The 54,905-nt window shown below is 63.6% G+C and carries 54 protein-coding genes (2 of these 54 running past the window's edge); 27 read left to right on the top strand and 27 right to left on the bottom strand.

Annotated features, from left to right (window positions below; genetic code table 11):
• A protein-coding gene (locus ACTIGC_RS04880; RefSeq protein ID WP_439633335.1) for a tetratricopeptide repeat protein crosses the window boundary here: on the top strand, positions 1-321 show its 3' end. It extends 1,116 nt beyond the left edge of the window; the window shows 321 of its 1,437 coding nt (coding positions 1,117-1,437); its start codon lies beyond the left edge, outside the window; it ends in the stop codon at positions 319-321.
• 72 nt (positions 322-393) lie between these two features.
• Positions 394-1,572, top strand: a complete 1,179-nt coding sequence (locus ACTIGC_RS04875) for a vWA domain-containing protein (protein ID WP_439633334.1) — start codon at positions 394-396, stop codon at positions 1,570-1,572.
• A 127-nt stretch (positions 1,573-1,699) separates the two neighbouring features.
• Here the strand turns inward: ACTIGC_RS04875 and ACTIGC_RS04870 are convergent, their stop codons facing one another.
• Complete coding sequence (locus tag ACTIGC_RS04870; RefSeq protein ID WP_439633333.1) at positions 1,700-2,317, bottom strand: glutathione S-transferase family protein; 618 nt, start codon at positions 2,315-2,317, stop codon at positions 1,700-1,702.
• Positions 2,318-2,469: 152 nt separating this feature from the next.
• On the opposite strand from ACTIGC_RS04870, the gene ACTIGC_RS04865 reads away from it, so the two are divergent.
• On the top strand, positions 2,470-2,823 hold the full coding sequence (locus ACTIGC_RS04865) for a chorismate mutase (protein ID WP_439633332.1): 354 nt from the start codon (positions 2,470-2,472) through the stop codon (positions 2,821-2,823).
• 6 nt (positions 2,824-2,829) lie between these two features.
• Here the strand turns inward: ACTIGC_RS04865 and ACTIGC_RS04860 are convergent, their stop codons facing one another.
• On the bottom strand, positions 2,830-3,189 hold the full coding sequence (locus tag ACTIGC_RS04860) for an Hpt domain-containing protein (protein WP_439633331.1): 360 nt from the start codon (positions 3,187-3,189) through the stop codon (positions 2,830-2,832).
• A 333-nt stretch (positions 3,190-3,522) separates the two neighbouring features.
• On the opposite strand from ACTIGC_RS04860, the gene ACTIGC_RS04855 reads away from it, so the two are divergent.
• Positions 3,523-4,149: a superoxide dismutase gene (locus tag ACTIGC_RS04855; RefSeq protein WP_439633330.1), complete on the top strand. Its 627-nt coding sequence runs from the start codon at positions 3,523-3,525 to the stop codon at positions 4,147-4,149.
• 359 nt (positions 4,150-4,508) lie between these two features.
• Here ACTIGC_RS04855 and ACTIGC_RS04850 read toward each other — a convergent pair whose 3' ends face one another.
• The 3 genes from ACTIGC_RS04850 to ACTIGC_RS04840 all read right to left on the bottom strand — a co-directional run bounded on the left by ACTIGC_RS04850 (position 4,509) and on the right by ACTIGC_RS04840 (position 7,399).
• Positions 4,509-5,135 (bottom strand): hypothetical protein, encoded by a 627-nt coding sequence (locus ACTIGC_RS04850; protein ID WP_439633329.1) that lies wholly within the window; start codon positions 5,133-5,135, stop codon positions 4,509-4,511.
• A 218-nt stretch (positions 5,136-5,353) separates the two neighbouring features.
• Positions 5,354-6,574 carry an EAL domain-containing protein gene (locus ACTIGC_RS04845; RefSeq protein WP_439633328.1) on the bottom strand — a complete coding sequence of 407 codons (1,221 nt, stop codon included), beginning with the start codon at positions 6,572-6,574 and terminating at the stop codon, positions 5,354-5,356.
• Positions 6,575-6,742: 168 nt separating this feature from the next.
• Positions 6,743-7,399, bottom strand: coding sequence for an OmpA family protein (locus tag ACTIGC_RS04840; protein WP_439633327.1), 657 nt, complete (start codon positions 7,397-7,399; stop codon positions 6,743-6,745).
• 298 nt (positions 7,400-7,697) lie between these two features.
• Between ACTIGC_RS04840 and groES the strand changes: the two genes are divergently transcribed.
• The 3 genes from groES (at position 7,698) to ACTIGC_RS04825 (ending at position 10,706) form a co-directional block, all read left to right on the top strand.
• Positions 7,698-7,985 (top strand): co-chaperone GroES, encoded by a 288-nt coding sequence (gene groES, locus ACTIGC_RS04835; protein ID WP_127567946.1) that lies wholly within the window; start codon positions 7,698-7,700, stop codon positions 7,983-7,985.
• A gap of 56 nt (positions 7,986-8,041) precedes the next feature.
• Complete coding sequence (gene groL, locus ACTIGC_RS04830) at positions 8,042-9,676, top strand: chaperonin GroEL (protein ID WP_439633326.1); 1,635 nt, start codon at positions 8,042-8,044, stop codon at positions 9,674-9,676.
• Between the two features lie 145 nt (positions 9,677-9,821).
• The gene (locus tag ACTIGC_RS04825; RefSeq protein ID WP_439633325.1) at positions 9,822-10,706 is read left to right on the top strand and encodes a hypothetical protein; all 885 of its coding nucleotides are present in this window, start codon (positions 9,822-9,824) and stop codon (positions 10,704-10,706) included.
• Between the two features lie 413 nt (positions 10,707-11,119).
• Here the strand turns inward: ACTIGC_RS04825 and hisS are convergent, their stop codons facing one another.
• Positions 11,120-12,622, bottom strand: a complete 1,503-nt coding sequence (gene hisS, locus ACTIGC_RS04820) for a histidine--tRNA ligase (protein ID WP_439633324.1) — start codon at positions 12,620-12,622, stop codon at positions 11,120-11,122.
• A gap of 143 nt (positions 12,623-12,765) precedes the next feature.
• On the opposite strand from hisS, the gene ACTIGC_RS04815 reads away from it, so the two are divergent.
• Complete coding sequence (locus tag ACTIGC_RS04815) at positions 12,766-13,218, top strand: hypothetical protein (RefSeq protein ID WP_439633323.1); 453 nt, start codon at positions 12,766-12,768, stop codon at positions 13,216-13,218.
• A 157-nt stretch (positions 13,219-13,375) separates the two neighbouring features.
• Here ACTIGC_RS04815 and ACTIGC_RS04810 read toward each other — a convergent pair whose 3' ends face one another.
• The 4 genes from ACTIGC_RS04810 to ACTIGC_RS04795 form a co-directional block, all read right to left on the bottom strand.
• Positions 13,376-13,999 (bottom strand): redoxin domain-containing protein, encoded by a 624-nt coding sequence (locus ACTIGC_RS04810; RefSeq protein WP_439633322.1) that lies wholly within the window; start codon positions 13,997-13,999, stop codon positions 13,376-13,378.
• Positions 14,000-14,044: 45 nt separating this feature from the next.
• The gene (locus ACTIGC_RS04805; RefSeq protein WP_439633321.1) at positions 14,045-16,165 is read right to left on the bottom strand and encodes a protein-disulfide reductase DsbD family protein; all 2,121 of its coding nucleotides are present in this window, start codon (positions 16,163-16,165) and stop codon (positions 14,045-14,047) included.
• A 167-nt stretch (positions 16,166-16,332) separates the two neighbouring features.
• Complete coding sequence (locus tag ACTIGC_RS04800) at positions 16,333-17,169, bottom strand: SapC family protein (RefSeq protein ID WP_439633320.1); 837 nt, start codon at positions 17,167-17,169, stop codon at positions 16,333-16,335.
• Positions 17,170-17,286: 117 nt separating this feature from the next.
• Positions 17,287-19,419: a TonB-dependent receptor gene (locus tag ACTIGC_RS04795; protein ID WP_439633319.1), complete on the bottom strand. Its 2,133-nt coding sequence runs from the start codon at positions 19,417-19,419 to the stop codon at positions 17,287-17,289.
• A 171-nt stretch (positions 19,420-19,590) separates the two neighbouring features.
• Here ACTIGC_RS04795 and ACTIGC_RS04790 point away from each other — a divergent pair, with 171 nt between their 5' ends.
• Together ACTIGC_RS04790 and ACTIGC_RS04785 are read left to right on the top strand one after the other, a co-directional pair.
• Positions 19,591-20,025 carry a Fur family transcriptional regulator gene (locus tag ACTIGC_RS04790; protein ID WP_127567967.1) on the top strand — a complete coding sequence of 145 codons (435 nt, stop codon included), beginning with the start codon at positions 19,591-19,593 and terminating at the stop codon, positions 20,023-20,025.
• 59 nt (positions 20,026-20,084) lie between these two features.
• Complete coding sequence (locus ACTIGC_RS04785) at positions 20,085-21,008, top strand: thioesterase family protein (RefSeq protein ID WP_439633318.1); 924 nt, start codon at positions 20,085-20,087, stop codon at positions 21,006-21,008.
• Between the two features lie 154 nt (positions 21,009-21,162).
• On the opposite strand, the gene ACTIGC_RS04780 is transcribed toward ACTIGC_RS04785, so the two are convergent.
• Both ACTIGC_RS04780 and ACTIGC_RS04775 read right to left on the bottom strand, forming a co-directional pair.
• Positions 21,163-21,453, bottom strand: coding sequence for a type II toxin-antitoxin system RelE/ParE family toxin (locus ACTIGC_RS04780; RefSeq protein ID WP_439633317.1), 291 nt, complete (start codon positions 21,451-21,453; stop codon positions 21,163-21,165).
• Positions 21,441-21,719, bottom strand: coding sequence for a CopG family ribbon-helix-helix protein (locus ACTIGC_RS04775; protein ID WP_439633316.1), 279 nt, complete (start codon positions 21,717-21,719; stop codon positions 21,441-21,443). Before ACTIGC_RS04775 ends, ACTIGC_RS04780 begins: the two co-directional genes overlap by 13 nt.
• 272 nt (positions 21,720-21,991) lie before the next feature.
• Between ACTIGC_RS04775 and ACTIGC_RS04770 the strand changes: the two genes are divergently transcribed.
• A complete protein-coding gene (locus ACTIGC_RS04770; RefSeq protein WP_439633315.1) occupies positions 21,992-22,588 on the top strand; it encodes a hypothetical protein in 597 nt (198 codons plus the stop codon).
• Positions 22,589-22,621: 33 nt separating this feature from the next.
• Here the strand turns inward: ACTIGC_RS04770 and ACTIGC_RS04765 are convergent, their stop codons facing one another.
• The 8 genes from ACTIGC_RS04765 to ACTIGC_RS04730 all read right to left on the bottom strand — a co-directional run bounded on the left by ACTIGC_RS04765 (position 22,622) and on the right by ACTIGC_RS04730 (position 30,840).
• Complete coding sequence (locus tag ACTIGC_RS04765) at positions 22,622-24,823, bottom strand: 3-hydroxyacyl-CoA dehydrogenase NAD-binding domain-containing protein (RefSeq protein WP_439633314.1); 2,202 nt, start codon at positions 24,821-24,823, stop codon at positions 22,622-22,624.
• The gene (locus tag ACTIGC_RS04760) at positions 24,820-25,077 is read right to left on the bottom strand and encodes a hypothetical protein (protein ID WP_439633313.1); all 258 of its coding nucleotides are present in this window, start codon (positions 25,075-25,077) and stop codon (positions 24,820-24,822) included. Before ACTIGC_RS04760 ends, ACTIGC_RS04765 begins: the two co-directional genes overlap by 4 nt.
• A 5-nt stretch (positions 25,078-25,082) precedes the next feature.
• Positions 25,083-26,291, bottom strand: coding sequence for an acetyl-CoA C-acetyltransferase (locus ACTIGC_RS04755; protein WP_439633312.1), 1,209 nt, complete (start codon positions 26,289-26,291; stop codon positions 25,083-25,085).
• 23 nt (positions 26,292-26,314) lie between these two features.
• Positions 26,315-26,545, bottom strand: a complete 231-nt coding sequence (locus tag ACTIGC_RS04750) for a hypothetical protein (RefSeq protein WP_439633311.1) — start codon at positions 26,543-26,545, stop codon at positions 26,315-26,317.
• 229 nt (positions 26,546-26,774) lie between these two features.
• Positions 26,775-27,254: an OsmC family protein gene (locus ACTIGC_RS04745; protein WP_439633310.1), complete on the bottom strand. Its 480-nt coding sequence runs from the start codon at positions 27,252-27,254 to the stop codon at positions 26,775-26,777.
• 2 nt (positions 27,255-27,256) lie between these two features.
• Positions 27,257-28,432, bottom strand: a complete 1,176-nt coding sequence (locus ACTIGC_RS04740; RefSeq protein ID WP_439633309.1) for an acyl-CoA dehydrogenase family protein — start codon at positions 28,430-28,432, stop codon at positions 27,257-27,259.
• Positions 28,433-28,458: 26 nt separating this feature from the next.
• Positions 28,459-30,249 (bottom strand): acyl-CoA dehydrogenase C-terminal domain-containing protein, encoded by a 1,791-nt coding sequence (locus ACTIGC_RS04735; protein WP_439633308.1) that lies wholly within the window; start codon positions 30,247-30,249, stop codon positions 28,459-28,461.
• A gap of 72 nt (positions 30,250-30,321) precedes the next feature.
• A complete protein-coding gene (locus ACTIGC_RS04730; protein WP_439633307.1) occupies positions 30,322-30,840 on the bottom strand; it encodes a MerR family transcriptional regulator in 519 nt (172 codons plus the stop codon).
• Positions 30,841-30,947: 107 nt separating this feature from the next.
• Here ACTIGC_RS04730 and ACTIGC_RS04725 point away from each other — a divergent pair, with 107 nt between their 5' ends.
• From ACTIGC_RS04725 to ACTIGC_RS04705, 5 genes are all read left to right on the top strand, one after another.
• Positions 30,948-32,771 carry a hypothetical protein gene (locus ACTIGC_RS04725; RefSeq protein ID WP_439633306.1) on the top strand — a complete coding sequence of 608 codons (1,824 nt, stop codon included), beginning with the start codon at positions 30,948-30,950 and terminating at the stop codon, positions 32,769-32,771.
• 246 nt (positions 32,772-33,017) lie between these two features.
• Positions 33,018-36,152, top strand: a complete 3,135-nt coding sequence (locus tag ACTIGC_RS04720; RefSeq protein ID WP_439633305.1) for a peptidoglycan-binding protein — start codon at positions 33,018-33,020, stop codon at positions 36,150-36,152.
• 9 nt (positions 36,153-36,161) lie between these two features.
• Entirely contained in the window at positions 36,162-37,103 is a 942-nt protein-coding gene (locus tag ACTIGC_RS04715) for a sulfite exporter TauE/SafE family protein (RefSeq protein WP_439633304.1), read from the top strand.
• The gene (locus tag ACTIGC_RS04710) at positions 37,100-37,903 is read left to right on the top strand and encodes a TIGR02186 family protein (RefSeq protein WP_439633303.1); all 804 of its coding nucleotides are present in this window, start codon (positions 37,100-37,102) and stop codon (positions 37,901-37,903) included. The genes ACTIGC_RS04715 and ACTIGC_RS04710 overlap by 4 nt, the downstream gene beginning before the upstream one ends.
• Before the next feature lie 11 nt (positions 37,904-37,914).
• Entirely contained in the window at positions 37,915-38,397 is a 483-nt protein-coding gene (locus tag ACTIGC_RS04705) for a DUF3429 domain-containing protein (RefSeq protein ID WP_170175543.1), read from the top strand.
• 119 nt (positions 38,398-38,516) lie between these two features.
• Here ACTIGC_RS04705 and pdeM read toward each other — a convergent pair whose 3' ends face one another.
• From pdeM to ACTIGC_RS04690, 3 genes are all read right to left on the bottom strand, one after another.
• Positions 38,517-39,218 (bottom strand): ligase-associated DNA damage response endonuclease PdeM, encoded by a 702-nt coding sequence (gene pdeM / locus ACTIGC_RS04700; protein WP_439633302.1) that lies wholly within the window; start codon positions 39,216-39,218, stop codon positions 38,517-38,519.
• A 32-nt stretch (positions 39,219-39,250) separates the two neighbouring features.
• Positions 39,251-39,889 carry a CatB-related O-acetyltransferase gene (locus ACTIGC_RS04695; protein ID WP_439633301.1) on the bottom strand — a complete coding sequence of 213 codons (639 nt, stop codon included), beginning with the start codon at positions 39,887-39,889 and terminating at the stop codon, positions 39,251-39,253.
• A 135-nt stretch (positions 39,890-40,024) separates the two neighbouring features.
• Positions 40,025-42,517 carry a ligase-associated DNA damage response DEXH box helicase gene (locus ACTIGC_RS04690; protein ID WP_439633300.1) on the bottom strand — a complete coding sequence of 831 codons (2,493 nt, stop codon included), beginning with the start codon at positions 42,515-42,517 and terminating at the stop codon, positions 40,025-40,027.
• Positions 42,518-42,612: 95 nt separating this feature from the next.
• On the opposite strand from ACTIGC_RS04690, the gene ACTIGC_RS04685 reads away from it, so the two are divergent.
• Together ACTIGC_RS04685 and ACTIGC_RS04680 are read left to right on the top strand one after the other, a co-directional pair.
• Complete coding sequence (locus ACTIGC_RS04685) at positions 42,613-44,820, top strand: prolyl oligopeptidase family serine peptidase (RefSeq protein ID WP_439633299.1); 2,208 nt, start codon at positions 42,613-42,615, stop codon at positions 44,818-44,820.
• A 4-nt stretch (positions 44,821-44,824) separates the two neighbouring features.
• The gene (locus ACTIGC_RS04680; RefSeq protein ID WP_439633298.1) at positions 44,825-45,778 is read left to right on the top strand and encodes a hypothetical protein; all 954 of its coding nucleotides are present in this window, start codon (positions 44,825-44,827) and stop codon (positions 45,776-45,778) included.
• Between the two features lie 4 nt (positions 45,779-45,782).
• Here ACTIGC_RS04680 and ACTIGC_RS04675 read toward each other — a convergent pair whose 3' ends face one another.
• Positions 45,783-46,397, bottom strand: coding sequence for a glutathione S-transferase family protein (locus ACTIGC_RS04675; RefSeq protein ID WP_439633297.1), 615 nt, complete (start codon positions 46,395-46,397; stop codon positions 45,783-45,785).
• Positions 46,398-46,458: 61 nt separating this feature from the next.
• Complete coding sequence (locus ACTIGC_RS04670) at positions 46,459-48,096, bottom strand: AbgT family transporter (protein ID WP_439633296.1); 1,638 nt, start codon at positions 48,094-48,096, stop codon at positions 46,459-46,461.
• A gap of 266 nt (positions 48,097-48,362) precedes the next feature.
• Here ACTIGC_RS04670 and ACTIGC_RS04665 point away from each other — a divergent pair, with 266 nt between their 5' ends.
• The 5 genes from ACTIGC_RS04665 (at position 48,363) to ACTIGC_RS04645 (ending at position 51,483) form a co-directional block, all read left to right on the top strand.
• A complete protein-coding gene (locus ACTIGC_RS04665) occupies positions 48,363-49,202 on the top strand; it encodes a mechanosensitive ion channel family protein (RefSeq protein WP_439633295.1) in 840 nt (279 codons plus the stop codon).
• A 50-nt stretch (positions 49,203-49,252) separates the two neighbouring features.
• Entirely contained in the window at positions 49,253-49,558 is a 306-nt protein-coding gene (locus tag ACTIGC_RS04660) for a DUF6460 domain-containing protein (protein WP_439633294.1), read from the top strand.
• A 125-nt stretch (positions 49,559-49,683) separates the two neighbouring features.
• On the top strand, positions 49,684-50,499 hold the full coding sequence (locus ACTIGC_RS04655; protein WP_439633293.1) for a response regulator: 816 nt from the start codon (positions 49,684-49,686) through the stop codon (positions 50,497-50,499).
• A 70-nt stretch (positions 50,500-50,569) separates the two neighbouring features.
• Entirely contained in the window at positions 50,570-51,079 is a 510-nt protein-coding gene (locus tag ACTIGC_RS04650; protein WP_439633292.1) for a PaaI family thioesterase, read from the top strand.
• Positions 51,076-51,483: a PaaI family thioesterase gene (locus ACTIGC_RS04645; RefSeq protein WP_439633291.1), complete on the top strand. Its 408-nt coding sequence runs from the start codon at positions 51,076-51,078 to the stop codon at positions 51,481-51,483. The genes ACTIGC_RS04650 and ACTIGC_RS04645 overlap by 4 nt, the downstream gene beginning before the upstream one ends.
• Here ACTIGC_RS04645 and ACTIGC_RS04640 read toward each other — a convergent pair.
• Complete coding sequence (locus ACTIGC_RS04640; RefSeq protein WP_439633290.1) at positions 51,480-52,481, bottom strand: NAD(P)/FAD-dependent oxidoreductase; 1,002 nt, start codon at positions 52,479-52,481, stop codon at positions 51,480-51,482. The genes ACTIGC_RS04645 and ACTIGC_RS04640 overlap by 4 nt on opposite strands.
• Positions 52,482-52,524: 43 nt before the next feature.
• Between ACTIGC_RS04640 and ACTIGC_RS04635 the strand changes: the two genes are divergently transcribed.
• The 3 genes from ACTIGC_RS04635 to ACTIGC_RS04625 all read left to right on the top strand — a co-directional run bounded on the left by ACTIGC_RS04635 (position 52,525) and on the right by ACTIGC_RS04625 (position 53,570).
• Positions 52,525-52,935, top strand: a complete 411-nt coding sequence (locus tag ACTIGC_RS04635; protein WP_439633289.1) for a thiol-disulfide oxidoreductase DCC family protein — start codon at positions 52,525-52,527, stop codon at positions 52,933-52,935.
• Positions 52,932-53,090, top strand: a complete 159-nt coding sequence (locus ACTIGC_RS04630; protein ID WP_439633288.1) for a DUF2256 domain-containing protein — start codon at positions 52,932-52,934, stop codon at positions 53,088-53,090. Before ACTIGC_RS04635 ends, ACTIGC_RS04630 begins: the two co-directional genes overlap by 4 nt.
• Before the next feature lie 144 nt (positions 53,091-53,234).
• Positions 53,235-53,570, top strand: coding sequence for a UrcA family protein (locus tag ACTIGC_RS04625; protein WP_439633287.1), 336 nt, complete (start codon positions 53,235-53,237; stop codon positions 53,568-53,570).
• Between the two features lie 92 nt (positions 53,571-53,662).
• Here the strand turns inward: ACTIGC_RS04625 and ahr are convergent, their stop codons facing one another.
• Entirely contained in the window at positions 53,663-54,673 is a 1,011-nt protein-coding gene (gene ahr / locus ACTIGC_RS04620) for an NADPH-dependent aldehyde reductase Ahr (RefSeq protein WP_439633286.1), read from the bottom strand.
• Between the two features lie 99 nt (positions 54,674-54,772).
• Between ahr and ACTIGC_RS04615 the strand changes: the two genes are divergently transcribed.
• Positions 54,773-54,905 carry the beginning of an MATE family efflux transporter gene (locus ACTIGC_RS04615; protein ID WP_439633285.1) on the top strand. 1,226 nt of this gene lie beyond the right edge of the window, so 133 of the gene's 1,359 nt are visible here — the first part of the coding sequence; the start codon lies at positions 54,773-54,775; its stop codon lies off the right edge, out of view.

The following is a 54,905-nucleotide window of genomic DNA, read 5'->3' as shown; positions in this document are numbered from 1 at the left end:
GACTATCGCGCCGACCCTCACGGCGCGACCGGCATCTACCTGCAAGCTTTGCCCGCGCGCGGGCAAGGCGCCGATGCCCGCGGCCTGGAAGACGGTAATTCCGTTGGGGGTAGTGCGCGCTGGATACTGCGCCAGATCTCGCCGGAGCGGACAGGGATATATGGCGCATTCGACGCTACACCCTCTCCCGAAGTGTTCCAGGGAGTCGTCGAGGCCATTCTCGACGGGACAGTCCGGGTAGTTGTCTGGCTATCGGAAAATGAGGCGGGCAATCTACAGATCAATCTGGTCGAACCCGCTGAGGACGACGCGGCGGAATAGCCAGACGCGCCCCGCATTCCGACAACGGGCATTTTCCGTCGACAGGGCGGGCGGGAACGCTATCTTTTCACCATGTTCCATCGCTTCTTCACCGAATTGCGCGCCGCCAAAGTCCCGGTTTCGACACGGGAATACCTCACCCTGCTCGAAGCGCTGGAGAAGGGCGCGGTCTCGCCCGCCATTGACGATTTCTACGCCGTCTCCCGCGCGGCGCTGGTGAAAGACGAGCGCAATTTCGACAAGTTCGACCAGGTGTTCGGCCATGTCTTCAAGGGCGTGGAATTGCTGGGCGAGATGTTCAACGAGGCCGAAATCCCGCAAGACTGGCTGCGCAACGAGATGCGCCGCCACCTCACCGAAGAGGAAATGGCCGAGCTGGAGGCGATGGATTTCGACGAGCTGATGGACACGCTCAATCAGCGCCTCCAGGAGCAGACCGAGCGCCATGAAGGCGGCAATAAATGGATCGGCACAGGCGGCACCAGCCCGTTCGGCCATTCCGGCTATAACCCGTCCGGCGTGCGCATTGGCGGCCAGAGCCAGCACAAGAAGGCCGCCAAGGTGTGGGAGGCGCGCCGCTACAAGGATTATGATTCCGACCGGGAGCTGGGCACCCGCAATCTCAAACTCGCGCTTCGCCGCCTGCGCAAATTCGCGCGCGAAGGCGCGGCCGAGGAGCTGGACCTGTCGGGAACGATCAACGCCACCGCCAAGCAGGGCTGGCTGGATGTGAAGATGCGGCCCGAACGGCGTAACGCCATCAAGGTGCTGGTGTTTTTCGATGTGGGCGGGTCTATGGACCCCTATATCCAGCTGACCGAGCGGCTCTTCTCGGCGGCGAAATCGGTCTTCAAGTCGCTCGATTATTTCTACTTCCACAACTGCATCTATGAGGGGGTGTGGAAGTCGAATTTGCGCCGCCAGTCAGAGACGATGCCGCTCTTTGATGTGCTGCACAAATACCCGCACGACTACAAGGTGGTGATCGTGGGCGATGCCTCGATGGCGCCCTACGAGATCACCCATCCGGGCGGTTCGGTGGAGCACTGGAACGCGGAGGCCGGCGCGGTATGGCTGAAACGTATCGTGGATACCTACCCCCACCTCATCTGGCTCAATCCGCAGCCGGACAAATGGTGGCAGCACACCTATTCCATCGAGCTGATCCGCCAGATCATCGGCCCGCAGCGCATGTTCCCCCTTACGCTGGAGGGGCTTGATGGCGCGATGAAGGAACTGGCGCGGCGGTAGGGGGCGCTGAAATCCCGGAAGCGCGCAGCGCTATCCGGGACCTCGTGCAGGAAAAGCGGAGAGAGCCCCCGGGTCTCGCTCACGCTCGCCCGGGGTTTCAATTTATCCTGTTGAGCTTTCCCGTCCCCTACCCTGCCATCGCGTGATCGCCCGCATGGGGGAGGGAAAGCGCGCTTTCCACGCGGCGTACCCAGCCCTGCACGGCGGGAAAATCAGCAAGATCAAACCCGCCCTCATGCGCGACGCGGGTGTAGGCCACCAGCGCAATGTCCGCCAGGGTCAGCTGCTCAGCGACGAAATACTCGCGCGCCAGCAGGCGCATCTCCATCACGCCCAGCGCCCGGCGTCCCTTGCTGAGAAGGTCCGGGTCAAGATCGCTGGCGCGGCGGGCATGGAATCTGAGCTGGCTGCGGCGCACGGCGATATAGGGCTCGTGGGAGTATTGCTCCCAGAACAGCCATTCCATCATCTTGGCCCGGTCAAACGCGTCTTGCGGGATCAGGTCGGAGCCTTCGGCCATGTAGAGGAGGATCGCATTTGACTGGGCGAGCGTGCGGCCATCGCTGCGCTCCAGCAGCGGCACCTGGCCTGCCGGGTTCAGCGCGAGGAATTCATCGGTACGGCTGGCCCCCTTGAAGATGTCGATCTCGATCCATTCAAAATCCAGCCCCAGATGGCGCGCCGTCCACAGCGTCTTCAGGCAGTTGCCGCTCTCTTTGTGACCATAGAGTCTGAAGGCGTCCATTTGCCGCTCCCGCATCCGCCAATCCATTGCCCGGCATGGTAGAACCGCATGTGCGATTCTGACAGCGCAATCGGGCGTGGGGTGTATGAAGGCTTTCCAGCCGCGCCTTCGGGCCTGTATGACGGGTCCATGCCCGACAGGATGTTTGCGACATGACACTGCCCTTCGACGCCGATGATCTGAACCGCCGCACGCCGCCGCAGGACTGTGCCAGCATGACAGAAGTGCGTGACGGGGTGGACCGGCTGGACCGGGCGCTGATCGGCCTGATCGCCGAGCGCACGCGCTATATGGACGCCGCTGCGCGCATCAAGCCATCGCGCGATGTGGTGCGCGATGAAGACCGGATCGAGGATGTGATTGCCAAGGTGAAAGCCGCCGCGCGGGCCGCCGGCGTGCCGGAGACCCTCGCCGAGCCGGTCTGGCGCGAACTGGTGGAGCGCTCCATCCAGCACGAATTGCAGGTGTGGGACGCCACGCGCGAACCGCAGCGAAAGCGGTCCTGACCAGCCTCAAGCTGCGCGGCGCTCCAGCTCTGTATCGATGGCGCTCAGCGTTTCATCGGCCACGGTGCGGATAGCCTCCAGCGCAGCCGGATCATTTGCCCCGCTTTCCTGCGCGGCACACGCATCGCCCAGCGCCATCGCGCCCACGCCGCGCGCGGCGCCTTTTAGCGTGTGGAGCAGTCTTTGCCACAAGACCGCGTCATCGCCAGCGCGCGCCAACGCATCGAGCGTGGAGACGATCTGGCCACGCAAAAGCCCGTACAGCTCGACCTCCAGCGCTACATCCCCGCCGGTATAGCGGTGAAGGTGTGCGCCATCGAGCAGAGCGGTGTCTGCGCCTGCGCCTGTCCGGCCTTTATCCAGCATATGAAATCCGCCTGCCTGAATTGGCGCGGAGTATGGGGCTGGCGCGTTAACACTTGGCTCACAAATACGCTTAACAAGGAACAAACCGCAGAAGTTTCCCGTTGCCCACTGGCAAGGTGCCCTTCGGAACCCTAGCTTGACCCGTAGACACACCGCTGGCCGTGTGCATGTTTGCGCCCGGCGTATCCGCCCAGAACCACCTCGGAGGAGACGCTCATCATGTTATTGAATTTCACCGCCCGCACTGCCGCCCTGGCCCTTGCCAGTTTTGGCTTCGCTGGCGCTTCTGCCTGTGCAGAAAGCGCTGCCACCCACCAAGAGGAGACAGAATCCATGAGCGCCTTTTCCCTCCCCGATCTGCCATACGCCTACGATGCGCTGGAGCCGGTCATCGATGCCGAAACAATGGAACTGCACCATTCGCGCCACCACCAGACCTATGTAAACGGTCTGAACGGCGCGCTGGAAGACCGCTCCGACCTGCAGGGCACCTCACTGGAAGACATTCTGGCCCGCGTGTCGGACCTGCCAAAAGCCTTCCGCAATCATGGCGGCGGTCACTGGAACCATACCTTCTTCTGGGAAAGCATGACCGCGCCCTCCAACAGCGGCGCGCCCAGCGGCGCGCTCGCCGAAGCGATCAATGCGCGGTTCGGCTCGCTCGACGAGATGAAGAGCCAGTTCAATTCGGCCGGTGCCGGCCAGTTCGGCTCTGGCTGGGCCTGGCTGATCGTCAATGGCGATGGTGAGCTGGAAATCACCGCCACACCGAACCAGGACAATCCGCTGATGGACGTCGCCGGAACGCGCGGCACGCCCATTCTGGGCAATGATGTGTGGGAACACGCCTATTATCTCAACTACCGCAACCGGCGGGCCGACTATCTCGACGCCTGGTGGCAGGTGGTGAACTGGGATGTCGCGTCTGAGCGCTATGACGCGGCTGTGGCCGGGAACTAGCCCCGTTCCGCTTGCACCGATTGATGCATTAAGCCCCGGGCGGAAACGTCCGGGGTTTTTTGTTTTAAGCTCCCAAGATCAACCGTTTCACCGGCGTACGCCGGTGCCCAGTCCCTTTTTCTTGTTATGCTCCGCACATCCGTGCGTCGCTCCTCGCTAAAGCTGCGGGCGCGCGGTCGCGCTTTTCGGCGCTGCGCGCCGGGGAGCCAATCCCGCCCCCGTCAGGGGGCACTAGGCCGAACGGCCGCCCGCGACTTTTCGCGGAACATCGCAACGCGGATGCGTTGCGGAGCCAAGAGAGGCATGGGTCCCCGGGACCGCTGCGCGGCCCGAGGATGACAGTCCTGAAGGGCTAACGATCAGTTTGCTTCCGCCGCCTCTATCGCCGCGAACATGACCACAAGCCGCTCATCATGCTCTTCAGTCCAGCGCTGTGTCTCGAACTGGCGGGCAAGGTCTTCAGCCGCCGCGCGCGCAAAGACGGTATCGCCCGCCGCCAGGCCTGCTGATACCTTCTCTTCAGCGAGATCGGTCGCGAGCGGCACGAACTCCAGCACCAATGGGCGCAGCGTTTCCACCGCGTCCGCGTGATCTCCGGCTGCGCGCTGGGCCAAGGCCGCGTTGACACGCGCGAACACCGCGCTCATCCGGTACTCATAGCCAATCAGCGCCTCCACATCGCGCCTGCGCGGACCCGTCAGCGCGTCATCGAAATAATCGGCCAGCTGGTTGAAGCGCCGGGCGGAAAGGGCGTAATCACCCTCGCGATAAGCCTGATAGGCCTGCCCGGCGATGATACGGTAGCTGTGGCCATAAGCCATCCATTCCAGCGCCAGAAGCGTGTAGAGCGGCGGCGTCTCCAGCGGCCAGTCTTCTGGTGTTTCATTATACCAAAGCGGCGCGGGTTCCGCTGCGCCCGCCAGGGGTGCTGAGACGCCGCTACAGGCCATCAGGAGGACGATGAGGGCAAGGAGGCAGACGCGCATGAGACGGCTCCAGCGGGGCGAAAACCGCCCTTTGCGGCCATGTCATGCCAGAGCCCGCAATCTGCGCAACTGACAAGACTGGTCAGCCCATATCGATGTCTCCCCCCGCCTGCGGGGGGAGTGGTCCGAAGGACCGAGGGGGGGATTTTGAAGGGGAAAGATTCCCCCCTCCGTCAGCTTCGCTGACACCTCCCCCGTAAACGGGGGAGGACATCGTTCTACCCCGCCCGCCGCGCCTCTGCGCCACCTTCAGACAGCACGTCCTCGCGCACCGGGCGCGGCGCGCCGAAGAGATGGCCCTGACCATAGGCGATGTCGAGATCGAGGATTTCGACCACCATCGCCTCGGTCTCGATCTTCTCCGCTATGATGTCGACGCCATAGCGGGCAAACAGGCTGGCAATATCTTCGGGCGCAATCGTGCCGGGCTCGCGGCCCGCCACCGGCATGTGGCCGCCTGCCATCTCGATCAGGCGCACACCCTCCACCTTGGCAAAGCGCACGCCCGCGCGCTGCAGTTCGGCCAGATCCAGATTGAGATTGCTGACCTGATCAATGGAGAAGCGGAAACCGTAATCGGCGAGCCTTGCCATGTGGCGCGCGGCCACCGAGGAGCGCCCGTCAAAGGCCGCCTGCGGCATCTCGAAGATCAGCGAAGTGGCGAGATCGGAATTGCGGCGCAGGAAATCAAGGAAGGGCGGGAAAAACTCCTCATCGGTCAGCGAGCGCACCGAGATATTGCAGAAAATCCCCACGCGCCGGTCCGACTTGGTCAGCTTGCGCACGATCTGCACGCAGCGCAGCAGCAGGAGATTGTCTACCTCGGCGATGAGGCCATGCTCCTCAGCGGCTTTGAGGAAGCCCGCAGGCGTGACGACATTGCCCTTGGCATCGCGCAGCCGGGTGAAGCCCTCATAAAAATACGTGCGCCGCTGGGGCAGGCCGACAACCGGCTGCAGGTAAAGATCGACCCGGTTGGCATCGAGCGCATCGCGGATCAGCTCCACACGCGCCGAGCTGGACACGTTCGCCGCCGGCCCCGCGCCCGCCATTTCCAGCTTTTGCAGAATCTCGTTGAGCAGCTCATCGCCCGGCCCCTCGTCGCGCGCCGGTACGGCTGAGCGCGCATAGTTGGCGGGCGTAATCTGGGCTGACGGGCGGGCAGGCTGCGTGGCGAGCTGCGTTTCCACCTCTTCGATGCGCGCGCTGGCCAGCTCCAGCTCCTCGATCAGGGAGAGGTTCGCCGCACGCAGCTCATGCAGTGCCTTCTCGGTCGCCCGGCGCTCCTCGGCGCGCGCGGCTGCGGCATGCGCCTGTCCGGCGATCAGGAACACGACCGCGCCCATCACCCAGGCAAGCCCTGAGCTCATCAGGCCAAACCGCTCGAACGCCAGCGCCGCCACGATGGCAAGCATCGCGTAGGTAATGACGACGAGCATGTCTGTCGTGCGCGGTATGATGGCGAGACCTCCGTCAAATCCCCAGCACGCGAATCGCACACGTGCAGCGGCAAGCTTACGCTGCAATCGTCACAATGTCAGAGGCCGCAACGCAAAAGGGGCAGGCCTTTCAGCCTGCCCCTTCCGCAGATCACAGTACCTGCAAACCTAGCTCTGGGTGTGCGGTGCAATCTTGATTTCGACGCGGCGGTTCAGCGCGCGGCCCGCATCGGTGGCGTTGGAAGCAACCGGGTAGTCCGGGCCCGCGCCAGTGATGAAGAAGCGGCGGCCATCAACGCCGACCTGCTGCAGATAGCCGGCAACGGCCTGCGCACGCTGCGCAGACAGGCGCATGTTCAGCTCACGCCCGCCGGTGGAGTCGGTATGGCCGATCACGTCGACATAGGTCGCCGGATAGGTCTGCAGAACGTCGGCCACATCGTTGAGAATGGGGAAGAAGTTCGGCTCGATATTGGCCTGGCCGGTGGCGAAGGTCACATTGCCCGGCATGACCAGATAGAGGTCCTGACCTTCACGGCGCACGGTTACGCCGGACCCGCGCAGACGCTCGCGCATCTCGCGCTCCTGACGGTCCATATAGTTGCCGACAGCGCCGCCCGCGAGGGCGCCAATGCCTGCGCCGATCAGCGCGTTGCGGCGGTCATCGCCGCCCGCCAGCGTGCCGAGGGCAGCGCCCGCGAGCGCACCACCGAGAATGCCCGTGCCAGTGCGGTTCTGGGTGACATTGCCGTACTGGTCGGTGGTGGTGCAGGCAGCCGCCATGGTCAACGCCATGCCGGCAACAGTGAGAGAACGAAAGATCATGGCTATCAAGCTCCATGGTGACGTGAACGAATTAGGCCCCGAAGACTAGCGCGTCCGGTCGCCTCTGGCCACGAAACTTACGCGACAGAGAGATGAACGCAGCTTGAATGATCCGGGTAAACGCATGAATGCGAAAAAGGCTCCCTGCAATCGCACCCGCCCCTTGACGCTAACCGGCCCCCTGCTTATCTCCGGCGGACTGGCAGCCGGGAGCATCGAGTGCTAACGGGACTGAGCCAGAACTCATTATGTTTGCGGGCGCCAACTGCCTGCGCCCAGAAAATGGAGACGTGACGCGATGACTTTTCGTCCTCTGCATGACCGCGTGCTCGTGAAGCGCGTCGAGGAAGAATCCAAGACCAAGGGCGGGATCATCATTCCCGACACGGCCAAGGAAAAGCCCCAGGAAGGCGAAGTGATCGCCGCTGGCAGCGGCACCATCAAGGATGATGGCACCGTGCGCCCGCTGGACGTGAAAGCCGGTGACCGCATCCTGTTCGGCAAATGGTCGGGCACCGAAGTCACGGTTGACGGCCAGGAACTCCTCATCATGAAGGAATCCGACATCCTCGGGATTGTCGGCTAGGTCTGGTCCAAACCTTTCCCTATTCAATCGACTGATCGAACAAGGAGCTGACACACATGTCCGCTAAAGAAGTCAAGTTTGGCGCCTCTGCGCGCGAACGCATGCTCAAGGGTGTCGATACCCTTGCCAACGCCGTGAAAGTGACCCTCGGCCCGAAAGGCCGCAACGTGGTCATCGAGAAGTCCTTCGGCGCGCCGCGCACCACGAAAGACGGTGTTTCGGTCGCCAAGGAAATCGAACTGGAAGACAAGTTCGAGAACATGGGCGCCCAGATGGTCCGCGAAGTCGCTTCGCGCACCAATGACGAAGCCGGTGACGGCACCACGACCGCCACGGTTCTGGCCCAGGCCATCATCCGTGAAGGCATGAAGTCTGTGGCCGCCGGCATGAACCCGATGGACCTGAAGCGCGGTATCGACAAGGCCGTTGCCAAAGTCGTCGAGGACATCAAGGCCAATTCCACCCCGATCAAGGGTTCTTCGGAGATTGCCCAGGTCGGCACGATTTCGGCCAATGGCGAAAAAGAAATCGGCGAGATGATCGCCCGCGCCATGGAAAAAGTCGGCAATGAAGGCGTGATCACGGTCGAGGAAGCCAAATCCCTCGAAACCGAGCTGGATGTCGTTGAAGGCATGCAGTTCGACCGCGGCTACCTGTCGCCCTACTTCGTGACCAATGCCGAGAAGATGGCTGTCGAGCTGGATGACCCCTACATCCTGCTGTTCGAGAAAAAGCTCTCCTCGCTGCAGTCCATGCTGCCGGTCCTGGAAGCCGTGGTGCAGTCCAACCGTCCGCTGCTCATCGTGGCTGAAGATGTCGAGGGCGAGGCGCTGGCCACGCTCGTCGTCAACAAGCTGCGTGGCGGCCTGAAAGTGGCTGCCGTGAAGGCTCCGGGCTTTGGCGACCGCCGCAAGGCCATGCTGGAGGACATCGCTGTCCTGACCGGCGGCCAGGTTGTCTCCGAAGATCTCGGCATCAAGCTGGAAAACGTCACGCTGGACATGCTGGGCACGGCCAAGCGCGTCTCGATCACCAAGGACGACACCACCATCGTTGACGGTGCTGGCGAGAAGTCCGCGATCGAAGGCCGCGTGAACCAGATCCGCAAGCAGATCGAAGACACCTCGTCTGACTACGACAAGGAAAAGCTGCAGGAACGTCTGGCGAAACTCGCCGGCGGTGTGGCCGTGATCAAGGTCGGCGGCGGCTCCGAGATCGAAGTGAAAGAGCGCAAGGACCGTGTTGACGATGCCCTGAACGCCACCCGCGCTGCGGTGGAAGAAGGCATCGTGGCCGGTGGCGGCGTGGCCCTGCTCAAAGCGGCCAAGGCCCTTGAAGGCCTGGAAGGTGACAATGCCGACCAGACCCAAGGTATCGCCATCATCGCGCGCGCCATCCAGGCGCCGATCCGCCAGATCTCCGAAAACGCCGGGGTCGAAGGCTCCATCGTTGTCGGCAAGATCCTGGAAAACAGCTCGCACGGTTTCGGCTTCAACGCCCAGACCGAAGAGTATGGCGACATGTTCGCCTTCGGCATCATCGACCCGGCCAAAGTGGTGCGTACTGCCCTGCAGGACGCGGCCTCTGTCGGCTCGCTGATGATCACGACCGAAGCGGCCGTTGCCGAACTGCCGAAGAAAGAATCCGCTCCGGCCATGCCGGGTGGCGGCATGGGCGATATGGGCTTCTAGGCTCTGTCCTCTTAGCGACTACCGAAAGGGCGGCTCATCTGAGCCGCCCTTTTTGCTTCTCAGTTGGACGGAATTTAAGATGGATGTCATGTCGCGGTAAGGCGCCGCACCCCTTTATTCCCCCCATCAAGGGAGGAACACGTCCATGAAACATCTCATCTGGGCCGTAGCGGCCAGCCCGCTGCTCATCGCCGCCACACCGGCTCCGCCAGAACCGCCTCATCCGCCGCGCATGGTGATGGTCGAGCGGGCCGGAGCGCCTCCCGCCCCCGCCGCACCGGGCCGTCATGGCCGGGTGATGCTGGAATTCACGCTTGATGAGGAGACGGGCTGGACGGACGAACACGACGCCATTCTGGACGAGGCAATGGAATCCCTGCGCGCGGCGCTGGATGCCCTGCCCGGCCGCGTAGAGGCGGATATCGGCCTGCACTGGCGTGACCGCGAGTTTGGCCCTGCTGACCGGGAACGCGTCCGGGCGATGGTCGAACGCGCCCGCGACCGGGCCGCCGAGGCCCGCGCTGAAGGCGAGCATGCAAGGCAGGCCGCACACCTTGCCCGCCTGCACGGCGAACGCGCCCATGCGATCGGCCTGCGCGCCGGTGCGCGCGGGATGGAAGCAGGTCTGCGTGCCATAGACGAGGCGCTGGAACGCGGAGAGGTCACGCGCTACGGCGAAACCCGCCCGATGACGGCGGAGGAGCGTGCAGAGCTGATAGAGGCTCGCGCCCGCCTGGAAGCCCGCATCGCCGAGTTCCGCAACGAGCACGCCGTCTTCCTGGGCGATGACGCCGAGGGCGAGCGCCGCGTGGTCGTCCTGCGCCGCGACGGCGCGCCCCCGGAGACGATGGAATGGCGAGACCGTTCAGAGCGCCGCAATGTCCGCATTGAAGACCGCGATGGCCGCCTGCGCGTCTGGCTGGACGGCGAAGAGCTGGAAGGCGATGCCCTGACCGGCTGGCTCAACTCCGAAGAAGGCCAGCGCATGATCCGCCAGCGCCCGGAACCGGTGTTGGCCGGTGGGGAGTAGGAACAACGCATTGTCATGGCCCGGTTTATCCGGGCCACCCATGCCTGAGAGCTTGTATTTCGGGCCGTAAAGCGGCCCGCAAGGCCGACCGGCCGCCCGCGACTTTTCGCGGAACATCGCAACGCGGATGCGTTGCGGAACTAAAGAGGCATGGGTCCCCCGGACCGCTTCGCGGCCGGAGGATGACAGCCTTGCTGAGCCGTACGCGACCCCAAACCAAAAAAAGGCCCGGCATCCAGAAGATGCCGGGCTTTGAAATTTTGGTTGGTCGATAAGAGACGTCTCCTCCCCAGAGCCGTCACTCAAGAAGACAAGACGGTCAGGCCCTGTCTGTTAAAGAAACTGACTCGATGGCTCGCATCCGTCAACCCTTTAATGCAAGGCAGGTTTTCGTTTTTGCCGCAGCGCACCCATTATCCGCGCGCGGACAGACGGGTGAGGATCGCCGATACCAGTTCGCTGCGCGGCACCGAGAATTGCTGCTTCTGCTCTTTCCACTCATCGCGGTCGGTGATCGATTCGGCGAGTTCCGCGCCGAGTTTGAGATCCTTGATCTGGGCGGTGCCGCTGGCGAACTCCTCCTCGCCGCAGATGACGGCAAAGGCCGCATCGCGCCGGTCGGCGTATTTGAGCTGCTTGCCCATATTGCCATTGCCGGTAAAGGCTTCCGCGCGCAGGCCCGCGGCGCGCAGTTCAGCGGCCATCGCGAAATAATCTGCCATACGGGCCTTGTCGGCAGCGACCACGATGACGAGCGGCGCAGCATCGGCCCCTTCCAGACGTCCCAATGCGGAAAGAGCGGCGGCAAACCGGCTAACCCCGAAACTAAAGCCCGTCGCGGGCACTTGCTGGCCGGTAAAGCGCGCGACGAGATCATCATAGCGCCCGCCGGAGGCCACCGAGCCGAACTGCATCGGGCTGCCATCGGCGTAGGTGGGGGTGGCCAGCAGCTCGGTCTCGAAGACCGGGCCAGTATAATAGCCAAGCCCGCGAACGACCGTAGTGTCGATCATCCACGCCCCAGATATTTCCAGCGCCCCAAGGATATCGGCTATGGCTTCCAAGTCGGCAAGAGCGGCACTTCCGCCACGAGACCCTGAAAGCAGCGGCTTTAAACCATTCAGAACGGCATCAGCTGGCTCTTTCGTTGAGTCCATTTCCCATTGGGCGACGTTCTTTGAATGGCTGATGAAATTCAAGACAAGCCGCCGTTGCGCCTCGTCCAGCCCGGCCCCTTCAGTGAAGTCGCCGCTTTCGTCCTTGCGGCCCTTGCCGAGCAGAAGCTCCACGCCCTCCATGCCCAGCCGGTCCAGCTTGTCGATGGCGCGCAGCACGCGCATGCGGCGCGTATCGTCGGCGGACCCGAGGCTTTCCAGCACACCATCCAGCAGGCGGCGATCATTTACCCGGATGACAAACTCGCTGTCATTCAGGCCAGCCGCGCGCATCACTTCTGCGGCGAGCGCGATCATCTCCGCATCGGCGGCAGGGCCGGAGGCGCCGACATTATCGGCATCGCACTGGACGAACTGGCGGAAACGGCCCGGCCCCGGCTTCTCATTGCGCCAAACCTCGCCGAACTGATAGCGGCGATAGGGTTTGACCAGATCCTGAAAGCCTTCGGCCGCAAAGCGCGCGAGCGGAGCGGTCAGGTCATAGCGCAGCGCCATCCATTGCCCGTCATCATCCTGCATGGCGAACACGCCCTCATTGGGACGGTCCTCGTCTGGCAGGAACTTGCCGAGCGCATCGGCATACTCGAACGCAGGCGTTTCCAGCGGCTCAAACCCCCAGCGCTCATAGACGGCAGAGGCGGCACTCACCAGCGCGCGCTCGGCCCGGATCACATGGGCGGCCCGGTCCTCGAACCCGCGCGGGCGGCGCGCCTTGGGACGGAAGGTTTTCTCTTTGGCCATGGGTGTGATCCGTGAAACGGGAACGGGAATGGAAACGCTATCGAAAGGAGGGCCGGAGTAGCCTTTGCACGCGCCGCTTTCAAGCGGCCCGCCCCTTGCACGGTCATCAACTAGCCGTCCATGCTTTAAAGGCCAGTGTTCCAATGCAGCTCATACGCGCCCTCGCCGCATGCCTTCTCCTGCTCGCCGCTGCCACCTCGCCGGTCTTTGCACAGGATGCGGGACGCCTGATTGCGCTCTCTGAGCGCTTGCAGGGCGAGGCCGAGGCGCGGGCGGACCTGCTCGAGGCAGGCAGCGCTCCCACCGCCGAAGCCGAAGATCCGTTTATGGCCGATACAGTGCGGTTCTCGGCGGACATGCGCGCATTGGCGCTTCATATCGATACGCATGGCGGCCCGGCTGATCTGCCCTGCATCTTCCGGGGCATGGCCGAGGACGCGGACCTACGCCGCACGGCGCTGGAGGCTGACCCGGCAAGCGCGGAAGACTACCGCCAGCTGGCGCGCACCTTCTCTCACGCCGTCATCATCGCAGCGGATGTGGAAACCGAAGGCGCCGATACCGGCTTTCCGCCTTCCTGTCCGTCTGCGGGATAGATGAAACCCCGGACGCGCAGCGATCCGGGGCCTCTCTCAACGTGTTCTGCACGAGGTCCCGGATGGCCCTTCGGACCTCCGGGAGTTCAGATCGAACTGTTGCTGAACCCCCGGAACCGCGTTCGCGGTATCCGGGGCCTGTTGCGATCACCTGCTTCTAGTCGACGTATTTCACGTTGCAGCCATAGGGCTGGGTCTCGGGCGTTTCCACCTCTTCACCCGCCAGCACGGCATTGAGCGCGATCTGCGCATAGGGGATGGGGTCGGGATCGCCAGCGCGCGGACGCGGCTGGTCATCAATACCGCCATTATAGCGCAGCGTGCCTTCGCCATCGATCACATACATGTGCGGGGTGGTGCGGGCATCATAGGCGCGGCCGATCACGCCTTCCGGGTCCATGAAGACGTGGGCGACATTGGCACCGCGCTCGACATTGAGCTCCAGCGCGCGTTCGGCGCTGACATAGCCCTGCTCGCCGGGGGCCGAGGAGATCACCTGGATCCAGACAGCGTCATTGCCGGCCGCTTCATCCTGGAGGGACTGCATATTGCCCTGATAGTGGCGCACCACGAACGGGCAGTCATGATTGGTCCATTCCAGCATGACGGTCTGGCCGGCAAAATCGGCCAGCGTGACCGTCTCGCCGGTCGCGGTGGTGGCGGTGAAGTCGGGCGCGCGTTCGCCGATTACCGGGCTGGCATGAGCGGGAGCGCCGAAGCTCAGCGCGGTCGCGGCAAGAAGGCTGGCGGTAAGCGTAAAGGTGCGGCGGGAAATGGCCATGGCGGGAAGTCTCCTTCAGGTTAAAGGGCAAGGCTTCGAGTGGCACTAGTTACCGGCGGCAGCCTCCACCGCCCGGATCATGATGGTCTCAGTCAACAGCGGCGGAAGGATGTCCGGCTCTCCGCCATCTGCCGGGTACATAAGGTAGAATGGAACACCGGGTGCGCCATGCTCGGCAAGTACCCCGGCGATCACAGGATCGCGATTGGTGAAGTCCGCGCGTAGCAACGCGACGTTGTTTTCGGCGAAGGCTGACCGCACGCGATTGTCTGCCAGCGCGCCCAGCTTGTTGACCTGACAGGTCACACACCAGGCGGCGGTAAAGTCGACGAACACAGGCCGCCCCTCGCTGCGCAGCTCCTCCACCCGGGCCGGGCTCCACTCTTCATACTCCCCATTACCCGCCGCAATGGCCGCTGGTTCCAGATTGGCTGTTGTCCAGAGTGCGCCGGCGGCCAGCAGCACACCGGCAATGCCTGCCGCACGCGAAAGCAGGGTCGGCGAGCGGAGGGCCCAGACCGCAAAGCTGATCGCCAAAAACAGGACGAGTATCCAGAGCACGCCAGCTGCGCCGGTCTGCACGCTCAAGACCCAGACCAGCCAGATCGCCGTGGCAAACATGGGGAAGGCAAGGAATTGCTTGAAGCGCTCCATCCACACGCCGGGTTTGGGCAGGAAGGCGAGCAGGCGCGGCTCGAAGCTGACGATCACGAAGGGCAGGGCAAGGCCGACGCCCAGGAAGGCAAAAATGGTCAGCGAGGCAAGCGGCGGCTGGGCCAGCGCAAAGGCGAGCGCGCTCGCCATCACCGGCGCAAGGCAGGGCGCAGCCACGAAGACAGCCAGAACGCCTGTCAGGAACGCACCCGAGCGGTCATTGCCCTGCACGCTGCCGCCGACATTCTGCAGGGACGTCCCGATCTCGAAGAAGCCGAGAAAATTGAGACCGATGAGGAACATCAGCGCGGCAAGGCCGGCAACCACCCATGGCTCCTGCAGCTGGAAGCCCCAGACCTCCATGCCGCCGAGGCCGCGCAGCGCCAGTACAAGGCCACCGAGCGCCAGGAAGGTGATAATCACCCCTGCCCCGAAGATCAGGCCCAGCTCGCGCGCATGGGCACGCTCCGCGCCGCGTTTTTGCACGATGGTGAGCGCCTTCATGGACAGGATCGGGAACACGCATGGCATGAGATTGAGGATCAGGCCGCCAACAAGCGCAAACAGGGCGGCCTGCCAGAAGCTGATGGCCGGTGCAGGCGTGCCACCGCCAGAGCCCCCGGTTGCTGCCGTGACAGGCGCCGGCGCGGCCAGATCGTTGACCTGCTCATCCGCTGCAGCCGTCACCTCGATGACGCGGCGCTGCCAGTTGCGGCCCGTAAACGCCTCGAACGACAGAACCCCGGTATAATCGGCATTGATGGCATTACGGGTGAGGAAGCCGGGCGTCAGGTCGATACGGGCAAACCCGTCCTCGATGCGCGCGGGCTGCGGCGCGCTGTGATTCACCACACCGCCATCATGCGGGAAGAAATAGAGCTCGCGTATTCCGTCAGGACCGGGCGCGAATGTGTCACCAGCCAATGTCAGGATCAGGGCATCGCCGTCATGGATCAGGCCGGCTTCTATGTCCACGCCCCGTTGCGGTGCCAGAGCGAAGGCTGCCTCGATCAGACGGGCGCCATTGGCATCGTCAACGCTCTCTCCGATCTCCAGTGTAATCTCGAACGTGGCATCCTCGGGGATGCAGATATCCTCGCAGACCAGCCAGGTGCCTTCGCCGGTAATGGTGACTGTGCCGGGCTCTGCATCAGCCGGTACCGTCACCGGCACGGGCAGCGTGACCCGATCCTCATAGCCGTAATTGGTCAGCGGGCCGAGCCGGTAAGTGTCCGGCGCGGGCCACACCATCTCGCCAACGGTCCATCCCTCGGGAAGGTCCAGGAACAGGCGGGTCGCTTCGCCGCTATCGCCGGGATTGCGCCAGTAGGTATGCCAGTGCGGGGTGATTTCCTGATGCAGGGCGAGGCGGAAGGTTTCGCCCGGCGCTACCGAACTGCGGTCGCTGACAAGGCTCGCCTCGACCATCGGCCCGCTGGCGCTTTGCGCGGCCGCCAGTCCGGTCGACAGAAAAAGGGCGGCAAGGCATCCGGCAAGAATGGCGCGCAGCAAGGCAGTCTCCCTACATTCATCTTCCGATGCAGCCGACAGATATAGCTGTCATTCCAATCGGTAACGAGGGGGCTGACGGTCTTGTGATCTGCACGCGGCAGCCAGAAACGCAAATGGCGGCCCCAGAGGGACCGCCATTACAACTCTATCGCCGTATGAAGGCCGGTTTATGCCTCGGGCGGAGGCGGCGCCATGGTGGGTTGAGCAACCGCCGCAGTCACCTTCTGGCCATTGCGTGATGCAGCGCGCGCCAGCAACTGGTCCCATCGAGCCATTGAGAGCAGATGCGCATAGATTGCGCCAAGATACCGATTGTCGCGAAGCTCCTCGAGGGTTTTGGTCGGCAACGCATTCACTTTTGCCAGCGAAATGCCCCAGTAAGTGGCAACAACCTGCGGCTTGCCGACGGGTTGGCCCGCATTGTCGCGCGGTTGGAAATTGGTCTCTTGCTCTTCAAACAGGTCCAGCTCCTTCATCCGGTCAATGAAGGCCTGGGTTGCGGCTACGTCCGCTTCAAAACGCCGGACAAAGTCAATTGCGCGGTTGGTGAATTCGGACGGTTTCCCGTCTTCGTCGAAGAACGGCACGTCTGGCGTGTCCGAGAAGAGGTGCGAACCGGCGTCGACGCAAACGGTGAAGCGGTCTTCCTCGTTGGTGTGCACTGCACCCACGAACGGGTAGCGCCGGATATAGGCCGGCACGTAACTGAAGGGCGAGAATGCCCCCGTCGCAGGGTCTACAAACAGGTTCTCTCCCGCCTGCAGCCCCATGACAGCGACCACTGTCTTGGTGTCACCCAGGAATATGAGCGGGAACACACCACCAGCATTCGCAAACTCGCCAACAGTGACCGGCACAAAATGGGTCTCGTTCAGGAAGTCGAACGGACGATCACCGTACTTCAGCCCCTTGCCCTTATGAGCTTGGGCGTTGAGTGGCTCGGGCTTCTTGTAAAGCGGCAATGTCCCCTTGATTTCGGGCATTCCCTGATTGGCGTCGGCCATTTGTAATTCCCCTTGAAAAAACACTTGCGGGCTTGTTAGCGGAGCAGCCTTTCCAAGGCAACACAGCCCCGCACGTTAGTCGTGCAGGGCTGTATGCAAGCCTCTTGCCAGCGAGAACTAGAAACGTGTCGCCAGCGCCACCCGCACATTACGGCCCGGCAGCGGGATGTAATCCTTCAGGAAGGAGGAGTGGATGCGCGCTTCCTCATCGGTGATATTGCGCACTGCGAAGATCAACTGGACGTCACGCTCGGCAAACGGACGCCAGCGGGCATCCGCATTGAGCAACGTGTAGCCGTCTGTCGGCAGTTCGTTCTCGAACACGCGCGTCTGCTCACTCACGAAGCGGGCTTCGGTGCGCAGCGAGAGCGGGCCATTGTCGGCGGTGACCGAAAGCGCGCCAGACATAGGCGAGATACGCGGCAGATTGCCTCCACCATCGATTTCGCCGCGCACATAGTCGATGCTCGCCTCGCCGGTGAAGTCAAAACCTGACAGGGCAAACAGAGGTGCGCTGATACGCGCTTCAAATCCGTAGAGGCGTGCATCTTCCTGACGGAATTCCAGAACCGGCAGGCCATCCTCTTCCGCCCCCGTCGGGAACAGTTCGATGAACCCGTCATAGTCGGCATAGAACACCGACGCTTCCGCGCTGAGGCCCCCGGCGGACGTGTAACGTGCCGTGCCTTCAATCGACCACGCCACTTCCGTCGACAGGTCGAGATTGCCTACCTCATAAGCCTGGGTGGCCAGATGCGGACCGTCGGCAAACACTTCCACATCGCTGGGCGCGCGTTCGGAACGGGACAGCGTTCCGGCCAGGAACCAGCCCTCTGCCGGGCGCAGGAATACCGCGCCAGACGCCGAGACCGAGTTGAAGCGGCGGTTGGCACTCTGCGCCGTCAGCTCGCGCGTGTCGGCACGGGCACCGATCTCCACGCCCCAGCTGTCAAAATCCCAGCGTTCGGTAGCGAACAGGCCGAAATCCTGGGTGGTGACAGCCTCGATGAAAGCTTCGTCGCCGGTCGCTTCGAAGTCCTGGGTGAGCGCCGTGGCACCCCAGGCACCCTGACGCTGGTCTCCATGGCCGTGCCGCAGCTCAACGCGGGCTTCAAAGCCCTCCTTGTCGAAAATGGTCTGCTCGTCATCCTCGATTTCGGCATGAACATAGTCGGCATAGGCCAGCGACCAGCGCACCCGGTTAAAGAAACCGTTGAGGGCAATCTCGCCGCGCAGGTCCACGCGGGTCTGCTCCAGCACAAGGCGCGGCGCGTGTTCATGACCATGATCATGGTCGTGATCATGATCATGGTCATCGTCGTCGTGATCATCATCATGATCGTGGTCGTCGTGATGCGGGTGGACGTGGCCGGGAATGCCGTACTCGGCCTCGGTGCGCTTGAACCCGATGCCGACAAAACCCCAATTTCCGACAATCGACGCACCCAGCGAGCCGGACTCAAACACATAGTCGGTGTCCGGGGCGAAGCCGAATGCCTCCTCATCATGATGGTCGTGGTCATGATCGTCATGATCGTCATCGTCGTGATCATCATGATCATGATCGTGATCTTCCATGGCCCGCAGGCGCGCGGACTCCGCAAAGCCGGGAATATCATAGGCGCGGGCCTGACGGCGCTGGAATTCGCCCTGTGCAACCAGTTCGCCCCACACAAAGCCACCGCGGAAAAAGCCCTCGCGGCCTTCATTGCCTGAAGTTGCGCCCAGATAGACTTCGCCGAAAACCGGGTTTTCCGGCATGGTCTCAGGGATACGGCCATCAAACACGTTGACCACGCCGCCAATCGCGCCGCCGCCAAATCCGATCGCAGCCGGGCCGCGCAGCACTTCAACGCCCGTGGAGCCGAGCACATCCACCGCTACAGCGTGGTCCGGACTGGAGGACGAGGCATCAAGCCCGTCGAGTCCATTGATCAGCACGCGTACGCGCTCCGAGCCGAGGCCCCGGATAACCGGGCGGCCGGACGCAGGGCCAAAGAAGGTGGTCGACACGCCGGGCAGGCGCTCCAGCGTCTGGGCAATATTGCTGTCGAGATTACGGATCAGCTCATCGCGGTCGAGCACATCGACCGACCCGGTCACGGAATCGCGCGACACGGCCAGCGCCGAGGAGGTCACCGTGATGGTTTCCACTTCGTCAGCGAATGTGTCAGCCAGCGCGCCGCTGGAAGCGGCAGCGAGGACTGAGACGCTGGCGGCCAGCATCAGGGAGGTGCGCGCGTGTTTCATGATGGCTCCTGCATTCGTGGGGAGATCACGCCGCCGGCCAAGCCAACAGCGCAACGTTATACTGTTGCGCGATGTCATATTATTACATAACGCTCGCTGGCAACCCCGCGCGCTGCACCCATATGCAGAAAGGCTCGCGCTTTTGCCGCGATCGCTGTATCGGTGAGGCTTATGGGACACACGCACACCAGTACCGAGACCAAGCTCGCCAAGGCAGACGCCTTGTGCGCGCAGAAAGGCCTGTCGCTCACCCCCTTGCGCAAGCGCGTGCTTGAGCTGCTGCTGGAGGCGGGCGGGCCGGTGAAGGCGTATGATCTTCTGGCTGCGCTGAAACCCGATGGCAGCGCCCAGCCACCAACCATTTACCGGGCGCTCGACTTTCTCACCCAGGCCGGCCTTGCCCACCGGGTAGAGGCGCTGAATGCCTATCTGGCCTGCGTCCACGGGCATGGTGACGAGATTGCCGAGCTGTTCATCTGCGAGACCTGCGGCACGGTGCGCGAGCAGCACGCCCCTGCCCTGCCCGACCACACGCCGGAAGGCTTTCAGATCGCCCGCTCCGTGCTGGAGCATTACGGGCGCTGCGCAGCCTGCAGCAAGGCGTGACGCGCCAGCCCGAACCGGCCTAGGCTTTTCCCCGTCAGACAAAGAGGCGGGAGGCCAGCATGCAAGAGCTGTGGCGCGGCAATGCGAATGCGTGGGAGTGCGATGAGCTGGGGCACATGAATGTGCGCTTCTACATCGCCAAGGCCATGCAGGCGGTCGGCACGCTGTCCGACCTTGCCGGTATGCGCCATGCCTTCCGCAGCGACGCCATCGCCACGCTAATCACGCGCGAGCTGCAGGTGCGTTATCTTGCCGAATGCCATGCCGGTGTGCCGCTGGTGATCCGGGGCGGGGTCACGGATATCGGTGAGGACAGTGTGGAGCTGGCCCTTATCATGGAGCACACCGTCAAGGAACGCCCGGCGGCAAGCTTCCTCATCCGGCTCGATCATTGCGATCCGCGTTCGGGCAAGCCCTTCAAATGGTCAGACCGGCTGCGCGAAGGGCTGGAAGCCTTAAGCATCGAGCGGCCTGCCGAAGTGACGCCGCGCACCCTCACCGCCTCCAAACCGCGCAGCGACATCTCGCTGACACTTGCCGACAGGCTGGGCATGGCGGTGACAGGACGCGGCCGGTTCGGGCCGGAAGATGCCGATATTTTCGGGCGCATGCGCGCGGAATCCGCCATCGGCAAAACCTCCGACAGCGTGATCCATTTCAGGGACGGCTTCCCCGAAGAATGGTCCGCCCATGGCGACGGGGCCGGGCTGGAGCTGGGCGGCGCGCTGCTGGAAGCGCGCATCATCTATCGCCGCCTGCCTTTGCCCGGAGATGGCTATCTGATGCGTTCCGGGCTTATCGGCGCGAACGAGAACGTCCGCTCGCTGGTCCACTGGATGCTGGACCCTGTTAGCGGCCAGCCGCTCTGGTCCATTGAGGGCGTCGCCTGCATGATGGACCTCAAAGCCCGCCGCCTATTCAAGACACCGCCTGAACGGCTGGCGGAGCTGCGTGCGAAGGTGATCGAGGGTTTGAGCGTTTAGGCGGGCTCACGCCTCTTACCTCGTCGTTCCCGCGCAAGCGGGAACCCAGAGCCCCATGCACCGTCTTTGCCCTACGATCTCGCGAAACACAACACCTGCGCGGGGGTGACGAAGTTCAGACTGGCAAACACAAAAAAGCCGGGCATCACCCGATCTAGACCCCCGCTTCTTTCTGATGCCAGATCGCGAGGATCGTCACGGTATCCGCATCGATATGGTATCGGACGACATATCCGCTATCGCCAAAGTCGATGAGCCATTCGCGGAACGGCTCGGGCAAGTCATCAACCAGCCGGCCCATGCGCAGATACGCGCCAAGGACTTTCACGCCCTGCCGGATTGCCTCACCCGCGCGGCCTGCGGCATCCGCGCTTTTGGGCTGCAGGAAGCCGCGCAAGCGCGGCAAATCCCGGATCGCCGCCGGGGCAAAAATTACTTGCGGCATACGGGGGCAGGACGCTCATTGTCAGTTCCCCAGCTTGCCAGCCATTCATCAACCTCTTCGGCTGTTGCCTGCTGCCCGCTCGCCTGAAACTCTTCCCATGCGTCAATCGTCGCCCGGCGCAGCGCCTCACGCTTTTCCTCGCGCTCGACATACTGCGAGATGGCTTCGCGCATGATCCAGTGCGACGAGCGCTTCCTTGTCCTGGCAAGATCCTGGACACGGCGCTTCATGTCATCATCCAGCTTGATGGAGGTTGGCGATGTCATGGTGATCCTCCAGACTAATAGGTAATACTATTTGCGCTAAGGTATGAGAGGCGTGCCCGCCTGTCCACCGGATCGGCAAATGACGAGACGTCAGGAGGAGGTGGTGGAGGGTTTGAGCGTTTAGGGTTGCCCTGGCATCTTCGCGGCATTCAGCGCCGGTCTGACACTTTCGGTGAGCAGATACATATCCTTCGATATAGCGCATTACGCGGCGCTTTGCGTCGCCATTCGTGCCACACTGGCTGCTCTCACCCGTCGCGGAGGCCCGCCCCATGAGACGCACGATCAACGACCTCATTGCGCATATCCAAGCGCTGGAAGACGAGCTGGAAACGGAGCTGATCGCGCGGCGGCGCGAGCTCGGGGTACGCTGGAAGGAAGGCCGGGCTGTCTTCGGCCGCGAACTGACGGCCAGCCATCACAAGCTGAAAATGTCGGCGGGGCGGTTTCTGGCGAAGTCGGGGCTGTTGGAGATTCTCACCTCACCCTTCATCTACGCGGTAGCGATTCCGGTGGCGCTGCTCGATCTGACGGCCAGCCTGTTCCAGGCGATCTGTTTTCGCGTCTACGGGCTGCGGCAGGTGAAGCGGCGCGAATATCTGGTGTTCGACCGCCACCGCCTGCCCTATCTGAATGTGCTGCAAAAAATCAATTGCCTCTACTGCTCCTACGCCAACGGCGTGCTCGCCTATGTCCACGAGATCGCCTCACGCACCGAGCAGTACTGGTGTCCGATCAAGCACGCCGAACGCGTGAAGGGGACGCACCGGCGCTATGCGGAGTTTCTCGATTACGGCGATACGGAGAACTACCCGGAGACCCTGGAGCAGCAGCGCGCGCGCCTCAAAGCGGAGACGGAGGAGACTTAGGGGGCAAGCCCCGCCAAGCCTCCTCCGCGTTTCTCAGGCCGCCTTCTTATCCGGATTGAACCGGGCGTAGAAGGTTTCCTTCTTCGCTGCCATGTCGCGCAGGAGCTGGGGCACTTCGAACGGCTTGCCGTACTTCTTGGCCAGCTCGTCGGCACGTGCCACGAACTTGTCTGTGCCAACCGTGTCGATGAAGGAGATCACCCCGCCGGTATAGGGCGCAAAGCCCCAGCCCAGGATGGAGCCGACGTCGGCCTCGCGCGGGTCTTCGACAATGCCTTCAGCCATGGTGCGGGCCGCCTCGATGGCTTGCGCATAGAGGATGCGGTCCTTGATCTCGCCCACGCTGGGCTGCTGGTCTTCCGCCAGCAACTTGCCGCCCGGAGCGAACTGACCGAGTTCTTCCCACAGGCGCTTGCCGCCCTCCTCGTAGACGTAGAAGCCCTTGCCATTCTTGCGGCCATAACGGCCGAGCTCATACATCTTTTCGATGACCTGTGCGTTGGGCGTGTCCTCAAACTGGTCGCCCAGATCCTTCTTGGTCTGCTGGAGCACCTTGTAGCCCAGATCGATGGCCACCTCGTCCTGCAGGGAGAGCGGGCCGACGGGCATGCCCGCCATTTTCGCCGCATTCTCGATAAGGGCGGGTTTGACGCCTTCGGTCAGCAGATACATGCCCTGCTCGATATAGCGCATCACGCAGCGATTGGCGTAGAAGCCGCGCGTATCGGCCACCACAATCGGCGTCTTCTTGATCTTGCCGACAAAATCGATGGCGCGGCTGACGGCGAGATCGCCCGTCTTCTCGCCCACGATCAGCTCGACCAGATTCATCTTCTCGACCGGCGAGAAGAAGTGAATGCCGATGAAGTTGTCCGGACGCTCTGACGCTTTCGCCAGCGAGCTGATCGGAATGGTGGAGGTGTTGGAGCCAAAGATCGCGCCCTTGGGCATGACAGCTTCGGCCTTCTTGGTGATCTCCGCTTTCAGGTCGGAGTTTTCAAACACCGCCTCGACGACGAGATCGACGTCTTTCAGCGCGCCGTAATCGGTCGTCGCGGTGATGAGATCAGCCAGCTTTTTGGCCTTCTCCTCGCTGATCTTGCCGCGCTTCACGCCCTTGGCGAAGAAGTCGACCGCGTGCTGCTTGCCTTTGTCGGCGCCTTCCTGATTGACATCGATGAGCACGACCTCGATCCCGGCCTGGGCCGACACGGTGGTGATGCCCGCACCCATGAAGCCTGCGCCGATGACGCCGATCTTCCTGATCTCGGATTTCTCCTGACCGGCGGGGCGGCGGCTGCCCTTGTCCAGCGATTGCTTGGACAGGAAGAGCGAGCGGATCATGTTGCGGCTTTCCGGGCGCATCAGCAGCTTGGTGAAGTAGCGGCTCTCAATGCGCAGGCCCGCATCGATCGGCACCTGCAGGCCCTCATAGACGCAGGACAGGATATAGCGCTGGGCCGGGTAGTTGCCGTAGGTCTCTTTAAGCAGCATCGGGGACGCGCCGCCGAAAATCTGCATGCCCTGCGGGTGGAAAGGACCACCGCCGGGGATTTTGAACTTGTCCTGATCCCAGGGCTGTTTGGAACCTAGCGGATTGGCTTTGACCAGCTCTTTCGCCTTGGCAACGATTTCAGAGACAGGCGCCACTTCGTGAACCACGCCCTGCTGCTTGGCGGTGTCCGCATCCAGCTGCTTGCCCTGCAGCATGACCGGGGCCGCATTCATCACGCCGACAAGGCGAGGCAGGCGCTGCGTGCCGCCACCGCCGGGCAGAACGCCGACAAGGCTTTCGGGCAGACCCAGCTTGGCGCCGGTATCGTTCGCCATCACGCGGTAATGGCAGGCCAGCGTCACCTCGAACCCGCCGCCGAGCGCCAGGCCATTAATGGCCGCCGCGACCGGCTTACCGCAGGTCTCCAGCGCACGAAGCTGCGAGTTCAGGCGGAAGGCGGTGTCAAACAGCTTCTGCTTGGCTTCGTCCTCGGAGAGGCCCTTCAGGTCCAGCATGCCTGCGCCCAGCTCGGAGAGGTCCGCGCCTGCGCAGAACGCCTTCTTGCCCGAGGTAATGACCGCGCCCTTGATCTTGTCGTCAGAGCCGATCTTGTCGACGATCTGGCCCAGCTCGGCCATGACGGCAGCCGAAAGCACGTTCATGGATACGTTGGGTGAGTCAAAGGTGATGAGGGCAATGCCGTCAGCATCCAGCTCGAATTTGAAATGTGTGTAGCTCATTGTTTTGTCTCCTGATCGGGCGCGCCGTCACCGGCTGCGCCGTCACTGTCTGGTTTTGAACGTGGCTTGCTGCTTGATCCGAAAGCCGGGGCCATGGCGATGCCAATGGCGATCCCGAACGCGATTCCAAGGGCGATATTATCCATGCCAACCCCCAGCGCGACACCGATGCCGGCGCCCATGACCAGGCCCAGTGGCAGGCCCGAAATGAAGCTGCCACCCTTGTCCTCGTGCTGTTCCGGCTTGCCGGTCATTACAATCACACCCGCTCGATGATGGTGGCTGTGCCCATGCCGCCGCCGACGCAGAGCGTGGCCAGCGCCGTGCCCTTGCCGGTGCGCTCCAGCTCGTCGAGCAGGGTGCCGAGGATCATCGCGCCGGTCGCGCCCAGCGGGTGGCCGAGCGCAATCGCGCCGCCATTGACGTTCACCTTGTCGTGCGGGACGCCCAGATCTTCCATGAACCGCAGGACGACCGCGGCAAACGCCTCGTTCATCTCGTAAAGATCGATGTCTTCCGGGTTCATGCCGGCTTTCTTCAGCGCCTTGCGCGCAGACGGCGCCGGGCCGGTCAGCATGATGGTCGGCTCAGAGCCGATGGAGGCCATGGAGCGGATGCGCGCGCGCGGTTTCAGACCCAGCTTCTCGCCCATCTCCTTGGTGCCGATCAGCACCGCCGCCGCACCGTCCACAATGCCCGACGAGTTGCCCGCATGGTGGACGAAGTTGATCTTCTCCACATCCGGATAGCGTTGGATCGCGACATTATCGAGACCCACGAAGGCCGCGAGATCACGGAAGGCCGGTTTAAGGCTCGCCAGCGACTGCATGTCGGTCTCGGGGCGCATGTATTCGTCATGGTCAAGCTGGGTGAGGCCAAGCTGGTTCTTCACCGGCACGACCGATTTCTTGAACCGGCCCTCGTCCCACGCCTTCTTGGCGCGCTTCTGGCTCTCCACCGCATAGGCGTCCACGTCATCACGCGAGTAGCCATATTTGGAGGCGATCAGGTCCGCCGAGATGCCCTGCGGCACGAAATAATGGTCAAACGCCATTTCCGGGTCGACGACCATCGCGCCGCCATCAGAGCCCATGGGCACGCGGCTCATCGCTTCCACACCGCCGCCAATGGCCATGTCGGCCTCGCCGGACATGACCTTCGCAGCCGCCAGGTTCACCGCTTCAAGGCCGGAGGCACAGAAACGGTTCACCTGAAAGCCCGACGCCGTCTCGGCATAGCCGGCATTGAGCGCCGCTGCGCGGGCGATATTGGCGCCCTGCTCGCCTACCGGCGAGACGCAACCCAGGATCACATCATCAATCGCGCTGGTGTCGAGATTATTGCGGTCGCGGATCGCTTCGAGCTGCTGGGTAGCCAGCTGCAGCGCGGTGATCTCGTGCAGCGTGCCGTTCTTCTTGCCCTTGCCGCGCGGGGTGCGCGTGGCGTCATAGATATAGGCGTCGGTCATGGGAAACTCCCTGTTGGCGGTTCTTATGCACAGCGGTAGCGGACCCAGTCGTAATGACCGTCCTCCACCGTGATTTCGTCCGGGCCAGTGGCCCTTATGGTCAGTGTCTTGTCCGGTTCGCTCTGGCCTTCGGCGCTGCAGGAGACGCGGGCAAAGCTCATCTCGCCCTCCCGGCCCAGCGTGTTCACCTCGCAGACAAGCTCGTAGAGGGCCCAGCGCTCCGGGGTGAGCGGAATATGCCTTCCGGTTCGCACGCCGGGCTCATGCCCCAGCGGCCGACAAAGTTGGCGTTGAAATAATCCAGCGCGTCATCATCGTCCGCACCGCCGAATACCGGATCGGCGCCGGGCTGGTCCGCAGTTTCCCCACTAGCCATTCCCTCTACCGGGTCGGGGCGCAGATCACCTTCCGGGGGACGGTCAGGCGGCTCGCAGGCAGCAAGAAGGAAGGCGGCAGCAAGGGCGGTAAAAGTCATCAGGCGGGTCATCGGGCGTCTCCGGTTCCGGCCCCCTTCACCACGACGTCGAAATTGACCGAGTTCGCGATGAAGCAGCGCTCATGGGCCTCATGATGGAGCCGGGCGATGTCATCAGCGCCCGGGCGCTTGTCACCTGAAAAGGCTATCTCGGGCCGAAGTTCCACGCCCGTCATGCCCATGCGCCCGTCAGCGCGCTTGCCGAGCGTGCCAATCGCCTTGTCTTCGTAGTGGTCGACAGTGAAACCCGCCTTGGCGGCCAGGGCGAGAAAGAACAGCATGTGGCAGCTGGAAAGCGCCGCCACGATGGCCTCTTCCGGGTCCACCGCTGCCGGGTCTGACATCGGCTCCGGCACCGAGCTCGGTGCCGACGACCCGGCCACCACCGCCCCGCCATCAAAGTGCCAGTTATGGCGCCTTGAATAGCGGTTGGACGCGAAGTCCTGGCCATCGCGCGTCCAGACAATCGTGGCGGTGTGTTCGCTCATCCCTACAGCGTCCGTGAAATCAGCAGCTTCATGATCTCGTTGGTGCCGCCATAGATGCGCTGCACGCGTGCATCGCGCCACATGCGGGCAATCGGATACTCGTTCATGAAGCCGTAGCCGCCATGGAGCTGGACGCATTCGTCCACCAGCTCGCACTGGATGTCGGTGACCCAGTATTTCGCCATGGAGGCGGTAGAGGCATCGAGCTTGCCCTGGATGAGCAGGTCCGAGCAGTGCTGGACGAACACCTCGGCAATGGTCGCCTTGGTCTTCAGCTCGGCCAGCTTGAACTGCGTGTTCTGGAACTCGATGATCGATTTCCCGAACGCCTTGCGGTCCTTCACATAGGCGATGGTTTCGGCGAGCGCGCGCTTCATCATGCCCACGCCCTGAACGGCGATCTGCAGGCGTTCCTGCGGCAACTGCTCCATGAGGTGGATGAAGCCCATGCCCTCGCTCTCGCCCAGCAGCGCATCGGCAGGCACCCACATGTCCTCGAAGAAGAGCTCTGCCGTGTCCTGGGCTTTGAGACCCACCTTGTCGAGATTGCGTCCGCGCCGGAAGCCTTCCAGCCCGTCGGTTTCCACGAGGAAGAGCGAGGTGCCCTTGGCGCCGGCCTTGGGATCTGTCTTGGCCACAACGATGATGAAATTGGCCGTGCCGCCATTGGTGATGAAAGTTTTCGCGCCATTGATGCGATAGCCATTGCCATCCTTGACGGCGCTGGTCTTCACGCCCTGCAAGTCAGAGCCTGCACCCGGCTCGGTCATCGCGATCGCGCCGACATACTCACCCGAAATGAGCTTCGGGATCAGCTTTTCCTTCTGCTCTTTCGTGCCGTAATGCCAGACATAGGGGCCGACGATTGAGTTGTGCAAAGACGCGCCCCAGCCATCGACGCCCAGCTCCGATACGGCCATGTGGAAAGCATAGTCATGGCGCCAGTCGCCGCCCGCGCCGCCAAACTCTTCCGGTGCTGCCGGGCAGAGAAGCCCGGCTTCGCCTGCCTTGGTCCAGATCTCGCGATCGACCGCGCCTTCCTTCTCCCAGCGGTCGCCATGCGGCAGGCATTCCTTTTCCAGAAAGCCACGCACCGCATGATCGAACATGTTCACATCTTCCTGATCCAGCCAGGACGGTTTCGGATTGGCCAGAATGGCGGCGGCATTGGCAGACATGGGGTCGTCTCCTGTAGGCGTTTGGATCAGAATTGTTCGGCGGTCAGGGCCATCATGGTGTCGGCGCCGGCCTCCACCTTGGCCAGATGCGCGTCGGCATCGGGCAGCCAGCGCTGCAGGAAGTAGTGCCCGGTTGCCAGCTTGGAGGCGTAGATCGGATCGTCAGAGCCTTCCGCGATCTTCTCCAGCGACACTTTCGCCATCCGGCCCCACATCCAGGCAAAGCAGGTCAGGCCAAAGAGGTGGAGATAGTCGGTCGAGGCCGCGCCGGCATTGTCGAAATTCTCAAGACCCTTCTCGACCAGCCAGTTGGTGGCTTTCTGCAGCTTGGCCTTGGTGGCGGCGAGACCATCAAGGAAAGGCTCCAGCTCCTTATTGCCTTTATTGTCGGCCACGAATGCGTCCATCTCGGCAAAGAAGGTGTTGATCGGGCGCATCCCGTTCATGGCGAGCTTGCGGCCCACCAGATCGAGTGCCTGCACGCCGTTCGTGCCTTCATAGATGAGGGTGATGCGTGCATCGCGCAGGAGCTGTTCGATACCCCATTCGCGGGTGAAGCCGGACCCGCCATGGATCTGCAGGCCCTTCGACACGCTGTCATAGCCCTTGTCGGTCAGATACGCCTTCACGATCGGGGTGAGCAGCGCCATGTAGTCGCCAGACTTGGTACGGGTTTCCTCGTCGGCCGCCTTGTGTTCGAGATCGCCCTGCAGGGCGGTCCACAGCGTGAAGGCGCGGCCCGCCTCGACGAACACTTTCTGGTCCATCAGCATGCGGCGCACATCAGGGTGCACGATGATGGGGTCAGCCGGGCCATCGGGGTTTTTCGGCCCCGTCAGCGAACGGCCCTGAATGCGGTCCTTCGCGAACGCCAGCGAGTACTGATAGGCGGTTTCGGCGAGAGCCAGACCCTGCAGGCCAACGCCGAGGCGCGCCTCGTTCATCATGACGAACATGATGCGCAGACCCTTGTTTTCCTCGCCGACGAGCCAGCCGGTCGCCTCGTCATAATTCATCACGCAGGTGGCATTGCCGTGAATGCCCATCTTCTCTTCCAGCCCGCCGCACTTCACGCCATTGCGCTTGCCCGGATTGCCATTTTCGTCGGGGATGAATTTGGGCACCACGAAGAGCGAGATACCCTTCACGCCAGCGGGCGCACCCTCGACGCGGGCGAGCACGAGGTGAATGATGTTCTTGCTCATCGGATGCTCACCGGCCGAGATCCAGATCTTCTGGCCGGAGATTTTGTAGGTGCCATCGCCATTGGGCACCGCCTTGGTGCGCAGCATGCCAAGGTCGGTACCGCAATGCGGCTCGGTCAGGTTCATCGTGCCTGACCACTCGCCGGAGATCATCTTGGGCAGGTAGAGCTGCTTCTGCTCGTCAGACCCGCCGACATGGAGCGCCTGCGCGGCGCCGCCGGTAAGGCCCGGATACATGCCGAACGCCATATTGGTGGCCGTCACCATCTCGTTGAAGGCCAGATTCAGATAATGCGGCAGGCCCTGCCCGCCATATTCCGGATCCGCCGAAAGCGCCGTCCAGCCACCTTCGGTCAGCTGGTCATAGGCTTCTTTAAAGCCGTTGGGCACCACCACTTCGCCGTCAGGCTGGAGGCGGCAGCCTTCATGATCGCCTACCTTGTTGAGCGGATAGAGTACGTTCTCGCAGAACTTGCCGCCCTCTTCGAGAATGGCATCGACAATATCGGCGCTGGCATCGGAAAAGCCCGGCAGATTGCTGTACTGCTGAACATTCAGCACATCGTTGAGGACAAAGCGCTGGTCACGGATGGGGGCGCGGTAGCTGGGCATGAAGGGTGTCTCCGGTATTGATGTCCTGGGTGTGTTCTAAGGGTGCTCCCGCCGGGCGGGCGCATCGGAAATCTAGGGCTGGTCTGGCGGTCCGACAGACCATTGCATCAGGCGCGCAGCGGCCAGCGCCTCGAAGGCGCGCGCGCGGCGCTTGATGTCTTCAGGCGGATCGCGATCATTGAGGCGCTCTTCCATCCACACGCAGCCCGCTTCCAACTCGCCTATCGCATCGTCAATGTCGTCGCGCTGGCGCTTCAGGTCTTCGATACGCGCGCGAAACCGCAGGATCGAGTTCTCCAGATGCCCGCGGCTGGCATGTTCGGTCGCCTCAAGATCGAGCATTTCCTTGATCTCGGCCAGCGAAAACCCGACGCGCTTGCCCCGCAGTATGAGGATCAGACGGGCCCGGTCAGCGGCGGTGTAGAGGCGCGTGGCACCTTTGCGCTGCGGCGATATCAGCCCCTGCTGCTCGTAAAAGCGCAAGGCGCGCGGCGTCACACCGAACGATGCGGCCAGATCGCGGATCGAATAGAGTGCCTCTGCAGAGGGTGACGCCTTCATGCGTCCACTGTCCGCGAAGTTGACGTTCACGTCAACGTCAATTCGAGTTAACGCGGAACATCCTGCATGCCGCCTTGACCGCGCCCCAATGGCGCGCTTGGCTCTGCGCCAAGACTGCGCCGGAGGAAAACCATCCAATGTCTGTCAGCACCATCTTACTGGCCCTGTCCCTGGCCGCAACGCCGCCTGCCGGGCCGTCGCGTCTTGACCCTGACGACATCGAGGCACTGGAGGCGTTGCTGCGCGCGATGGATGGCATCGCAGAGGAGCAGGACGCTTCCGTTGATGAGGACGACGCTGCCGACGAGACCACTGACCCCAGCAATGACCGCACATCTCGGGTAGAAGACCAGGAAACCACAGACGAAGAGGCCGGAGAGGCCGGAGACGGCAGCGGGACACATGCGCCCCGTGCTGAAACAGCGGCCGGCGGCGAAGTGGCGCCTCGGCCCGTCCCTACTGAAGCCAGGGCAGCCCCCTTGCTGCGCCGCATGACGCCTCATGTCGGCATGGAACAGTATCAGGCCGTGCGCGGCTCGGGATTCGGCAGCGCTCTGGCCCTGAACTGGCGGGTCACCGTCGCGCCGCTGGACGATTCGGGCGCACCCGATGCAGATGCGGCGTTTGAAGAGGGGGCAGATACACAGTCGCGCACTTTCTTCGCCGGGAGCAGCTGGGCCGGAGAACGCTCGGACAGCGGCGTCTGGATTTATGATTTCGAGGCAAGCCGCATCGTGAGGCTCGATGCCGCTGGCAGCGCCTACACCAACACCTCCGCCTTTGCCGCCGTCCGGCGCAATGTCGACATCTACGCCGCCCTCTCGCGGGGCGGTCAGGCAGAGGAAATCGCGTTCGGGCCGCAGACGAGCTTCCACCGCTTCTGGCTTGAGGCGGCCATGGGTGTCGCCGCTGCGCCGGCCGGCCTGACGCACACCACACGCCCTGCAGACACGGAAGAGGGCGCCCTCTCCGGTGGAACCGTCACAAGCTGGTATCGCGGCGAGGATAGCCCTGCCATTGCCAGCGCGTGGACAGGGTGCAGCGGCGTGGAGCTGTCGCCCGCCGGGCATCGCAATCTGATTACGGCCTTCGCCCACAGGCTGGCTATTCATCCTGACATTCTGACGGCCTTGCGCGATGGCGGCGAGCCTGTATGCGGCCTGTCATTCACCATCATCAGCCCGGAAAGCCCCCAAGGGCGGGTCGAGCACTGGCGTCTGGACGGTGCCGAACCGCTGGCCTTCGCCTCCTTAGGTTTTGACCGAGCGGACCTTGCCCTCCCCGGCCAGGATCTGATCAGGTCCAGCCTGCGGGAAACCATCGCCTCGGCGTTGCACGGCGAGCTAGGCGATCCACCCTCACCACCTGATTTCATGGTGGAGATGCACGCCCTGCAGAACGACGGTGATTATGCCGGAGCCATGCTCACCCTCGTGCAGGAAACCGCACATTTTGGCCTTTGTCCCGCTGAGACAATCGGCTCTGAGCGCCTTGCCTGCGCGGGCGCTGAGCGGCTGGCCGAGGCCGGTGCCGGAGACCCCCGTTTCGAGGCGGTCTCGCAGGCAACACAGGCAGCATCCGAAAGCGCGCACCGGCTCGCGGTCGAGCAGCTCCTGCCCTATCTGGACCGCGAAGGCCACGCGGGCGCGGCGGCGCGTACCATGACAGCCCGCCAGCTTGTCGAATGGGGAGAAGAAGGGCTGGCCGCCTATCCGGACCTAGATCCGGCCGCGCTTCTCGCCGAAGCGCTGGAAATGGATCCGTTCGCGGTCAACAATTACTGGTATCTGGCGGCGCGGTACATGGCGGCGGGAGCCCCGGACGAAGCCTGGTTTCTGCTCGATTCCGGACGTGCCCTGCCGGGGCGTGAGCCGACTGACACGCTGGGGCAGGCAGACGCGCTTGAACGGCGGCTGCATTTGCTAGCCCCGGCGCTGTTTCCGGGCGATGCAGCGCAGTGAGCCGAATTTAAGGAAACTTTACGCGCCGTTAACCGCATCGCGGGTTCTTGTTAACTGTTAAGGACGGGGGTGGAACGCCCGTGTGCAACGGATAGCTGTGGAAACACCACATATTGCGGTCAGCGATCCTGTTTACACAATATTAACCGTTCCGCTACCCTCGCCCTATCGGGTCGGGAGCGCGTGAGTCGGATGACATCCGGGACACCTTGGAGCGTTAAAGGCATCGACCCGCGCGCGCGGGCGATGGCCAAGACAGCTGCGCGCCGCGAGGGCATGACGCTTGGCGAATGGCTAAACCGCGTCATCCTCGAAGACGGCCCGCTGTCCAGCGACTGGTCGGACCGGCTGAGCGCTTTCCCCGGCTTTACTGCTTCGCCGGACGGTGATGGCGGCGGCGGCGATGACGATCTTCACGAAATGATCGCGCGCCTGGGTGCCCGCATCGAGGCAGCTGAATCGCGCGCGCAACTGGCCATCTCCGGCGTCGATCAGTCAGTAAACGGTCTGGCCCGCCGGCTGGAACGCATTGAAGACGGGCTGGAGGACGAGGAAGAGTCCACCAGTGCGGCCCTCGCCCGGATGCGTGCCAGCCAGGACGAGCTGATGGACCGGCTGCGCAAGCTGGAGCGCAATGGCAGCAGCGGCGATACTGCGCCGGTACGCGCAGTCGAGACGGCGCTGGGCAAGGTGGCCGCGCGCCTCTACGAGACCGAGCGCGATTTCCGCGCCGAGATTGACGGCCTGCTGGACCGTGAGGATCGCCGCAAGGACGGCGCGGAAAAGTCGATCCGCACGCTGGCTGAACGTATCGACGAGGCTGAGCGGCGCACCCGCGCCGAAGAACAGTCGCTGCGTGATCTTGTGGAACAGCGCCACAAGGACATGACCAGCGCGCTGGAAGGCGTGCATGACGGCTCCCGGGCCATGCAGCGCCGTCTGGTGGCAGCGGAGAGTGCGACCTTCCAGGCCGCCGATGCACTGGCCAAATCCCATGAAAGGCTGGAAGCGCGCCTTGCCGAGCTGGAGCAGGGCCGCGGCTCTGCCATGACGCAGGAACAGTTCCAGCAGCGCTTTGACCGGCTAGCGACCGAGCTTGCCGAAGTGATCCGCGATACGCGCCGCGAGTTTGCCGGCCAGCTTGATGCGCTGGCCCGCTCCGGTGGTCAGGGCGGGCGTTTCGAGCAGGCCCTGCAGGCCACTGAAGCGCGCCTCTCTGCGGCAGAAACGCGTCAGGCCGATACGCTGGCGCGGATCAGCCAGGAAGTATCGCGCCTTGCCCGCGCCATTGACCGGCGCTTCACCGACAATGAAAGCCGGATGGAAGCACGCCTGCGCGAAGAGGAGCAGCGCCGCAGCCAGCTTCGCAATCAGGCCGATATTGAAAGCCGTCTTGACGATGTGCGCCGGGAAAGCAGTCATGCTGTCCGGCAGATCGGCGAACAGGTGGCAAAGCTGGGCGAGACCCTGGCCGAAAGAGTAAGCAATGCCGAGGAACGCTCTGCCAGAGCGCTGGAGGCAGCAGGCGAACGCATGGCCCGCGTTGTCGAAACACTCGATGCCAATGGCCGTGCGCGGTCGGAGGACGACGTGCTTCAGGAGCGCATCGCCGCCTCCGAGGAGCGCACCGCCGCGCGCATAGCCGAGGCCATGCAGGGCGTGCATGCGCGCCTCGACGCTGCCAGAGCCGAAACATCAGAAGCGCTGTCGCCCGTTCAGCGGGCCATGACGGCGCTGGCCGAGCGGCTGGAAGCTATAGAGCAGAACGCGCTGCATGAACCGCCGCGGCGCAAAATGCCCGTCGCTGCGTTTGAAAAGCGGGCCGAAAGCGCCAGCGAACCCGCGCCGGAAGCCGACAGTTTTGCAAGCCCGCTCAAGCCCCCGCCCGGTCAGCGCGAGGCAGCCCTGCAGGGCGAGTTTGCCATTAGCGGCGCTGACAGCTTCGTCGTCGCGGTGGAAGACCCGCTGACCGGCCCGCAGCGCCAGGAGTTTGAACAATCCGCGCAAGACAGCGGCGAGGAAGATGTCTGGCAGGAAGCACCCCGGCCAGCGCCCATGCCCGAACCTGCGCGCCACACACGCGCCGCCCAGGTGCTTGGCGCCACTGCCGACGCTGAATTCCTGTCCGCCGCCCGGCGCAAGATCCGTACAGGCGGCTCTGATCCGGCGCGCTATGACTATACGGCCGCACAGGCGCCTCAGCCCGAAGGCTCACGCAGCCGCTGGCTGCTTGCCGGGGTAAGCCTTCTGGGCTTCCTGGCGCTTGGTGCCGCTGCCGCCTTCGTCCTGACCGATGGCTTCAATCGCGGAACCCAAACCGCGCAGAGCGACATCTCGCCCGAAGCGCTCTCCAGCCTGTTTGCTGATGTGCGCACCGAGCAGACCGCTCCGGCTGAGCCGCAACCTGCCAGCGCTGACGAAGCCGCGCCCGCAAGCGGGGATGACGCTGTGGCCGCAGACGCGCTGGACGCGCCGGTGGAGGTCGCGCCTGCAACCGCTCAGCCCGTTCAGAGCGCGCCCACACAGCAGCCTGCACAAGAAGCGAGCGTGCAGCCGGTGTCCAGCACGCTCCCCGACACTCCGCTTACCCTTGAGGCCGCCGCGACCGCCGGTGATCCGGTTGCCCGCTATCAGCTGGCGCTCCAGCGCTTTGAGGCGGGGGACACGCAAGGCGGCGTTACGCTGATCCGCAGAGCCGCCGAGCAAGGCGTGCCCGACGCCCAGTTCCGTTATGGCCGCATGCTGGAACGCGGCGAAGGCGTGACCGCCGACCCCGATGCCGGGCGCCAGTGGATGGTGCGCGCGGCAGAAAACGGTCACTTGCGCGCCATGTACGAGGCGGGCGTCGCCTATGTGAACCAGCCCCCTACCCCCGCCAACCAGCAGGCCGCGGCGCGCTGGTTTGAACAGGCCGCCCTGCACGGCATGGGCGACAGCCAGTTCAATCTGGGCCTGCTGTTTGAAGAAGGCTTTGGCGTGCCGCAAAGCGCCGCTGACGCCTATGCCTGGTTCCTCATCGCAGCAGCGGGCGGAGACAGTGCCGCCTCCGAGCGCGCCGCCGGCCTGCGCCGTGAGCTGTCTGCTGAAGAGCGTGCCGCTGCGGAAGACGCTGCACGCGGTTTCGCACCGCGCACCCTGGATCCGCAGGCACAGGGACGCTACCCCGCCCAGACCTGGGAACAGGGTGCAGGCACGCGCCTGATCGCCCGGGCGCAGGAATTGCTTTTCGCCATGGGCTATGGTTCCGGTCAGGCTGACGGGGCTTATGGCCCGCAAACCCGCGAGGCAGTGGTGGCATACCAGCGCGCGCAAGGACTGGAAGCGAGCGGGGCGATAGACACCGCTCTGGTTGCCCGGCTCGAGCGCGGCCCGTCCCGGTAGGGCGGGGCGATGGACATCTACCTTCCCATTGCGGAAGTCTCGGTAAACATCTTCCTGATACTGGGCCTTGGCCTCGCCGTCGGCTTCCTCTCCGGCATGTTCGGGGTTGGCGGCGGCTTCCTGATGACGCCCATCCTGATCTTTATCGGCATCCCGCCTCCGGTAGCGGTGGCGACGCAGACCAACCAGATCGTCGCCTCTTCGGCCTCCGGGGCGATTGCCCATTTCCGGCGCAAGAGCCTTGATCTGAAAATGGGGCTCTACCTGCTGGCAGGCGGCGTGGTGGGGTCGGTCGGCGGCGTCTGGCTATTCTCCTTCCTGCAGGCTACCGGCCAGATCAATCTGGTTATCTCGCTGTGCTATGTGGGCTTTCTGGGCATTATCGGCGGCCTGATGTTCGTGGAGAGCGCAGGCGCGCTCTGGCGGCGCTACCGCCAGGGCAAGGCGGGCATCACGCCGCGTCCGAAACGGCGCAGGCGCGGCCTGATAGATGCCCTGCCCTTCAAGGTGCGCTTTCCGGTTTCCGGCCTCTATATCAGCCTGATCCCGGTCATCGGCATTGGCGCACTGGTCGGCCTGCTGGCGGCCCTGATGGGCGTCGGCGGCGGCTTCGTGATGGTGCCGGCCATGATCTACATCCTGCGCATGCCGACCTCGGTGGTGATCGGCACATCGCTCTTCCAGATCCTGTTTGTCACAGCGCTGACCACCTTCCTGCAGGCGGCACAGAACCAGACGGTCGATCTGGTGCTGGCGGCCCTGCTGATCGTTGGCGGCGTCATTGGCGCGCAGTTTGGCGCCCGTGCGGGCCAGCGTATCCGGGCAGAGGAATTACGCGCAGCGCTGGCCCTGATGGTGCTGGCGGTCTGCCTCAAACTCGCCTTCGACCTGGTGTCCGATCCGGTCGATATGTTCGAGCTGATGGAGACCACCGGAAGGGCCGCGTCATGATCCGCTTTCTGCTCATGGCGCTGCTGATTACCGGCACGGCCCACGCCGCGCCGGAAGATGAGATACAGCCCGTCGGCATCGTGGCCGCCCTCACCCAGGAAGTGGTGGAGATACGCTCCAACTTCACCGGCGCAGACTTTCTGGTCTATGGCGCGGTCACCGGCCTTGCCGAAGGCGACGACATTGTCGTGGTTGTACGCGGGCCGCAGGAGGATTTGCGCGTCATGCGCAAGATCCGCACGCTCGGCATCTGGATCAATCGCGCGCCCATCGCCTTTGAAAACATCTACGGGTATTACGCCGTTGCCTCCACCCGCTCGCTAAGCCAGTTCGCCACCTTCTCGTCACTGCGCCGCGAGGCCATCGGCATGGAGCATTTGCGCCTGTCTGCGCCCGCCCATGAACGCGAGGAAACGCGCTTTGGCGTAGGCGGCGTGGTGGTCACCGAGCTGGGCGCGGAAATCGTCGATTACCGCCGGGCCGTTGTGCGCAACCGGGCGCGCGACGGCCTCTACGTGGAATCCCCTGGCGGGGTGGAGATACTCGATGGCGGGCTGTTCCGCGCCGATGTGCGCCTGCCGCCCGTGACGCCGGTGGGCGAGTATGCGCTCGACATCTACCTGTTCCGTGACGGCGTACCCATCGCCAGCCGCCGGACGACGCTGGAAGTGCGCAAGGCCGGGTTCGAGCAGGCCTTGTATGATTTTGCGCATGATCACGCGCCGCTCTATGGCATGATTGCCGTCATCATCGCGCTCCTGTCAGGATGGGGCGCGGCAGAAGTCTTCCGCCGCAGATAGGAATACCGACCATGCTCAGACAGCTCAGCGAAGCGCCCGGCACCCCGCTTCTTCTCGGATTTGCCGGTCTGGTGCCCTTCTTCGCCGGCGCATTCGGCATCGCGCTGGGCGGGCAGGCCGGGCTGCAGGCAGCCAATTTCCTGCCGATTTATGCGGCTGTCGTGCTGTCCTTCCTGGCGGGCGGGCGCTGGACCACCGAGATCGTTCTGCGCGCCGATGCGCCGCGCACAGGCGTGTTGCTGCTGGCTGTGCTGCTCTCCCTGTCGGGCTGGTTTGCCGTGCTCCTGCAGGTCTGGAACCGGCCTGACCTGCCCTTTGATACCGAGCTGGCCGGATGGGGCATTCTAATTGCCGGTTTCGTCATCCAGTATCTGTGGGACCGCGGCGCGGTGCGCGGCGGCACCCTGCCGCGCTGGTATCTGCCCTTGCGGCTGGTGCTGACGCTGGGCGCGGTGATCGGCCTTGGCGCGGCGCTGGCCATACGGGCGATGTAGGGAACGGCCTGTAGTGGTGAAATCCCGGCCAAGCGAAGCGCAGAGCCGGGACCTCTTGCAGGAGAAGCGGAGGGAGGCCCCGGATCGCTTCGCGTCCGGGGTTTCAGCCTATCGCACCTCTAATCCCCCAGCACGCTTTTGCCCGGCACGCGGTAGACCCGTTCCCGGCCCAGCATCCAGACATCGGGCGTGCGCTCAAAGTGCGCCGCAAAGGCATCATCACGCACATTCAGCCCGCCCGTATAGGCGCCAAAAGCCGGCAGGATGAGGCGCGTGCCATCACTGGCAAAGGCGCGCCGGCGTACCGAGCGGCCATTCCGGCGCACCTTGGCGCAGGGGTGGAGATGCCCCGCCACCTCTCCGGGTGACGCGCCGTCGCGCGGCTCATGGCGCAGGGTGAGGCCGTCCAGCTCCATCTCCTCCGCCAGCTCCCCGCCATAGCGCGGGGATGGCGCGGGGTCGTGATTGCCGGCAATCCACACCCAGCGCTCCACGCAGGCCACCAGATCCTTGAGGAAGGCTTCGTCCTCGCCATGCATGCGCGCTTCGGCTGTCTGGTCGTGGAAGCTGTCGCCCAGCGCGATGACCGTGCGCGGCTGCAGGCGCACCATTGCGTCAGCGAGCCGGGCCAGCGTTGCGCGTGTGTCATAGGGCGGCAGCATCACGCCCTTGGCGGCGAAGGATGATCCCTTCTCAAAGTGCAGATCGGCGACGATCAATGCCGCCGCGCTCTCCACGAACGCCACGCCCGACACATCGGCCAGCACCGGCACGCCGTTGACGTTTATATGCTGAACGATGGGAGCGGCAGCCTGTAGCATCTGCCCAGACAAGCGCGTTCCCCATCCGTTCGTCAATCACTGTCTTGCAGGGCGCGCACATCGCCTGCCCTTAGCGCATTGATATGGCGCGATATTTTCTCCACCGGCCAGTCCCACCATGCAATACGCAACAGCGCGGCTATGGTGGTGCCGTCAAAGCGCTTCTTGCGCAGCTCCGCCGGATTGCCCGCCACAATGGCGTAGTCGGGCACATCGCGGGTGACGACGCTGTGCGCGGCGATGATGGCGCCATTGCCGATGCGCACGCCCGGCATGATGACGGCCCCGCGCCCGATCCATACATCGTGGCCGACGGTCGTGTCGCCGCGATAGCCGCTATCCAGCGAGCTTTCCTCAAAGCCCGCCTCCCAGCCGCCGCCGAAAATCTGGAACGGATAGGTGGAAATGCCATCCAGCGCATGGTTTGCGCCGTTCATGATGAAGGTGACGCCGGTGGCAATCGCGCAGAACCGGCCAATGATCAGCCGGTCGCCGGTGAAGTCGTAATGGTAGAGGACGTTGCGGTTCTCGAACTCCTCGGGCGCGTCCGGGTCGTCATAATAGGTGTACTCGCCGACCTCGATATTGGGCCGGGTGACGACGGGTTTGAGAAAGCAGACGCGGTCAAATCCCGCCATCGGGTGCGGGTTCATGGGATCAGGACCATGCATGGGTAGTCACCTTTCACGCCCGCACGCCAGATGGCGGGGCGTCTCTATTGCCAGTTAGGGCGGAGAGGGCGCAGGGCGCGCCGTAGAAGGTGCTAGTTCATAATGAGGCTATTGTCGGCCTGCACAGGCGTAGCGTCAAGGTCTTACCGCCTCCTCGATCAGGTCTTCGGACGCGGCTTCCAGAATGGCCTCATGGGCCTCGCCATAGACCGGCTCGCGCCCGATCTCCAGCATGACCGGGACGGCCAGCGGCGAGATGCGCTCCAGCGAGATTGCATCAATCCGCCCCCCGATGGCGGCGAGCCGGTCCGACAGGCGGCGAATGTCCAAAAGGCCCGTCGCCGCATCGGCCCAGGCTGCCTGCAGCAGGATATGGTCCGGCTCATGCTCGCGCAGCACGTTGTAGATGAGGTCGGATGAGAAGCTGACCTGCCTGCCGGTCTTTTCCAGCCCCGGATGGCGGCGCTCGATCAGGCCGGAGATCAGCGCGCAATGGCGGAACGTGCGCTGCATCAGCACGCTTTCATTCAGCCAGGCATCGAGATCATCACCCATCAGGTCAGCTGAGAAGAGCTCGGCGAAATCGACGCCTGCCATGTCCTCCAGCGCCCAGACCGACAGCGCATACTCATTGGCGACATAGCCCAGAGGCTTCAGCCCCAGCCGCTCCAGCCGGCGGGTCAGCAATACGCCCAGCGTCGCATGGGCCAGCCGCCCCTCGAACGGGTAGCAGACCAGATAATGCTTGCCCGCACGCGGGAAGGTTTCCACCAGCAGCCGGTCGGCTTGTGGCAAGCGCGAGCGAAGCTGCTGCATCTCCAGCCATTCGCGTACCTGATCTGGCAGTTTCGGCCATTGCTCCGGCTCGCTGACCAGCTTGCGCACGCGCGCCGCCAGATAGGTGGAAAGCGGAAACTTGCCGCCCTGCCAGGAGGGGACTTTGGGGTCTTCTCCGCTCGCCCGGCTGACGAAAAGGTCGGTCTGGCTGGTGCCTTCAAAGCGCAGCACCTGCCCGGCAAAGAGGAAGGTATCGCCGGGGCTGAGCTGGTCTGCGAACCACTCCTCTAGCTGGCCTAGGCGAGGGCCTGCGCCGCGCAGGCTTTTCGCACCGCTGCGCGCGCTGACCACACGCACATCCAGCATCGGGCTTTCCACGATGGTGCCGATATTGAGCCGGTGACGCTGGGCAGCGCTGCGGTCGCGCGCACGCCATAGCCCGTCCCGCCCCTTCACGATGCGGCAGAAGCGGTCATAGCTGCCAAGCGCATAGCCGCCGGTCGCGACAAATTCCAGCACGCGGTCGAATGTCGCGCGCGGCAGGCCGGTATAGGGCGCAGCGCGGCAGATTTCGGCATAAAGCGCGTCCGCCTCGAACGGATCACCGCAGGCGCGGCCCATCACGTGCTGGGCCAGCACATCGAGCGCGCCGCTCTTTAGTGGTTCACCGTCCAGCTTATGTTCGGCCACAGCGTCGCGCGCCGAGAGGCATTCGAGATGCTCAAACCGGTTGGTGGGCACCAGCACGGCGCGTGACACTTCATCTAGCCGGTGATTGGCCCGGCCCAGACGCTGGATCAGGCGCGACGTACCCTTGGGCGCGCCAAGCTGGACCACCAGATCCACATCGCCCCAGTCAATCCCCAGATCGAGCGTGGAGGTGCACACCACCGCGCGCAGCTTTCCCGCCGCCATCGCCCCTTCCACCTTGCGGCGCTGCTCGACGCTGAGCGAACCGTGATGGAGCGCGATGGCGAGGTTATCCTCATTGATGCGCCAGAGCTGCTGGAAGGCGAACTCGGCCTGCGAGCGCGTGTTCACGAAGACCAGCGCGGTGCGCGCGGTCTTGAGCAGTGCGTACACCCCCTCCATGGCGTGATGTCCCATATGGCCCGCCCAGGGGATGCGCGCATCGGGGGTAAGGATAGACACCTCAGGCTCAGCCCCCGCAGCGCCGCGCACGATGCGGGTGGTCAGCGAGAGATTTTGCGGATCGCGCGACAGCCAGCGTGCGTGGCCCTTCACATCCTTCACGGTGGCAGAGAGCCCGATGCGGCGCGCCTGCGGCGCATAATGGCTAATCGCGGCGAGACCCAGAGCCAGCAGATCACCGCGCTTTTGCGGAGCGAGCGCATGGACTTCGTCCACGATCACGGCCTTGAGGCCGGCAAAGAAGGCCGCGCCATTTTCCTGCGCCACGAAAAGCGCGAGCTGTTCGGGCGTGGTCAGCAATATGTCGGGCGGCGCAGCACGCTGACGGGCGCGTTTCGATTGCGGGGTGTCGCCCGTGCGCGTCTCGATGCGAAGTTTGAGCCCCATCTCGTCTACCGGCACCATCAGATTGCGCGCGACATCCTGGGAGAGCGCCTTGAGCGGCGAGATGTAGAGCGTGTGCAGGGCATGGGGCCGGTCCTTGCCCATCCCCTCCACCATCCCTGCCAGCTCGATCAGCGAGGGGAGGAAACCGCCAAGCGTCTTGCCGCCGCCCGTCGGCGCGGTCAGCAGCACATCCTCGCCCGCCTGTGCCGCCTCCAGCATGGCCAGCTGATGGGCACGCGGCTGCCAGCCCCGGCTGGCAAACCAGCGGTCGAAAAGCGGCGGCAGGGCGGGCGTGGGAGACGCGGTATCCATAATGCCAACAGATAGAACCAATGCCGCTTCCGGTCGACAATTTCACCCTGCCTGCCTAGGTTCCGCACCAGACAGTCATCATCCAGGAGCGCAACATGAAGCGTGCAACTCTTCTTCCGCTGGCAGGCATGCTGGTTCTGGCCGCTTGCGGCGATCAGGTCGCTACAGGAGACGGTGATGCCCGCGAGGTCGTCGTCGGCGCGGCCCACACGCAAGAGCGCCTCAACTACCCGACCACACGCACCGTGGAACAGATCGACACCTATCAGTCCGCATCCCGGGGCGAAGTCGAAGTGGCCGACCCCTATCGCTGGCTCGAAGAGGATGTGCGGGTAAGCCCGGAGGTGGCCGCATGGGTGACGGCGCAGAACGCCGTGACCAACCGCTATCTGGAAAACCTGCCCGGCCGCCCCATGATCGCCGAGCGGCTGCGTGAGCTGTGGAATTATGAGCGCCTGTCCACGCCTGCAGCGCGCGAGGGGCGGTATTTCTACGGGTATAATGACGGCCTGCAGGACCAGTCGATCTATATGGTCCGCGACGGGCTGGACGGTGAAGGCCGTGTCCTCATTGACCCGAACGAGCTTTCAGACGACGGCACGGTGGCGCTGGCCGGCACCTGGCCGAGCCCGGATGGCCGCTACGTTGCCTACATGCTGCAAGATGGCGGCTCTGACTGGCGCATCGCGCAGGTGATCGATGTGGAAACCGGCGAGATGCTGGAAGACCGTATTGAGTGGATCAAGTTTTCCAACCTGTCCTGGGCAAAGGATGGATCGGGCTTCTTCTACTCGCGCTATCCCCAGCCGGCCGAAGGTGAGGAATTCACCTCGCTGAACATGGATCAGGCGATTTACTTCCACGCGCTGGGGACAGACCAGAGCGAAGACCGCCAGATCATGGCCGACCCGGAAAACCCGGAAGTCAGCTGGCGCGCAGGCGTCAGTGATGATGGCGATTATCTGTTCATCGCCTCATCCGCCGGAACGGACGGCAATGCCATCCACATCCTCGACCTGACCGATGAAGACGCAGAGCCGGTGGCCATCTTTGAAGGCTTTGCCAACAACCACTCGCCCGTAGGCAATGACGGCGAAACCTTCTTCTTCATGACCGACCTCGATGCGCCCAACCAGCGCATTGTCGCGATCGATCTCTCAGACCCCTCCACCCTGACCGACATCATCCCGGCAGGCGAGTTCCCCATTACCAGCGCCAGCCATATCGGCGGACATCTGGTGGTGCAGAGCTTTGAGGATGTGCGCTCGGTGGTGCGTGTTCATACACTGGAAGGCGATGAGGTGCGCGAGGTGGAACTGCCCGGCCTTGGCGTCGCCAGCGGTTTCAATGGCCGCCCGGACAGCCCGGAGACCTTCTACAGCTTCACCAGCTTCAACCGGCCCGGCACGATTTATCGCTATGACGTGGAGACCGGCGAAAGCACGCTCTTCCACGAAGCGCCTCTCACCTTCGATCCCGATGACTACGAAGTCAGCCAGGTGTTCTATGAGAGCACGGGCGGGGTGCAGGTGCCGATGTATATCGTCCACCACCGCGATGTGACGCCCAACGGGCAGCAACCCACGCTTCTGTTTGGCTATGGTGGCTTCAACATCCCGATGACGCCCGCCTTTGACGTGCGCCGCCTGCAATGGATGGAGGTGGGCGGTGTGTTCGCGCTGGCCAATATCCGTGGCGGTTCGGAATATGGCCGCGACTGGCATGATGGCGGCCGCCTCGCCAACAAGCAGAACGTCTACGACGACTTCATCAACGCCGCCGAGCACCTTGTCGAGCTGGGCTGGACGAGCCCCGCCAATATCGCCATCGAAGGCCGCTCCAATGGCGGGCTGCTGGTCGGCGCCGTCGCCAATCAACGCCCGGACCTGTTTGCCGCCGCCCTGCCGGGCGTGGGCGTGATGGACATGCTGCGCTTCAACCAGTTCACCGCAGGCCGCTTCTGGGTGTCGGACTATGGCAGCCCGCAGGACCCGGACATGTTCGATGTGCTCTACGCCTACTCGCCGCTGCACACCATACCGCAAGGCGAAGGCTATCCGGCAACGCTGGTGACGACCGCCGATACAGATGACCGCGTGGTTCCCAGCCACTCGTTCAAGTACATCGCGGCGCTGCAAGCCACCGATACCGGCAATGCGCCGACCCTCATCCGCATCGAGACGCGCGCCGGTCATGGCGCGGGCACGCCGGTCTCCATGCTGATCCAGGAAACGGCCGACAAATGGGCCTTTATTGCCTTCCACACCGGACTGGACCTGAGCCAGCCACAGCGAGCGGAATAGCCCCATGGAGCAGACAAGCGCCCTTGCACGCCTTGAGGCAATCCATGACGCGGTGAAGGCGGTAAATCGCGGGCCGGGCAATGCTGCCGCCTGGTTCGCCGCCTATGCGCTGACGCCCTCACAGGCTCAGACAGATGAAGCCGTTGCCGCCATGCAGCAGGCCCGGGAGACTCTGAAATCCAGCCTGGGCGGCTGGCGTGCGCCAACGGGCGACCTGCTCTGGATCTATGCAGCCCTGCTGGCAAGCCATGGCAAGACCGCGCAGGCCTTCATCAAGGTGCGTGATGCCTTACGCGAGGACGAGAAGGCTTCCCGCACGCGCAAGCTCCATGAGGGTGGGAGCCGGGCCGCCCTGGTCCTGACACTCGCAGATGCCACGTCCGCGCAAGCTGTCAGGCGGTTCTTCTCGATCAAGCAGGCCATCCTGCCTTCATGGTGGCGGGCCAATCCGGAGGTGACGGATCTGTTTGCCGCCTCCCACGCTGCGCGCGATGAGAGTGGCGACAACGTCCAGCGCCAGCGCGAAGCGGCCATGGCGGTGTTTGAAGCGGACCAGGCGGCGCGCGGACTGAAACGCGAAGGCGCACGCCTCAGCGTGCTTTACCAGCAGCCGGCCAACGAGGTGCTGAGCCGCTTTCTTGCCCTCCGCGAGGCTGTGAAAGCGCACCGCAAGATACGCTATACCGGCAATCACCATATCTGGATGGAATGGGCCGCCCAGGGCGTCACGCCCGCTGATCTGGCCGTGATCGAGGCGAACATGGAAGCGCTCTCCAAAGTGCCGCAAACCGGGTCGGCGCGGCTTCGCCTCGCCCAGCTTGTCTGGCTTGGTGAACGCACGGATGGCTCGCTGGGCGCACTGGCGGCCATGTCGGCCATGATCGCCGCACAAACGATGGCGATTATCGCTATCACGAGCGCAACAACAGCGGTCGTCGCCACCTCGGCAGGGCGATAGCCCCCTAAACGCCCTGCTCGATCATCCGCTTATAGCCCTCACGAGCATGGGCGCGCTTCAGCCAGTCTTTGATGGCAGGCGCGTTCTCCAGCAGGCCGGACTTCTCCATGCCATCAAGCTGGAAGCCCATCAGGCAGTCGGCAGCCGTGAACATATCGCCCGCAAACCAGGTGTGGCGGGCAAGATGGCTCTCGATAGCGGCAACCGCCTTGTCACGCTCGCCGCTCATCCAGCCTGCCAGCAGCGAATCCTGCAAGCCCGTGGCGCGGGTGAAGACAAGGATCAGGCCGGGCAGGAAGGGCGAACCTTCCGCCGCATGCATCCATTCCAGATACCGGGCGAATTCCGGGCGTCCGGGCTTGGGGTGCAAGCGGTGCTCAGTGTCGAACACGGCAAGAATATACTGCGCGATCGCGCCCGTTTCCGCGATGACCTGCCCTTCATGCTCCAGCAGGGGCGCCTTGCCCATCGGGTGGACTTTCAGCAGTTCCGGCGGGGCGAGCCGCGTCTGCGCATCGCGCTCATGGCGGACCAACGTGTAGGGCAGGCCCAGCTCCTCCATTAGCCAGATAATGCGCTGGGAGCGCGAGGCATTGAGGTGATGGAGGACAAGGCTCATCAGGTGTTTCCTTGAAAAGCAGGCACGCCCGCAGCCCTGGTGGGCTGCGGGCGGATACCAGCTAGTTGGCAGCCGGCAGGGTGTAGCCGACCTCTGCGCCCGGTCCGAGCGGCAGGCCGAGATAGACCCAGGCGATCGTCATGATGATACCGGTGATCATCAGCCAGACCGAGTAGGGCAGCATGGCCGCGGTGAGCGAACCAATACCGAACTCCGGCACCCAGCGGCGGGCAAAAACCAGCACCAGCGGGAAGTAGACCATCAGCGGGGTAATGATGTTCGTGGCGCTGTCACCGACGCGATAGGCCGCTGTTGCCATTTCCGGGCTGATCCCCAGCAGCATCAGCATCGGCACGAGGATGGGCGCCATGAAGGCCCATTTCGCGCTCGCCGAGCCGACGAAGAGGTTCAACACGCCGGCAAACAGCACGATCAGGCCCAGCACGATCGGCAAGGGCAGACCTGACTGCTGGATCGCGTTGGCGCCGTTGACGGCCGAGATGATCCCCAGATTGGAGAGGTTGAACATCTCCACGAAGTACGCTGCAGCAAAAGCCAGCACGAGATAATAGCCCATATCCTTCATGCCGCCGGCCATCATCTCCACCGTATCGCGGTGGGTCTTGATCGTACCCGCTGCCATGCCGTACGCGACACCTGCCGCGAGGAACAGGATCAGGAAGCCAGCCACCAGCGAGGTGAAGAACGGGATGAGCTGCTGGGTCACTTCCAGCGTGGGGTCAGGGTTCAGCAGAGGCGGATTGCCACCCCAGACCGACAGGGCGCCAAAGCTGACCAGTTCGACCAGATCCACCGTCAGGAACAGCCACAGGAAGATAACCGCAAGAACCGCAAGACCCGCGTGGGCGAGGCCCTTCTTCTGACCGGCCGTCAGCGGTGCATCAGGATCATCATCCGCGTTATCACTGCCAGCAACTGCGCCGCCAGTCCATTTGCCAAGGCGCTTTTCGATAATGCCGTCAGTGACAAACCAGATCACCGGCAGATAGATGAACGTCATCACCGCGATGAAATACCAGTTGCCGGCAATGTTCATCACCCAGTTGGTCACCAGGCTGCCCACTGCAGCTTCAGTGATGCCAAACAGCAGGGCATCAAGCTGGCCGGGGAAAAGATTGGCAGAGAAGCCGCCTGATACCCCGGCGAACGCGGCCGTAATGCCCGCGATCGGATGCCGGCCGGCCGCCGCATAAATGACACCCGCCAGCGGGATCAGCACCACATAGGCCGCATCGGCAGCAAGGTTTGCCAGCATCGCCACCAGTGCAACGGCCGGGGTCAGGAGGAAGCGCGGGGCGTTGCGCACGGCTGCGCGCATGGCGGTGCCGAACAGGCCTGCGCGCTCGGCGACACCCGCGCCCAGCATCACTACCAGCACATAGCCAAGCGGATGGAAGGACGTGAAGATCGTCGGCATGCGCACCAGCAAGTGCTCGATCAGCTCTGACCGGAACAGCATGCGCGCGGGCTCCACCACAGGCGAACCGTCTTCATTCACGCGCACCGGATGTTCGACGGACACGCCCAGCCAGTCGGTAATCACCGAAACCACTATCAGTATCGCGATCAGATAGGCGAAGATGATGACCGGATCGGGCAGCTTGTTGCCGGTTTTCTCGATCCAGCCGAGAATACCTTTCTGGCGCTCCTCAACTGCGGGCGCGTCTACCTTTGCCATATTGCTTTCCCCCTTGGCGCGCCAACCGTCTGTCAGGCCAGCGATTGCGCATTATCACCGCACGGAACGGTCTGGGCCGCCCGCAAGGGGCCAAGGTTAAGCATTCGCGGGGCCTTTAGGAAACCCTGCTTCTTCCGTTCACCGCAAGCTTCAGACAGCGTGGCCCGGTCATCTGTGGCCCGGTCACACGGGCAATTCGACGTTTGTCCTTATCCATGCTAGAGGCCCGCTTCGTTCGGAAATCATTGGGAAAAGGATGTCCGCTCATGGAATTTGGCGGTGAGCTCGACGGTCAGATCGGCACGATGATCGAGTATCTGACCACGCTGGGCGTGGCGGTGCTGTCCAATGTCGCCCTGGCCGCCATCATTCTGGTAGTTGGCCTGTATCTGGCCGGATTTATCTCGCGCCGTGTAAAAAAATGGGCGGTAGACCACCCCAAGATCGACACCACGCTGGCCGTCTTCTTCGCCTCGGTTGTGCGCTATCTCATCGTCGCTGTGGTCATCATCGCGGTGCTGACCCGCTTCGGCGTCGAAACCACCTCGCTGGTGGCCGCGCTTGGCGCGATGACACTGGCTATCGGCCTCGCCCTGCAAGGCACGCTCTCCAACGTCGCCGCCGGCGTGATGATCGTCTTTTTCCGCCCCTACAAGATCGGGGATTTTGTTGATATTGGCGGAGCTTCCGGCACCGTACGCGACATCACCCTGTTCTACACCGAGCTGACCACCCCCGATAACCGCCAGGTGATTGTTCCCAATGCGCAGTCATGGGGCCGGGTCATCATCAACTTTTCCGGCTATTCGACACGCCGCGTCGATTTCATGTTCAGCGCCTCTTACGATGCCGACATCGAAAAGGTGCGCAGCACCATCCGGCGGGTACTGGAAGATGATGAGCGCGTCCTGCCCATGCCTGAAGTCGTGGTGGAAGTGGCAGCCCACGGCGCGTCTTCCATCGACTATACGGCGCGGGCCTGGGTCAACAGCTCCGACTATTGGGCCTATTTCTGGGAAAAGACCCGGCTGATGAAGCTGGCTTTCGACGCCGAAGGCATCGAAATTCCCTATCCGCATCAGGTGCATATCAACAAGGACGGATAAGCGCGTTTTTCGCCTCACACGTGCCGCAATCTTTGCGCTAATCTGGCTCCATGAACGACACGCAACCCCCGCGCAAAACCTTCCTGCAACGCCTCATCGCGGTGCGGCTGAGGGATTTGCTGGTCCTGTTCCTGCTGTGCGTCCTGGCAGGCGTGGTGCTGGCTCTCTTCAATGTCGACCCGGCAGAGCTCTGGGTCGACTTTTTCGGCACGATTGCGCGCGCCTGGGACCGCTTCTTCCTGATCATCACCGAATCGCTCGGCTGGTCTGTGCGCTACTTCCTGCTGGGCGCTGTTCTGGTCATTCCGATCTGGATCGTGTGGCGGATCATCTCCGCTGCCGGGCGGCGTTCCTAGGGCCGGATCTCATGAAGGTTTCAAGCGGGCTTACCCGCCATTAACCCTGTCCACGGTTTGCGCGGGAAATACGGCGCACGCCCTGCTAGCTTGCCTTTCCAAGGGAAGCGTTGCGCGGCGGGAACATGATGAAGCTTGATGATATCGAGACCAGCACGCCTGTGCGTGTGCCCGTGTCCGGCCGATGGCAAGACCGCCCCATCCTCATTGTCGATCCGTCCAACTTCCTGCGCAGGCTGATCGCCGATGTGCTGCGTCACGCAGGCGCCGACCACGTATTCACCTTCGCCAATGAAGAGACCGGCCTGTCGGCGGCCACCACCTATGCGCGCCCGATCATCATTTCTGACTGGTCAGACCGTACATCGCCGGGACCGGGCCTGACCCGCGCCCTGCGCCGCAAGAATCTGCCTGTGCGCCGCGCGCCCATCATCGCGCTGGGAAATAATGGCCAGATGCGCGAGATCGAGCGCGCGCGCGATGCGGGCGTGAATGCGTTCCTGCTTCGCCCTGTATCGCCTGCCTCGCTGTTCGCGCGGCTGGAGGAAACTGCAACCCGTCCAAGGCCTTATGTGGAAACTGAAACCTTCGCCGGGCCAGACCGCCGCATCCGCCCCAACCAGAATGGCCGCATCGCGTGGAAACGGGGTGTAGACGTCGAATCCGGCCTCGCCACACCGCTTGAGGCCGCTCTCGCCCAGGCCGATGCCATGGCAGAGGCCATGATGCGCCAGGGCGACATGATCGCGGCGCGCGTTGGCCGGTCCTTGCGCCAGTATCTGGAAACGGTGCGCGATGTCGGCCCGCGCGAGACCGAGATCATCACCCTGCACCGCTCCGCCCTGCGCCGCCTGCAGGAGTTCGAGAATGCGCCCGATGCCCACCGCAACGAGCTGGTCAACGGTCTGGAAGAAATCACCGCCCGCAGGCTCGCCGCCTGACATCGCCCCCCTGAACGCGACCCTGAATGCAGCTCTGGCCTTATCATGCGCTCCCCTTTAAAGGGCAGGTATGGCCGACGATCTGCAGACCCTTCTCGACACCCTCGCCCCGCTGCTGGTGGATGGTTCGCCCCATGCGGTGGCGCTCGGTTTCCGCCTGGAGCGTATCGAGCCCGGCGTGGCCGAGATGCGCGCGCCCTACCGCGATGATCTGATCGGCGATCCGGATACACGCGTCCTGCATGGCGGCGTGGTCACAGCCCTGCTGGACCATGCCTGCGGGCTGGCCGCCTTTGCGGGCCTTGGCGGCAAGGATGCCACTGCCACGCTGGATCTGCGCCTTGACTATATGCGTCCCGCAGAGCCGGGCCGTGATGTGGTTGCGATAGCGCGCTGCGTTCGCGCGTCAGGGCTTTTCGCCTTTGTCAGCGCCATCGCCCATGACGGCGATGAAAACGATCCTGTTGCCACGGCTGCCGCCGCGTTCATGGTGACCCGCGTCAGCCAGCAGGCGGCCGAGAAGGCAAAGCGCGCCTTTGGCAAATCCGCTACGCCGATCAGCAAGGTGGAAGAAGAATGAGCCCGCTGGAACCCCTGCTTTCGAGCCCGTATGTGCAGATGATGCGCGTACGCTTCGATGGTCATGGCGACGAGCTGACGGCCATCCTGCCCTACGTGGAAAGCCTGGTGGGCAATCCGCTGATCCCGGCCCTTCACGGCGGCGCCATTGGTGCCTTCATGGAGATCACCGCCTCTGCCGCCCTGCTCGCAGGGACGCGCCTGGCCGCCCTGCCCAAGCCCATCGATGTATCGGTAGACTATCTGCGCCCGGCGCGCCCCCAGGACGTATATGCCCGCGGCATTATTACCCGGCAGGGCGCACGCGTGGCCAATGTGCGCGTGGAAGCCTGGCAGGACCGCCGCGCCGCGCCGGTCGCCGCCCTGCATGGCCATTTCCTGATCAAGCCCGAAGGTGAAAGCTAGGTTTTAGCCAGCGCCTCGCCCAGAGCCGCGCCGCTATCCCAGGCCAGTTCCGCCCGCCCCCCAAGCCGCCAGTCGCCAGCGCAGCCGACAGTGCCGGTTTCATCAAGGGCAAAGGGCGTACCCGGCGCCTGCTCGCTCAGCGCGTAGCGCCAGCGATGGGCCGCGCTCCAGACCGGGCGCGCGGGAAATCCGAAACGGACATGCGCCTCTTCGGTCAGCGCGCGGATCACCTCATCGCCCTGCGCTTCCAGATTGGCCCGTGACCAGCCCGTTGTGGCATGCAGTATCCAGCCTTCTGGCCCTGTCCGCCCCGGACGTGACCCCATGCGTGCCATCCAGGCCAGCGCGCCGCCATAGATTTTCGCGCCGTCAAAGCCGGGATCAAACGGCGCGTCCAGCACAGCCATCACCGCCTGACACGGACCGATCTGCGCCCCGTTCGCCTGCGCTATCTGGGTTGAAAAATCACCGTCCGTGCGCGCCAGCAGATCGATCATCTGTTCAGGCGGTATGGTGATCGCGACGGCATCGAAGGGCCCTTCCCGGCGCCCATCATCGAGCACCAGCGTCCAGCTGCCCGCCCCGCCCTTGAGAGCCGCCACCCGCGCCCCGAACTGCACATCAAGACCATCCAGCGCATGCTTGACGAGCGCATTCATGCCCGGCGCACCGATCCAGCGGTCTTCCTCGCGCAACGGCTCAACATTGCCCCGCCGGTCTATCGAGACCAGCCGTGCATCCCAGACCGCGGCCGCGCCGGCATCGCGCGCATCGTGCATAAAAGCCGAGAACGCCGCACCGCGCGCCGTGATGAATTGTGCGCCGTGATCGAAACCCGCCTCGCCCAGAGGGGTTTCAACCCGGCGGGTGGATAGCCGGCCGCCCGGCCCCCGCCCCTTGTCAAAAAGCTGGCAGCTGTGCCCGGGCTGGATCAGGGCGCGGGCGCAGGCCGCGCCGGCAAGACCGGCTCCGATGATGGCAATGCGGCGTGTCGCCATGTCCCCTTTTCCTGCCCTCGTGTCCGCCTAGATTAGCGCTTAAATGACCCGGAAAACCCAAACACAAGATCAACACGCTGCAAACGCATCTGAATATGGTGCGTGCGAAGTCTTTTTCGATGGCAGCTGCCCGATGTGCCGCGCTGAGATCGGCTTTTACCGGCAACAGGGAGCGGACGCTGCTTTTCATGACATTGCGGCTTCGCCGGACACGCTGCCGCCTTCTCTGAGCCATGAGACGGCAATGGCGCGCTTTCACGTCCGCACGCCTTCCGGCGAGCTGGTAAGCGGCGCGCGCGCTTTTGCCGAGCTGTGGAAAGCGACTCCCGGCTGGCGTTGGCTGGGCCGGATCGCGGCCGTGCCGCCACTTGTCTGGGTACTGGAGCTAGCCTACCGGCTCTTCCTGCCGGTCCGCCCTTTCTTGCAGCGCCTTTGGCGCAGGTTCGCCCGATGAGGCGCAAAGCGGATTTGCCGGTGAAGAACTGTGCGTCCTGTGGACGGCCCTTCACCTGGCGCAAGAAGTGGGAGCGGGTCTGGGACGAGGTGCGCTATTGCTCGAAGCGCTGCTCAGGCGACGCCAGGACAACACGGCGGAAAACTGCGCCTTAATTGAAGTTCATGCCAGCGCCATCGCGGCGCAATCTTTCCTGATCCACAGTGACACTCGCACGGACGCAAAAAGACCGGGACACCAGACCCCGCGCCGTCCGGGCAAGGTTGGTTCGTCACTCAAGGAACAAGGAAACACACCCCATGAAAGCTCTCCCCCTCATGCTCACCGCAATGGTGGCACTCGGCATCAGTGCGCCCTCATTCGCTGCACCGGCTCCGACGCGTATCGTGGAGTATCGGGCTGCCGAACTTCAGTCACCGGAAGGCCGGGCGTCCGTTGAAGCCCGCATCGAACAGGCCGCCCGGCAGGTCTGCAATCAGAACGCCTTGCGCGGGTTCCAGCGCCGCGCAATTGAAGCGCAATGCCAGGAGGATGCGCTGCGCAGCGCCCATGAAACACTCTACGGCGCGACAAGCTGGATGGCCGGTTCACGGACGGAGCAAGGTCACGTCACCTTCGCCAGCCGCGCGCGCTAGGCGCCGCTGACGCAGATTTGCCCGGCTTTATTCCCTTTTGGCCGAGGCAGTCACTGGCCCTCGCGCCCTTCTGGCGCGGGGGCCATTTTTCATCAGGCAAAGTCATTTTCCAGCACGATACGGTAGCGCGGCTTGCCGTCGCGAAGGCGTTGGAACGCCTCGTCAATCTGGCTCATCGGCATGTATTCGACATGAGGCGCGATTGAATGGCGCGCGCAGAACTCCAGCATTTTCGCCATCACCGCCGGGCTGCCGACCGGAGAACCGGAGACTGATTTCTGACCTCCGATCAGGCTGAAAGCAGGCACCGGAATGGGTTCGGAGATGACGCCCACCGTATGCAAGCGGCCCTTGGGCGCGAGCGCGGCGATGTAGCGGTTCCAGTCCAGCGGTACGGCGACCGTGGAGAGGATGAAATCATGCCGCCCGGCCTCGGCTTTCAGCGCGTCTTTTGAACGGCTATCGACGACCCGGTGCGCACCAAGCGCACGCGCTTCCTCGGCCTTGGAGCCTGTGGAGGTAAAGGCCGTCACCTCACAGCCCCAGGCTTTGAGGAACTGGACGGCGAGATGGCCGAGCCCGCCAATCCCGATCACACCGACGCGGTCGGTCGGCTTCACGCCAAATTCGAGAATGGGCGCAAACACGGTGATACCCCCGCAAAAGAGCGGCCCGGCGCTGCGCGCATCCAGCCCCTCTGGCAGCTTTACCGCCCAGGCCGCCTGCAGGCGCACGGCGTCAGCAAATCCGCCATGGCGGCCAAGCGCGATGCCTTCAGAGGCCTTGCAGAGATTATGATCCCCGCCCATGCAGTTGTGGCAGGTGAGGCAAGAGCGGGACATCCAGCCCGCACCCACCCGGTCACCGGGTTTGAGATGCGTCACCGAGCGGCCCACCGCCGCCACTGTGCCGACCACTTCATGGCCCGGCACCAGCGGAAACTGCGTCTCGCCCCATTCCTCGTCCAGCAGGGAAAGATCTGAATGGCAGAGCCCGCAGGCCTCCACCCTCAGCTCCACCTCATCATCGCCCAGAGGGCCGGGATCAAAGCTGATCTCTTCAAATTTCCCGGCTCGCTCGCTCGCGGCATAGGCACGGATCATGGGCGGTCTCCTCATCTCGCCGGCAGGGCGTCATGCCCCGCAAGCTAATGTGAACTCATCGCGTTTGCGAGGGCGCCGGTTTGGATTTATGCGGCGCACATGGCATCTGCATCGTCCCTCACCCGCCGGAAGGTTCTGGCCCTCGCCCTGCCGATCATGGCGGCGAATATCGCAACGCCACTGGTGGGGCTGGTGGACATTGCCGTCATAGGCCGCACCGGCACCACCGCCG

Origin of the sequence: Glycocaulis sp. (assembly GCF_051859565.1) — a bacterium.
Classification (GTDB): domain Bacteria; phylum Pseudomonadota; class Alphaproteobacteria; order Caulobacterales; family Maricaulaceae; genus Glycocaulis.
Note: the sequence above shows the minus strand (reverse complement) of the source record. Positions and strands in the feature narration are given on the sequence as shown.

What these genes read in the sequence shown, in the direction of transcription:
- ACTIGC_RS04875 (WP_439633334.1), top strand. Translation starts at nt 394, where the DNA reads ATGTTCCATCGCTTCTTCACCGAATTGCGCGCCGCCAAAGTCCCGGTT.
- ACTIGC_RS04870 (WP_439633333.1), bottom strand. Translation starts at nt 2,317, where the DNA reads ATGGACGCCTTCAGACTCTATGGTCACAAAGAGAGCGGCAACTGCCTG.
- ACTIGC_RS04865 (WP_439633332.1), top strand. Translation starts at nt 2,470, where the DNA reads ATGACACTGCCCTTCGACGCCGATGATCTGAACCGCCGCACGCCGCCG.
- ACTIGC_RS04860 (WP_439633331.1), bottom strand. Translation starts at nt 3,189, where the DNA reads ATGCTGGATAAAGGCCGGACAGGCGCAGGCGCAGACACCGCTCTGCTC.
- ACTIGC_RS04855 (WP_439633330.1), top strand. Translation starts at nt 3,523, where the DNA reads ATGAGCGCCTTTTCCCTCCCCGATCTGCCATACGCCTACGATGCGCTG.
- ACTIGC_RS04850 (WP_439633329.1), bottom strand. Translation starts at nt 5,135, where the DNA reads ATGCGCGTCTGCCTCCTTGCCCTCATCGTCCTCCTGATGGCCTGTAGC.
- ACTIGC_RS04845 (WP_439633328.1), bottom strand. Translation starts at nt 6,574, where the DNA reads ATGCTCGTCGTCATTACCTACGCGATGCTTGCCATCGTGGCGGCGCTG.
- ACTIGC_RS04840 (WP_439633327.1), bottom strand. Translation starts at nt 7,399, where the DNA reads ATGATCTTTCGTTCTCTCACTGTTGCCGGCATGGCGTTGACCATGGCG.
- groES (WP_127567946.1), top strand. Translation starts at nt 7,698, where the DNA reads ATGACTTTTCGTCCTCTGCATGACCGCGTGCTCGTGAAGCGCGTCGAG.
- groL (WP_439633326.1), top strand. Translation starts at nt 8,042, where the DNA reads ATGTCCGCTAAAGAAGTCAAGTTTGGCGCCTCTGCGCGCGAACGCATG.
- ACTIGC_RS04825 (WP_439633325.1), top strand. Translation starts at nt 9,822, where the DNA reads ATGAAACATCTCATCTGGGCCGTAGCGGCCAGCCCGCTGCTCATCGCC.
- hisS (WP_439633324.1), bottom strand. Translation starts at nt 12,622, where the DNA reads ATGGCCAAAGAGAAAACCTTCCGTCCCAAGGCGCGCCGCCCGCGCGGG.
- ACTIGC_RS04815 (WP_439633323.1), top strand. Translation starts at nt 12,766, where the DNA reads ATGCAGCTCATACGCGCCCTCGCCGCATGCCTTCTCCTGCTCGCCGCT.
- ACTIGC_RS04810 (WP_439633322.1), bottom strand. Translation starts at nt 13,999, where the DNA reads ATGGCCATTTCCCGCCGCACCTTTACGCTTACCGCCAGCCTTCTTGCC.
- ACTIGC_RS04800 (WP_439633320.1), bottom strand. Translation starts at nt 17,169, where the DNA reads ATGGCCGACGCCAATCAGGGAATGCCCGAAATCAAGGGGACATTGCCG.
- ACTIGC_RS04795 (WP_439633319.1), bottom strand. Translation starts at nt 19,419, where the DNA reads ATGAAACACGCGCGCACCTCCCTGATGCTGGCCGCCAGCGTCTCAGTC.
- ACTIGC_RS04790 (WP_127567967.1), top strand. Translation starts at nt 19,591, where the DNA reads ATGGGACACACGCACACCAGTACCGAGACCAAGCTCGCCAAGGCAGAC.
- ACTIGC_RS04785 (WP_439633318.1), top strand. Translation starts at nt 20,085, where the DNA reads ATGCAAGAGCTGTGGCGCGGCAATGCGAATGCGTGGGAGTGCGATGAG.
- ACTIGC_RS04780 (WP_439633317.1), bottom strand. Translation starts at nt 21,453, where the DNA reads ATGCCGCAAGTAATTTTTGCCCCGGCGGCGATCCGGGATTTGCCGCGC.
- ACTIGC_RS04775 (WP_439633316.1), bottom strand. Translation starts at nt 21,719, where the DNA reads ATGACATCGCCAACCTCCATCAAGCTGGATGATGACATGAAGCGCCGT.
- ACTIGC_RS04770 (WP_439633315.1), top strand. Translation starts at nt 21,992, where the DNA reads ATGAGACGCACGATCAACGACCTCATTGCGCATATCCAAGCGCTGGAA.
- ACTIGC_RS04765 (WP_439633314.1), bottom strand. Translation starts at nt 24,823, where the DNA reads ATGAGCTACACACATTTCAAATTCGAGCTGGATGCTGACGGCATTGCC.
- ACTIGC_RS04760 (WP_439633313.1), bottom strand. Translation starts at nt 25,077, where the DNA reads ATGACCGGCAAGCCGGAACAGCACGAGGACAAGGGTGGCAGCTTCATT.
- ACTIGC_RS04755 (WP_439633312.1), bottom strand. Translation starts at nt 26,291, where the DNA reads ATGACCGACGCCTATATCTATGACGCCACGCGCACCCCGCGCGGCAAG.
- ACTIGC_RS04745 (WP_439633310.1), bottom strand. Translation starts at nt 27,254, where the DNA reads ATGAGCGAACACACCGCCACGATTGTCTGGACGCGCGATGGCCAGGAC.
- ACTIGC_RS04740 (WP_439633309.1), bottom strand. Translation starts at nt 28,432, where the DNA reads ATGTCTGCCAATGCCGCCGCCATTCTGGCCAATCCGAAACCGTCCTGG.
- ACTIGC_RS04735 (WP_439633308.1), bottom strand. Translation starts at nt 30,249, where the DNA reads ATGCCCAGCTACCGCGCCCCCATCCGTGACCAGCGCTTTGTCCTCAAC.
- ACTIGC_RS04725 (WP_439633306.1), top strand. Translation starts at nt 30,948, where the DNA reads ATGTCTGTCAGCACCATCTTACTGGCCCTGTCCCTGGCCGCAACGCCG.
- ACTIGC_RS04720 (WP_439633305.1), top strand. Translation starts at nt 33,018, where the DNA reads ATGGCCAAGACAGCTGCGCGCCGCGAGGGCATGACGCTTGGCGAATGG.
- ACTIGC_RS04715 (WP_439633304.1), top strand. Translation starts at nt 36,162, where the DNA reads ATGGACATCTACCTTCCCATTGCGGAAGTCTCGGTAAACATCTTCCTG.
- ACTIGC_RS04710 (WP_439633303.1), top strand. Translation starts at nt 37,100, where the DNA reads ATGATCCGCTTTCTGCTCATGGCGCTGCTGATTACCGGCACGGCCCAC.
- ACTIGC_RS04705 (WP_170175543.1), top strand. Translation starts at nt 37,915, where the DNA reads ATGCTCAGACAGCTCAGCGAAGCGCCCGGCACCCCGCTTCTTCTCGGA.
- pdeM (WP_439633302.1), bottom strand. Translation starts at nt 39,218, where the DNA reads ATGCTACAGGCTGCCGCTCCCATCGTTCAGCATATAAACGTCAACGGC.
- ACTIGC_RS04695 (WP_439633301.1), bottom strand. Translation starts at nt 39,889, where the DNA reads ATGCATGGTCCTGATCCCATGAACCCGCACCCGATGGCGGGATTTGAC.
- ACTIGC_RS04690 (WP_439633300.1), bottom strand. Translation starts at nt 42,517, where the DNA reads ATGGATACCGCGTCTCCCACGCCCGCCCTGCCGCCGCTTTTCGACCGC.
- ACTIGC_RS04685 (WP_439633299.1), top strand. Translation starts at nt 42,613, where the DNA reads ATGAAGCGTGCAACTCTTCTTCCGCTGGCAGGCATGCTGGTTCTGGCC.
- ACTIGC_RS04680 (WP_439633298.1), top strand. Translation starts at nt 44,825, where the DNA reads ATGGAGCAGACAAGCGCCCTTGCACGCCTTGAGGCAATCCATGACGCG.
- ACTIGC_RS04675 (WP_439633297.1), bottom strand. Translation starts at nt 46,397, where the DNA reads ATGAGCCTTGTCCTCCATCACCTCAATGCCTCGCGCTCCCAGCGCATT.
- ACTIGC_RS04670 (WP_439633296.1), bottom strand. Translation starts at nt 48,096, where the DNA reads ATGGCAAAGGTAGACGCGCCCGCAGTTGAGGAGCGCCAGAAAGGTATT.
- ACTIGC_RS04665 (WP_439633295.1), top strand. Translation starts at nt 48,363, where the DNA reads ATGGAATTTGGCGGTGAGCTCGACGGTCAGATCGGCACGATGATCGAG.
- ACTIGC_RS04660 (WP_439633294.1), top strand. Translation starts at nt 49,253, where the DNA reads ATGAACGACACGCAACCCCCGCGCAAAACCTTCCTGCAACGCCTCATC.
- ACTIGC_RS04655 (WP_439633293.1), top strand. Translation starts at nt 49,684, where the DNA reads ATGATGAAGCTTGATGATATCGAGACCAGCACGCCTGTGCGTGTGCCC.
- ACTIGC_RS04650 (WP_439633292.1), top strand. Translation starts at nt 50,570, where the DNA reads ATGGCCGACGATCTGCAGACCCTTCTCGACACCCTCGCCCCGCTGCTG.
- ACTIGC_RS04645 (WP_439633291.1), top strand. Translation starts at nt 51,076, where the DNA reads ATGAGCCCGCTGGAACCCCTGCTTTCGAGCCCGTATGTGCAGATGATG.
- ACTIGC_RS04640 (WP_439633290.1), bottom strand. Translation starts at nt 52,481, where the DNA reads ATGGCGACACGCCGCATTGCCATCATCGGAGCCGGTCTTGCCGGCGCG.
- ACTIGC_RS04635 (WP_439633289.1), top strand. Translation starts at nt 52,525, where the DNA reads ATGACCCGGAAAACCCAAACACAAGATCAACACGCTGCAAACGCATCT.
- ACTIGC_RS04630 (WP_439633288.1), top strand. Translation starts at nt 52,932, where the DNA reads ATGAGGCGCAAAGCGGATTTGCCGGTGAAGAACTGTGCGTCCTGTGGA.
- ACTIGC_RS04625 (WP_439633287.1), top strand. Translation starts at nt 53,235, where the DNA reads ATGAAAGCTCTCCCCCTCATGCTCACCGCAATGGTGGCACTCGGCATC.
- ahr (WP_439633286.1), bottom strand. Translation starts at nt 54,673, where the DNA reads ATGATCCGTGCCTATGCCGCGAGCGAGCGAGCCGGGAAATTTGAAGAG.